Origin of the sequence: Streptomyces sp. NPDC048269, from assembly GCF_040652395.1 — a bacterium.
Taxonomy (GTDB): domain Bacteria; phylum Actinomycetota; class Actinomycetes; order Streptomycetales; family Streptomycetaceae; genus Streptomyces.
Genome location: NZ_JBEZLW010000042.1, coordinates 1 through 56,618 on the forward strand (window position 1 = coordinate 1; position 56,618 = coordinate 56,618).

43 protein-coding genes and 5 pseudogenes are annotated in these 56,618 nt (G+C 71.8%); 23 read left to right on the top strand and 25 right to left on the bottom strand.

Annotation, left to right across the window (positions count from 1 at the left end; translation table 11 throughout):
* Window positions 1-909: 909 nt before the first annotated feature.
* On the bottom strand, window positions 910-2,220 hold the full coding sequence (locus AB0D48_RS30090) for a TerD family protein (RefSeq protein ID WP_362403840.1): 1,311 nt from the start codon (window positions 2,218-2,220) through the stop codon (window positions 910-912).
* Between the two features lie 305 nt (window positions 2,221-2,525).
* Between AB0D48_RS30090 and AB0D48_RS30095 the strand changes: the two genes are divergently transcribed.
* Window positions 2,526-4,148, top strand: a complete 1,623-nt coding sequence (locus AB0D48_RS30095) for a PHB depolymerase family esterase (protein ID WP_362403843.1) — start codon at window positions 2,526-2,528, stop codon at window positions 4,146-4,148.
* A 353-nt stretch (window positions 4,149-4,501) separates the two neighbouring features.
* Here the strand turns inward: AB0D48_RS30095 and AB0D48_RS30100 are convergent, their stop codons facing one another.
* From AB0D48_RS30100 to AB0D48_RS30120, 5 genes are all read right to left on the bottom strand, one after another.
* Complete coding sequence (locus tag AB0D48_RS30100; RefSeq protein WP_362403846.1) at window positions 4,502-5,434, bottom strand: carbohydrate ABC transporter permease; 933 nt, start codon at window positions 5,432-5,434, stop codon at window positions 4,502-4,504.
* Complete coding sequence (locus AB0D48_RS30105; RefSeq protein WP_362403849.1) at window positions 5,431-6,762, bottom strand: ABC transporter permease subunit; 1,332 nt, start codon at window positions 6,760-6,762, stop codon at window positions 5,431-5,433. Before AB0D48_RS30105 ends, AB0D48_RS30100 begins: the two co-directional genes overlap by 4 nt.
* Window positions 6,763-6,772: 10 nt before the next feature.
* The gene (locus AB0D48_RS30110; RefSeq protein ID WP_362403852.1) at window positions 6,773-8,107 is read right to left on the bottom strand and encodes an ABC transporter substrate-binding protein; all 1,335 of its coding nucleotides are present in this window, start codon (window positions 8,105-8,107) and stop codon (window positions 6,773-6,775) included.
* Window positions 8,108-8,226: 119 nt separating this feature from the next.
* Window positions 8,227-9,906, bottom strand: coding sequence for a glycoside hydrolase family 13 protein (locus AB0D48_RS30115; RefSeq protein ID WP_362403855.1), 1,680 nt, complete (start codon window positions 9,904-9,906; stop codon window positions 8,227-8,229).
* A gap of 216 nt (window positions 9,907-10,122) precedes the next feature.
* Window positions 10,123-11,397 carry an ABC transporter substrate-binding protein gene (locus AB0D48_RS30120; RefSeq protein ID WP_362403859.1) on the bottom strand — a complete coding sequence of 425 codons (1,275 nt, stop codon included), beginning with the start codon at window positions 11,395-11,397 and terminating at the stop codon, window positions 10,123-10,125.
* A gap of 167 nt (window positions 11,398-11,564) precedes the next feature.
* Between AB0D48_RS30120 and AB0D48_RS30125 the strand changes: the two genes are divergently transcribed.
* The 5 genes from AB0D48_RS30125 (at window position 11,565) to AB0D48_RS30145 (ending at window position 18,098) form a co-directional block, all read left to right on the top strand.
* A complete protein-coding gene (locus AB0D48_RS30125) occupies window positions 11,565-12,071 on the top strand; it encodes a PadR family transcriptional regulator (protein ID WP_362403862.1) in 507 nt (168 codons plus the stop codon).
* Window positions 12,068-12,835 carry an ABC transporter ATP-binding protein gene (locus AB0D48_RS30130; RefSeq protein ID WP_362403865.1) on the top strand — a complete coding sequence of 256 codons (768 nt, stop codon included), beginning with the start codon at window positions 12,068-12,070 and terminating at the stop codon, window positions 12,833-12,835. The genes AB0D48_RS30125 and AB0D48_RS30130 overlap by 4 nt, the downstream gene beginning before the upstream one ends.
* A 2-nt stretch (window positions 12,836-12,837) precedes the next feature.
* Complete coding sequence (locus tag AB0D48_RS30135; RefSeq protein WP_362403868.1) at window positions 12,838-15,162, top strand: FtsX-like permease family protein; 2,325 nt, start codon at window positions 12,838-12,840, stop codon at window positions 15,160-15,162.
* Between the two features lie 236 nt (window positions 15,163-15,398).
* Window positions 15,399-17,042, top strand: coding sequence for a protein kinase (locus tag AB0D48_RS30140; protein WP_362403871.1), 1,644 nt, complete (start codon window positions 15,399-15,401; stop codon window positions 17,040-17,042).
* Window positions 17,043-17,279: 237 nt separating this feature from the next.
* On the top strand, window positions 17,280-18,098 hold the full coding sequence (locus tag AB0D48_RS30145) for a methyltransferase (RefSeq protein WP_362403874.1): 819 nt from the start codon (window positions 17,280-17,282) through the stop codon (window positions 18,096-18,098).
* Here AB0D48_RS30145 and AB0D48_RS30150 read toward each other — a convergent pair.
* On the bottom strand, window positions 18,055-18,975 hold the full coding sequence (locus tag AB0D48_RS30150) for an oxidoreductase (RefSeq protein WP_362403877.1): 921 nt from the start codon (window positions 18,973-18,975) through the stop codon (window positions 18,055-18,057). The genes AB0D48_RS30145 and AB0D48_RS30150 overlap by 44 nt on opposite strands.
* A 263-nt stretch (window positions 18,976-19,238) precedes the next feature.
* Between AB0D48_RS30150 and AB0D48_RS30155 the strand changes: the two genes are divergently transcribed.
* Complete coding sequence (locus AB0D48_RS30155) at window positions 19,239-20,282, top strand: substrate-binding domain-containing protein (protein ID WP_362403880.1); 1,044 nt, start codon at window positions 19,239-19,241, stop codon at window positions 20,280-20,282.
* Here the strand turns inward: AB0D48_RS30155 and AB0D48_RS30160 are convergent.
* From AB0D48_RS30160 to AB0D48_RS30170, 3 genes are read right to left on the bottom strand one after another with little or no spacing between them, the layout of a single operon-like run.
* Entirely contained in the window at window positions 20,269-20,976 is a 708-nt protein-coding gene (locus AB0D48_RS30160) for a sulfite exporter TauE/SafE family protein (RefSeq protein ID WP_362403883.1), read from the bottom strand. The genes AB0D48_RS30155 and AB0D48_RS30160 overlap by 14 nt on opposite strands.
* Window positions 20,973-22,361 (bottom strand): amidohydrolase family protein, encoded by a 1,389-nt coding sequence (locus AB0D48_RS30165; protein ID WP_362403886.1) that lies wholly within the window; start codon window positions 22,359-22,361, stop codon window positions 20,973-20,975. Before AB0D48_RS30165 ends, AB0D48_RS30160 begins: the two co-directional genes overlap by 4 nt.
* Complete coding sequence (locus AB0D48_RS30170; RefSeq protein WP_362403889.1) at window positions 22,358-23,743, bottom strand: solute carrier family 23 protein; 1,386 nt, start codon at window positions 23,741-23,743, stop codon at window positions 22,358-22,360. Before AB0D48_RS30170 ends, AB0D48_RS30165 begins: the two co-directional genes overlap by 4 nt.
* A gap of 535 nt (window positions 23,744-24,278) precedes the next feature.
* Here AB0D48_RS30170 and AB0D48_RS30175 point away from each other — a divergent pair.
* Window positions 24,279-24,953: a DUF5701 family protein gene (locus AB0D48_RS30175; RefSeq protein ID WP_362403892.1), complete on the top strand. Its 675-nt coding sequence runs from the start codon at window positions 24,279-24,281 to the stop codon at window positions 24,951-24,953.
* A 41-nt stretch (window positions 24,954-24,994) separates the two neighbouring features.
* Here AB0D48_RS30175 and AB0D48_RS30180 read toward each other — a convergent pair whose 3' ends face one another.
* A complete protein-coding gene (locus AB0D48_RS30180) occupies window positions 24,995-27,685 on the bottom strand; it encodes a tetratricopeptide repeat protein (RefSeq protein WP_362403895.1) in 2,691 nt (896 codons plus the stop codon).
* A gap of 265 nt (window positions 27,686-27,950) precedes the next feature.
* On the opposite strand from AB0D48_RS30180, the gene AB0D48_RS30185 reads away from it, so the two are divergent.
* The 3 genes from AB0D48_RS30185 to AB0D48_RS30195 all read left to right on the top strand — a co-directional run bounded on the left by AB0D48_RS30185 (window position 27,951) and on the right by AB0D48_RS30195 (window position 29,228).
* Complete coding sequence (locus AB0D48_RS30185; protein ID WP_362403898.1) at window positions 27,951-28,283, top strand: GYD domain-containing protein; 333 nt, start codon at window positions 27,951-27,953, stop codon at window positions 28,281-28,283.
* A gap of 83 nt (window positions 28,284-28,366) precedes the next feature.
* On the top strand, window positions 28,367-28,603 hold the full coding sequence (locus tag AB0D48_RS30190) for a hypothetical protein (protein ID WP_362403900.1): 237 nt from the start codon (window positions 28,367-28,369) through the stop codon (window positions 28,601-28,603).
* Window positions 28,604-28,823: 220 nt separating this feature from the next.
* Window positions 28,824-29,228 carry a hypothetical protein gene (locus tag AB0D48_RS30195; RefSeq protein ID WP_362403903.1) on the top strand — a complete coding sequence of 135 codons (405 nt, stop codon included), beginning with the start codon at window positions 28,824-28,826 and terminating at the stop codon, window positions 29,226-29,228.
* 67 nt (window positions 29,229-29,295) lie between these two features.
* Here AB0D48_RS30195 and AB0D48_RS30200 read toward each other — a convergent pair whose 3' ends face one another.
* Together AB0D48_RS30200 and AB0D48_RS30205 are read right to left on the bottom strand one after the other, a co-directional pair.
* Window positions 29,296-29,655, bottom strand: coding sequence for a zinc ribbon domain-containing protein YjdM (locus AB0D48_RS30200; RefSeq protein ID WP_362403905.1), 360 nt, complete (start codon window positions 29,653-29,655; stop codon window positions 29,296-29,298).
* Window positions 29,656-29,855: 200 nt separating this feature from the next.
* The gene (locus AB0D48_RS30205) at window positions 29,856-30,950 is read right to left on the bottom strand and encodes a hypothetical protein (protein WP_362403908.1); all 1,095 of its coding nucleotides are present in this window, start codon (window positions 30,948-30,950) and stop codon (window positions 29,856-29,858) included.
* An 806-nt stretch (window positions 30,951-31,756) separates the two neighbouring features.
* Between AB0D48_RS30205 and AB0D48_RS30210 the strand changes: the two are divergent.
* Together AB0D48_RS30210 and AB0D48_RS30215 are read left to right on the top strand one after the other, a co-directional pair.
* Window positions 31,757-32,106: pseudogene (locus AB0D48_RS30210) on the top strand (glycosyltransferase); the annotation flags it as partial.
* Window positions 32,103-32,289 (top strand): annotated as a pseudogene (locus tag AB0D48_RS30215) (IS5/IS1182 family transposase); the annotation flags it as partial. The pseudogenes AB0D48_RS30210 and AB0D48_RS30215, both read left to right, overlap by 4 nt.
* A 241-nt stretch (window positions 32,290-32,530) precedes the next feature.
* Here the strand turns inward: AB0D48_RS30215 and AB0D48_RS30220 are convergent.
* On the bottom strand, window positions 32,531-33,268 hold the full coding sequence (locus AB0D48_RS30220; RefSeq protein WP_362403911.1) for a VOC family protein: 738 nt from the start codon (window positions 33,266-33,268) through the stop codon (window positions 32,531-32,533).
* Between the two features lie 78 nt (window positions 33,269-33,346).
* Here AB0D48_RS30220 and AB0D48_RS30225 point away from each other — a divergent pair.
* Window positions 33,347-33,470, top strand: a pseudogene (locus AB0D48_RS30225) (IS5/IS1182 family transposase); the annotation flags it as partial.
* Between the two features lie 210 nt (window positions 33,471-33,680).
* Here AB0D48_RS30225 and AB0D48_RS30230 read toward each other — a convergent pair.
* The 3 genes from AB0D48_RS30230 to AB0D48_RS30240 form a co-directional block, all read right to left on the bottom strand.
* Window positions 33,681-34,208, bottom strand: a complete 528-nt coding sequence (locus AB0D48_RS30230) for a GNAT family protein (RefSeq protein ID WP_362403913.1) — start codon at window positions 34,206-34,208, stop codon at window positions 33,681-33,683.
* 677 nt (window positions 34,209-34,885) lie between these two features.
* On the bottom strand, window positions 34,886-35,653 hold the full coding sequence (locus AB0D48_RS30235) for an NPP1 family protein (RefSeq protein ID WP_362403916.1): 768 nt from the start codon (window positions 35,651-35,653) through the stop codon (window positions 34,886-34,888).
* Between the two features lie 712 nt (window positions 35,654-36,365).
* Entirely contained in the window at window positions 36,366-36,935 is a 570-nt protein-coding gene (locus tag AB0D48_RS30240; RefSeq protein ID WP_362403919.1) for a TetR/AcrR family transcriptional regulator, read from the bottom strand.
* A 172-nt stretch (window positions 36,936-37,107) separates the two neighbouring features.
* Here AB0D48_RS30240 and AB0D48_RS30245 point away from each other — a divergent pair, with 172 nt between their 5' ends.
* The gene (locus tag AB0D48_RS30245; protein WP_362403922.1) at window positions 37,108-38,712 is read left to right on the top strand and encodes an FAD-binding oxidoreductase; all 1,605 of its coding nucleotides are present in this window, start codon (window positions 37,108-37,110) and stop codon (window positions 38,710-38,712) included.
* Window positions 38,713-39,064: 352 nt separating this feature from the next.
* Here the strand turns inward: AB0D48_RS30245 and AB0D48_RS30250 are convergent, their stop codons facing one another.
* Window positions 39,065-40,153 (bottom strand): serine hydrolase domain-containing protein, encoded by a 1,089-nt coding sequence (locus tag AB0D48_RS30250; protein WP_362403962.1) that lies wholly within the window; start codon window positions 40,151-40,153, stop codon window positions 39,065-39,067.
* A gap of 210 nt (window positions 40,154-40,363) precedes the next feature.
* Window positions 40,364-41,260: an alpha/beta hydrolase gene (locus AB0D48_RS30255; protein ID WP_362403925.1), complete on the bottom strand. Its 897-nt coding sequence runs from the start codon at window positions 41,258-41,260 to the stop codon at window positions 40,364-40,366.
* Between the two features lie 107 nt (window positions 41,261-41,367).
* Here AB0D48_RS30255 and AB0D48_RS30260 point away from each other — a divergent pair, with 107 nt between their 5' ends.
* From AB0D48_RS30260 to AB0D48_RS30270, 3 genes are all read left to right on the top strand, one after another.
* On the top strand, window positions 41,368-42,402 hold the full coding sequence (locus AB0D48_RS30260) for a helix-turn-helix domain-containing protein (RefSeq protein ID WP_362403928.1): 1,035 nt from the start codon (window positions 41,368-41,370) through the stop codon (window positions 42,400-42,402).
* 247 nt (window positions 42,403-42,649) lie between these two features.
* Window positions 42,650-44,776, top strand: coding sequence for a PIG-L family deacetylase (locus AB0D48_RS30265; protein WP_362403931.1), 2,127 nt, complete (start codon window positions 42,650-42,652; stop codon window positions 44,774-44,776).
* 143 nt (window positions 44,777-44,919) lie between these two features.
* Window positions 44,920-45,354, top strand: coding sequence for a hypothetical protein (locus tag AB0D48_RS30270; RefSeq protein WP_362403934.1), 435 nt, complete (start codon window positions 44,920-44,922; stop codon window positions 45,352-45,354).
* 29 nt (window positions 45,355-45,383) lie between these two features.
* Here the strand turns inward: AB0D48_RS30270 and AB0D48_RS30275 are convergent, their stop codons facing one another.
* Window positions 45,384-46,862: a hypothetical protein gene (locus AB0D48_RS30275; RefSeq protein ID WP_362403937.1), complete on the bottom strand. Its 1,479-nt coding sequence runs from the start codon at window positions 46,860-46,862 to the stop codon at window positions 45,384-45,386.
* 312 nt (window positions 46,863-47,174) lie between these two features.
* Here AB0D48_RS30275 and AB0D48_RS30280 point away from each other — a divergent pair, with 312 nt between their 5' ends.
* Window positions 47,175-48,743, top strand: a complete 1,569-nt coding sequence (locus AB0D48_RS30280; RefSeq protein ID WP_362403941.1) for a DUF6056 family protein — start codon at window positions 47,175-47,177, stop codon at window positions 48,741-48,743.
* Window positions 48,744-49,257: 514 nt separating this feature from the next.
* Window positions 49,258-49,658: pseudogene (locus tag AB0D48_RS30285) on the top strand (lamin tail domain-containing protein).
* Between the two features lie 221 nt (window positions 49,659-49,879).
* Here AB0D48_RS30285 and AB0D48_RS30290 read toward each other — a convergent pair.
* Window positions 49,880-50,194 carry a hypothetical protein gene (locus tag AB0D48_RS30290; RefSeq protein ID WP_362403944.1) on the bottom strand — a complete coding sequence of 105 codons (315 nt, stop codon included), beginning with the start codon at window positions 50,192-50,194 and terminating at the stop codon, window positions 49,880-49,882.
* Between the two features lie 648 nt (window positions 50,195-50,842).
* On the opposite strand from AB0D48_RS30290, the gene AB0D48_RS30295 reads away from it, so the two are divergent.
* Together AB0D48_RS30295 and AB0D48_RS30300 are read left to right on the top strand one after the other, a co-directional pair.
* Window positions 50,843-51,313, top strand: a complete 471-nt coding sequence (locus AB0D48_RS30295) for a hypothetical protein (RefSeq protein WP_362403947.1) — start codon at window positions 50,843-50,845, stop codon at window positions 51,311-51,313.
* A gap of 468 nt (window positions 51,314-51,781) precedes the next feature.
* Window positions 51,782-52,663, top strand: coding sequence for a hypothetical protein (locus AB0D48_RS30300; RefSeq protein WP_362403950.1), 882 nt, complete (start codon window positions 51,782-51,784; stop codon window positions 52,661-52,663).
* Window positions 52,664-52,732: 69 nt separating this feature from the next.
* Here AB0D48_RS30300 and AB0D48_RS30305 read toward each other — a convergent pair whose 3' ends face one another.
* Together AB0D48_RS30305 and AB0D48_RS30310 are read right to left on the bottom strand one after the other, a co-directional pair.
* Window positions 52,733-53,647 carry an SDR family oxidoreductase gene (locus AB0D48_RS30305; protein ID WP_362403966.1) on the bottom strand — a complete coding sequence of 305 codons (915 nt, stop codon included), beginning with the start codon at window positions 53,645-53,647 and terminating at the stop codon, window positions 52,733-52,735.
* Window positions 53,647-54,258, bottom strand: coding sequence for a TetR family transcriptional regulator (locus AB0D48_RS30310; RefSeq protein WP_362403953.1), 612 nt, complete (start codon window positions 54,256-54,258; stop codon window positions 53,647-53,649). The genes AB0D48_RS30305 and AB0D48_RS30310 overlap by 1 nt, the downstream gene beginning before the upstream one ends.
* A 162-nt stretch (window positions 54,259-54,420) precedes the next feature.
* Here AB0D48_RS30310 and AB0D48_RS30315 point away from each other — a divergent pair, with 162 nt between their 5' ends.
* On the top strand, window positions 54,421-55,038 hold the full coding sequence (locus AB0D48_RS30315) for a GNAT family N-acetyltransferase (protein ID WP_362403956.1): 618 nt from the start codon (window positions 54,421-54,423) through the stop codon (window positions 55,036-55,038).
* A gap of 377 nt (window positions 55,039-55,415) precedes the next feature.
* Here AB0D48_RS30315 and AB0D48_RS30320 read toward each other — a convergent pair whose 3' ends face one another.
* Complete coding sequence (locus AB0D48_RS30320; RefSeq protein WP_362403959.1) at window positions 55,416-55,916, bottom strand: hypothetical protein; 501 nt, start codon at window positions 55,914-55,916, stop codon at window positions 55,416-55,418.
* Between the two features lie 112 nt (window positions 55,917-56,028).
* Window positions 56,029-56,463: pseudogene (locus tag AB0D48_RS30325) on the bottom strand (DUF3626 domain-containing protein); the annotation flags it as partial.
* Window positions 56,464-56,618: the final 155 nt, after the last annotated feature.

Genomic DNA, 56,618 nt, shown 5'->3' on the forward strand with positions numbered 1-56,618 from the left:
CCGGTGAGGACGTACTTCAAATAAACCCTGCCGGAGGAGATGCGTCACGCCACTCGAATACGTGGCTGGACATCCAGCACCGATCTTGGTAAAAGATCCCGGGTAACGTCGCGCGAGCGCCGTACTCGGGCCCTTCGGCCCAGTAAGGCGCTCGTCACGTATCCGCCGGTGTGTGCCCGTATGGGACGGCCCCGAGGGACACAGCCGCGGGAACGCTTACTTGGGGGCCACCCGGCAGGCGGTCACTGCGGTCCCGTTGGCCACACCGCCCTCGGTCAGGCCGGACACACACCGTTGGTGGTCGCCGGACAACCCGACGTAACACGCCGCCCGGACGGCCTCCGGAGCCTCGCCACCCTTCAGCTCCCGCTCAACCTGATTGATGCAGGCCGTGACGTCCGCATGGGCGGCTGGGGCCGTAAGAGCCGCCGAGCCACCGAGCCACCGAGCCACCGAGCCACCGAGAGCGAGGGTCAGGCCGGTGAGGACGCTTGCGATACGGGTCGACGTGCGCATGGGACGCATACCTGCTCTCCGGGATCGCCGCGCGGACCGGAACCCGGTGGTGCCGGACCGCGTGGGAACGGCGCCGAGCGCATGCGGCCGACGTACGGCCACTGGGCCCGGACCCCGCACCGGACCGGCTCGGCAGGGCCTCCCCCTCCTTCGACGCTGGAGCAGCCCCCTGCCGCACGCACCCGCTGGGGCCTTGGTCCGGATCAGCGCGGGCCCGGCCCGGGCGACGCGGCATCTCGCAGCGTCGCCGCGCCGCCGCCGCGCCGGAGTAGTCCTGTACGAGCTGCCACACTCCGCCTCGCGACGGACCGCGCCCTCGCTCCGTCCGACGGCGTGGGTCAGCGGCGGCGGTCAGCGGCGGCTCGTACCCGCACGGCGGCGGACGAAAGCCGGTCAGTCCTTGCCGGCCTCATGCCAGGACATCCCCCAGCCGTACTCGATGTCCACGGCCTGCTGCTTGAAGATGCCGGGCGGCAGCAGGAGGTACTTCGCCTCTCGCCGGACGATCAGCTCACCGCCCACGTTCTCGATCAGGGCGATCGCAGCGACCGGCGAAGGAACGGTGCACTCGTCCAGGCGCATCTCGATCGGCGGACCCGTGGGCGGATACAGCGTGGCGACCCCGTGCAGGCCCGCGAAGCTGGATGCCCCCGCGTAGATGACCACGAAAACCAGGATGCGCTTGATCTCGGCGGCATGATCAAGATTGATCATGAGGTTCTCACCGGTCTCACTCCCGCCGGTCCGGTCGTCCTGGTCCAGCCGGATGTACGGCGGCTGGTCGAACGAGCCGAACTGGTTGTTGATGGGGTGGACGATTCCCCTCAAGCCGTTCTGCAGCTCCCACAGACAGGAGAGGTCCAGATCGACGTCCTCCAGCCGGACGGCGTCCTTCCCCTTCTTCATCCAGCCCTGCGGCGGCCTGGGGGCGCTCCACGAGAGATTGACCCGCATGCCTCCTGAGGTGGCCCCCTGCTTGGTCAGCGACACCGAAGGCGCTGCCTTCGTCAACGTGATCTTCGACAGCCGAACCGGCTGAGCGCGCGCAGGCAACGGAGCCTGCGGCGCAGGGGAAAGCGGAGCAGGCGGAGGGGGAAGCGGAGCAGGCACGGAGGGAAGCGGAGCAGGCCGAGCGAGCTGCGGCGGAGGCGCTGTCTGCCGCACCGGCGGAGGCGAGGCGGGCTCGTCGACGGTGATACCGAAATCGGTGGCGAGCCCCGCCAGGCCGGCCGCGTATCCCTGCCCCACCGCCCGGAACTTCCATGCGCCGTTGCGCCGATACAGCTCTCCGAGCACGAACGCCGTCTCCGTCGTGGCACCCGTGGCGTCGAACCGCGCCGCCTCCGCGCCGCTCTCCGCGTCCAGCACGCGCACGAACAGGCCGGCCACCTGACCGAACGTGCCGTCGGTGGAAGCCGCGACCACCACGGTCCCGATCTCCGGCTCCACCGCGGACAGCGCCACCCCGATCGTCTCGAGCGCGCTCGTGCCGTCCTGACGCCTGCCCTCGTGACGCACGGCACCACTGTGATGCACAGGCTGGTTGTAGAACACGAAGTCGTCGTCCGAGCGCACTTTGCCGGCCGGCGTCAGCAACAGCGCCGACACATCCACATCCGGGGCTCCGGGACCTCCTTGCCAACCCAGCTCCACCCGGACCCTGGTACTTGCCACCGGTACGTTGGCACCCTTTTGCAAGGACACGTGGGTCCCCCTTCCGCGGCTTTCCCCACTCCCGCAGCGTACGAGGTTTTGGCCTGCTCCCCACCCCGAAGACCGGGATTGCCTCTTCTCCAGGGGAAGTTGCGGGTGTCGACCGCCTGCTCACACTGCAACCCGGAGAGTCGGCCCCCGGGCGGCGTCGGAACCGGACGGGTCGCGTCCAGGGTGTCAACCGCCATACCCGGACGGCCCGTTGTGGCAGCCGCGCCCGTGCGTACCGCAGTTGGCCGGAAGCTATCGTCGCAGCCGTCCGATCCAGCGAGCCGTTTCACACCAGTGGAGGGTTTGTGCATCCATTTCTCGCGAGGCTCGGCGGGGCTTCCGCAGCCCTGCTGCTCGGCGCCGGTGTGCTCGTCGGCGGCCCGGCCTCCGCTGCCTCCAGGACCGCTGCCGTCGCCGTCCCGCCCGTCGCCGTCCCGCCCGTCACCGGCGAGCTCAAGGCGTACAACGTCGACGGCGTCTACAGCGCCGGCGTCTCATCCGGCGGGTACATGGCGACCCAGTTGCATGTGGCCTATTCCGGTACGTTCGACGGCTCGGCCGCCTTCGCCTCCGGACCGCAGTACTGCGCGCAGAACGACCTGGGCAAGGCCCTGAACGCCTGTATGGAGGTCTACCAGGACCTCCAGCTCGCCACCCTGAAGCAGACCACCACGAACTGGTCTGCGCAGGGCGCCATCGACGACGCGGCCGGTCTGAGCGGCGACCCGGTCTACGTCTTCAGCGGTTCCAACGACTCGACCGTCGAACGCCCGGTGGCCACCGCGCTGAACGACTACTACCGGCACTTCGGCGCCGACGTGCTCTACAACAAGAGCACCACGGCCGGCCACGCCTGGATAAGCCCGCTCGGCCCGAACGCGTGCACCGTCACCGCCAACCCGTGGATGAACAACTGCGGAATCGACGCCGAGCGCGAGTTCCTCGGACATCTCCTCGGCTCGGTCAGCGCACCCGCGGCCGCCCCCGGTGGCAGCCTGATCCGGTTCGACCAGAACAAGTACGCGCCCGGCGGCGCCGCCAAGCCGATCTCCATGGACGAGAAGGGCTTCGTCTACGTCCCCACGAGCTGCGCGAACGGCGCGGCCTGCAAGGTGGTCGTGACTCTCCACGGCTGCAAGCAGGGCTACTCGTACCAGGGCTTCGGCACCCAGTTCATCGACAAGGCGTACCTCGACGAGTACGCCGACACCAACCACCTGATCGTCCTGTACCCGCAGGCCATTGCCACCACGACCCTGGACAACCCCAACGGCTGCTGGAACTGGTGGGGCTACCTGGGCGACTCCGAGTACGCGCGGCACGGCGGCAAGCAGATCGAGACCATCATGGGCATGGTCAGGGCCCTCGGCGGCACCGGCTCGACGACGCCCACGGGAACCGTCACCCTGCCCAGCGTGGACGCGGAGGACGGCTACATCAAGGCCGCAGGTGACGGCTCGGGGCCGGCCGTCGGCACCCTGGAGGAGGCCTCAGGCCTGGCCCTGGGACGGGGCGCCGACGGCAAGTTCAACCGGACCGTCCTGTCCTTCGACACCGGCGCCGTTCCCTCCGGGAGGGAGATCACCCGGGCCTGGGTGACCCTGACGCGGAACAGCGGATCCGGCGACCCCTGGGCCGGCCCCGTCGGCAACCGGCTCCTGGTCGACGTCCACACCGGCTGCCTCGGCGGCTGCACGGTGGAGACCACCGACTGGGCCGCCGCCACGACGGCCGCGGGCACGGCCGAGATCGGCCCCTTCACCCCCGGCAGCAAAGCCTCCGGCAACCTGTCCGCCGCCGGCCTGTCCGCGATCAACCGCTCCGGGCGGACCCAGATCCGCCTTCGGTTCGAGCAGAACCAGACGGCTACGGCCTACCTCTTCGTCAACAAGGACACGCAGGCGACCCTGACCGTGGAATACCGCTGACGGGCGCATCGGCCGCGGACGCCGCGGCCAGTGGTGACCGCGCAGCCGGCGCCGGTGTTTTTCGGCGGCAGCGCGGGTGCATCGCCGGCGGCTTGGGAGGCGGTGGAACGGCGGCGAGATGGGCGGTGCCTCGGGCAGGGCAGGATCTCGGCCCCGCCCATCCAGCCCGGCGCTGCCGGCAGACGGGGGTGCCGTCCCACGACGTCCCCCCTGTGACGGGTGGAGGTCTACGGCCCCGGTTCAGAAGCTGACAGCGTGGGCTCCGGGCGGACTCCTCTGCAGCCCCTGCTGTCGGCGTCCCTCAGCAGGGACACCGGCAGCAGGGGCTGCGGTCTGACGGGAGGCGGGGGCGGCTATTTCACCGAGCCCGCCATCACGCCCTGGACGAAGTGCCGCTGGAAGGCGAAGAAGACGACCAGCGGGACCACCAGGGACAGGAAGGCTCCCGGCGCGAGGACGCCGATGTTGCTTCCGAACTGCCGCATCTGGGACTGCAGCGCGACCGTGAGCGGCTGGGACCCGCTGTCCGCGAAGAGCAGCGCCACGAGCATGTCGTTCCAGACCCACAGGAACTGGAAGATGGCCAGGCTCGCGATGGCCGGACGGCCGAGCGGCAGCACGAGCCGGGAGAAGATCCGCCACTCGCTGCCGCCGTCCATCCGGGCGGCTTCCAGCATTTCGCGCGGTATCTCGGCGAAGTAGTTGCGCAGCAGGAAGATCGCGAACGGCAGGCCATAGGCGACGTGGAAGAGGACGACCCCAGCGATCGTGCCGAACAGCCCCACCGCGCCGAAGAGTTTGGCCACGGGCAGCAGGCCGATCTGCACGGGTACGACCAGCAGTCCGACGACCACCAGGAAAATGCCGTCCCGGCCGGGGAAGTCCAGCCATGCGAAGGCGTACCCGGCGAGTGCCGCGATGGCGACCACCAGGGCGGTGGTGGGCACGGAAATCAGGACGGTGTTCCCGAAGGCCGCCGCGATGCCGGAGTCCTTCAGCAGGGCGCTGTAGTTGTCCAGGGACAACTGGGACGGGTCGGTGAGCGCGGTCCACCAACCGGCGGAGGCGTTGTCCCGCTCGGAGCGCATCGAGGAGAGGAACAGGCCCGCCAAGGGGGTGATCCAGACCAGGGCGACCAGGATCAGCGCGCCCTGGACGACGGAGTTGCTGAGCAGGCGCGACAGCCGGCTCCGGCGACGCGGCCTGGGCGCGGACGGGGCGGGGACGGGCCTGACCGCCGCCGCCCGCCGGGACGGTCGGCGCTCGATGGTGCTGTGGCCGCTCATGCTCCACTCCTTCGGAAGCGCCGGATGTTGAAGATCATCGCCGGGACGACCAGCAGGAGGAGTACCACGCTGAGCGCGCTGCCGAGCCCCTGGTCGTTGCCGCCGCCGAAGGAGACCAGCCACATGCGGGTGGCCAGTACGTTCGCCTCTTCCTGGACGGGTCCGGGCGCGATGATGTAGACGAGGTCGAAGACCTTCATCACGTTGATCACCAGGGTCACGAAGACGACGGTGAGCACCGGTGCGAGCAGCGGCACGGTGATCTTGCGGAATATCTGGCCCTCGGTGGCGCCGTCCATCCGCGCGGCCTCCAGCGCGTCGCGGGGGATGGCCGCGAGGCCGGCGCTGATCAGGACCATCGCGAAGCCGGTCCACACCCACAGGTAGGCGCCGATGATGGCCGGCGTCACCAGCGCGGGGCCGAGCCAGTTCACCCCCTGGTAGGGGGCCGCGAAGTTGGCCGCGGGCAGCCTGACGGTGTACTCGCCGTCGGTCAGCCCGGTGAAGCGGAACGACCCGTCGTCGGCCGTGGTGGCGGTCGCGGCCACCCGGCTGTCCCGTACGGCCTCGACCGTCATGCCGGGCAGCCCCTTCTCGCCCGGGTCGACCTTGCCCGGCGTGCCGGCGCCGCCAGGGGCGAAGTCGAGGTAGACGACTCCCCCGATGTCCTGCGTGCCGGGCGCCGCGGCGGCCGCTGCCTTCGCGCCGGCGGGTATGGCGTCGGGTGCCACCCCGACGAAGCCGAGGCTGACCGAGCGGCCGGGACGTACGGTCTCCTCGGTGCTGTACGGGCCGCCGGCCCTGCCGGTCAGACCTTGGCCCTCGCGGGCACGGGCCGTCGGATAGGCGGCGGCGTCGTCGAAGCTGTCGTGGACGCCGACGACGGCGGCGTTGAGTACGCCCCGGTCCGGGTCCTGTTCGTAGGCGAGCCGGAAGATGATGCCCGCGGCGAGGAACGACACGGCCATCGGCAGGAAGAGCACCAGCTTGAAGGCGGTTGCCCAGCGGACCTTTTCGGTGAGGACGGCGAGCAGCAGTCCGAGTCCGGTCAGCAGGGTCGGGGCGACGACGACCCAGAGGGTGCTGTTGCGGATCGCCTTGAGCGTGGCGGGGTCGTGGATGATCGCCGCGTAGTTCCCGGCTCCGACGAAGCGGTCGCCGCCGGCGTCGAAGAAGCTGCGGCCGAGGGAGAAGAGGACCGGGTAGACGACCAGCGCGCCGAGCAGCAGCAGGGCCGGCAGGACGAAGACGACCGCGAGGCGCCGCTTCCTCCGCTGGGCCAGGCGCCGCCCGTCGGCCGGGGCGCGGGCGGTCACGGTGTCAGTCATGGGAGCCGCCTCAGTTCCCGTAGGCCTTGGCGGCCTCGGCCTCGAGCTGTGCGGCGGTCCCCCGCGGGTCCGACGGGTCGCGCAGGAAGTCCTGGAGGATCTTCCACTCACCCGCCCCCTTGGTGCCGCCGAACGCGGCCGGCGCCTGGTCCGACATGTCGAAGCGGATCGAGTCGCCCGCCGCGATGAGCGATTCGGCGGTGCTGCGGGTGACGGAGTCGCCGTACGAGGCCATGTCCACCCGGATGTTCGGGGACAGGAAGCCGCCTGCGCCTGCCCAGACCTCTGCCGCCTCGGGGCCGGCCAGGAACTCGAGCAGCTTCATGCCGCCCTTGCTGTTGGTCCCCTGCTTGAGGACGACGGCCGCGTCACCGCCGCTGACGACCGGCGCCTTGCCGCCGTCGACTGCGGGGAACGGGAAGAACTTGGCGTCCTTGCCGGGCTGCTTGCCGAACTGGTCCTTGGCGACGCCGCCGACGAAGTCTCCCTCGTAGACCATGCCCGCCTTGGGCTCGGGGCCGAAGACCTGCTCGACCGACGAGGGGAAGTCCGTACCCAGCGCCGTCTGGGCACCGCCGGCGACGAGCTGCTTGTCCTTGAACAGGTCCCCGAGGGTGGTCAGCGCCTTGACGACGCTGTCGTCGGTCCACTTGAGCTTGTGCTGGGCGAGCTGGTCGTACTTTTCCGGCCCGGCCTGGGAGAGGTAGATGTTTTCGAACCAGTCGGTGAGGGTCCAGCCGTCCTCGCCGGCTATGGCGAAGGCCGGGCGGCCGGAGTCGGCGAGGGTGCGGCCCGCCTTCAGGAGGTCGGCGTAGCTCTTGGGCTCGCTGACGCCGGCCTGGGTGAAGGCCTCGGGGGCGTACCAGACGGTGGACTTGTGCGCGGCCTTGAAGTAGAGGCCGTAGTACGTGCCGTCCACGGTGCCGTAGTTCTTCCACACCGGGGCGAGGGTGGAGACGGCCGTCTTGGAGGCCTGGTCGGACAGCGGCTGGAGCCAGCCCTCCTTGGCGAACTGCTGGAGCACGCCCACCTGGGGGACCATCACCACGTCGGGTGCGTTGCCGCCCTCGATCTTGCTCCCGACGAAGGTGGAGACGTTGTCGCCGGAGGGGACGAAGACCGTCTTGGCACCGGTCTTCTGGGTGAAGGCGTCCAGGACCTTCTTGAAGTTCTTCTGCTCGCTTCCGGTCCAGACGCCGGCCACGGTCACGGTCTGGCCGCTGAGTTCGCCGCCGCTCGCGGGTCCGGTGGTGCCGCCGCCGCAGGCGGTGGCACCGAGGGCGAGGGTGAGGGCCGCCGATGCGGTCGCCGCGGTGCGTCGGGTCGTCTTGCTGGATCGTCGCATGATGAGGTCCTTTTCGAGGAAGTCCGGGGCTACGGGGTGGGTCCTGGCTTCACTTGGCGGGGTTTCGCGCGGGGATGAGGATTGGGGGGCAGGGGCGGTCGGCGTCGGATTCGCCGGGGTCACGGCGCCGGGCACTCGCCCGTCCACCAGGCGGCGGTCGCCGCGGGGAGCACACCGTCGGGACAGGGGCCACTGGCGAGCAGCGGAGTTCCGGGGACCGGGGCGGGCACCGGCTCCGTGCCGAAGTTCACCGCGCAGACCAGGCCGTCTCCGCGGACGATCGCCAGCACCTGCGCGGGCGCGTCCAGCCAGCGCAGGGTGCCGTCGCCGAGCTGCGGCAGGGTGCGCCGCAGGTGGAGGCCGTCGCGGTAGAGGTGCCAGAAGGAACGGGTGTCGGCCAGGGCGCGGTCGGTGGCGTGCTCGGCGAACCACTCGGGCTGCGGCAGCCACGGCTTGGCGCCGGCCGCCTCCTGGCTGAAGCCGAACGGGGAGGCGTGGCCGGACCAGGGCAGTGGCACGCGGCAGCCGTCCCGGATGTGCTGGCGGCTGCCGGTGCGGCGGAAGATCGGGTCGGCGAGGACCTCGTCGGGCAGGTCGAGGACCTCGGGGAGGCCGAGTTCCTCACCCTGGTAGACGTAGGCGGCGCCGGGCAGGGCGAGCATCAGGAGGGCCGCGGCGCGGGCGCGGGCGGCTCCCAGTCCGCTGCCTTCCACCCCGGGCTCGCCCGCGTAGCGGGTGACGGTGCGGACCTGGTCGTGGTTGTTGAGGACCCAGGTGACGGTGGAGCCGGTGCCGGCGATGTCGCGTATCGCCTCGGTGATCGTCGCGCGGAAGGCGTCGGCGTCCCAGGGCGCGCTGAGCAGGTCGAAGAAGAACGCCTGGTGGAGTTCGTCGGGGCGGACGTACTCGGCGTGTTCACGCGCGGTCGGTACGGACACCTCGCCTACCAGCAGCCGCTCGTGGCCGTCCCGGGCGGCGTACTCCTCGCAGACGGAGCGCCAGCGGCGCCACACGTCGTGGACCTCGGGCTGGTTCCAGGCGAGCTGGTTGACGGCGTCGCGGGCGCGCTCGTCGGCTCCGGGGTCGTCCGAGTCGGGCAGCTCGGGGTGCTTGAACAGCCCGGCGGCGACGTCGATGCGGAAGCCGTCGACACCGCGGTCCAGCCAGAAGCGCAGCACCTGCTCGAAGTCGTCGCCCACGGCCGGGTTGCGCCAGTTCAGGTCGGGCTGCTCGGGCGTGAAGAGGTGCAGGTACCACTCTCCGGGGGTGCCGTCGGGCTCGGTGATCCGGCTCCAGGCGGGACCGCCGAACATGGCGCGCCAGTTGTTGGGCGGCTCCGCCCCGTCCGGGCCGCGGCCGGGCGCGAAGTGGAAACGGGAGCGCGGCGCGCTGCCCGGCGCCGCGGCGAGCGCCTCGCGGAACCACGGGTGCTCGCTCGAGCAGTGGTTGGGGACGATGTCGAGCAGCAGCTTCAGCCCGAGGCGGCGCACGTCGGCCAGCAGCCGGTCGAACTCGGCGAGGTCGCCGTAGACCGGGTCGACACCGCAGTAGTCGGCGACGTCGTAGCCGTGGTCGTGCTGCGGCGACGGATAGAAGGGGCTGAGCCAGATGCCGTCGACACCGAGCTTCCTCAGGTAGGGAAGCCCGGCCCGTACGCCGGCCAGGTCGCCGATGCCGTCCCCGGTGCTGTCGAGGAAGCTGCGGACGTAGACCTGGTAGATCACCGCGTCGCGCCACCAGGCAGGTGTGGTGGCGGTGCGGGAGGGATGGCCGGTGCCGGCCGGAAGGGTGCTGAGCATCTCGCGTCGACCTGTTTCTGCTGAATGCGAGAGCGCCCTGGATCAGGTGCGCTGTTATGCATGCATGTTAAGTAGCGACGACTAGAAGGTGTCAACGATGTGTCCAGAAACAGCCGAAAGTTGGGATAGTTTGCGCTGTATATCCGCATGCACAAAACAGGGCCTCTACTTAACATGTAAGTAGAGGCCCTGTGAGGAGGGAGCGGAGGAGTGCGATCAGCCCTTGCGGGAGATGGCGCCGAGTTCACGCGCGAGCCGCGCCACTGCCTGCTCGGGCGTCTGGCGCTGCGCCATCACGTCCTGCGCCACGGCCTGCACGGCGAGGCTCACCTGGTCGTAGCGCGGACTCTTGGGGCGCGGCACCGCCGACAGCACGCTCTGGCGAAGGGTGGGCAGGTACGGGTACGCGCGGATCAGCTCGGGGTCCTCGTACAATGCGGCGCGCACCGGTGGCAGCGAGCCCTCGGTGAGCACCTGCCGCTGGACCCGTTCACTGGTGAGGTAGGAGATCAGATCGGCGGCCGACGCCGGATGCCGCGCATGGCTGCTCACGGCGAGGTTGGAGCCGCCCAGCACGCTGGTGCCGGGTCCGTCGCGGCCGGGCAGCGGCACGGCGCCGAACCTGCCCGCGACCCCGGACCCTTCCGCGCTCGCGTCCGCGTACACGTAGGGCCAGTTCCGCAGGAAGAGCAGCCGGCCGTCCTGGAACGCCTGCCGCGACTCCTCTTCCTTGTAGCCGAGGGCTTCGCGGGAGATCCAGCCGTCCCGCACGCCGTCCGCGAGGAACCGCAGTCCGGCGCGCGCCGCGTCGGAGTCCACGGTCACCCGGGCGCCGTCGTCGCGCAGGATCGAGCCGCCCGCCGAGTGCACGGCCTCGGTGACGTTGACGGTGAGCCCCTCGTACGGCAGGAACTGGCCGGCATAACCGTCCAGTCCGTACTTCGGGGCGATCGTGCGTGCCTGGCGGATCAGCTCGGCCCAGGTACGCGGTGGTTCCTCGCCTTCCCGGTCCAGGATGTCCTTGCGGTAGTAGAGCAGTCCCGCGTTGGTGACGTACGGGACCGCGTACAGCCGGCCGTCGAAGGTCGCGGTGTCGACGACCGGCCGGAGGAAGGTGTCCAGAGGGAAGCGGTCACGCTCGAGCGGGGAGATCCATCCCGCCGCCGCGAACTCGGGCGTCCACGCGACGTCGATGTTCAGTACGTCGAACCGGTCGCGGCCCGACCGCAGTTCGCTGATCATCTGGGCACGGGTCTCGTCGGCCGAATCGGGCAGTTCGACGAGCGTGACGCGCTCGTCGGGGTGGCCGCGGTTCCAGACGTCGAGCAGCGGGGAGAGGTAGTCGGTCAGATCGCCCGCCGTCACGAGCGTCAGGGGGCCGCGGTCCCCGGCAGCCACGCCCGCGTCGGCGCGGACGCCGAAACCGGTGTATCCCGTGAGCACGACCGCCACGACCAGGAGAGCTCTACCCGCGGCACGCATCCACCGCATAGATTCCTCCCAGTGCACGATCCGGCTGCGCCGCCGACCTTCGCGGCCTATATATACCCGTTAGGCATGGGCGATACTAGACGCCCAGGCAGACGATACGGGCGGCGGCGCCACTCGGTCCAAGGCCGAGTGAACAGTTGACTACCGGGCGGAAGGAGGGGGAGCGAGTGCGGCTGGCGCTCCTTGCACTCCTCACCCGTAGCCCTGCACACGGTTACGAGCTGAAGCAGGACCTTGAGAAGCTCCTGGGCGCCGCGTACCCTCAGCCGAACGTCGGCCAGGTCTACGTCACCCTCGGCCGACTGGAGAAGAGCGGCCTGATCGAAGGCGAGGACGTCGAGCAGTCGGGCCGGCCCAACAAGCGCACGTACAGGCTGACGGACGCCGGGCGCGAGGCCGTGCTGGCCTGGTTCGAGGACACCGCGGAGGAGCCCCGGGTACGGGACGAGTTCTTCATGAAGCTCGCGCTCGCACCCCGGTCGGGTCTGGCCGACCCGGTCGCGCTGATCAACAAGCAGCGGCGGCAGTACCTCAACACCATGCGGGACCTTTCCAAGCTGGCCGCGGCGGAAGACCGCGACAACAAGATCTCCCAACTGCTGATCGAGGGCGCCATGCTGCACCTGCAGGCCGACCTCGACTGGCTCGAACGCTGTCAGGAGGAGCTGGAATGAGCGACGACGCCACCGCCGCTCCTGCCGTGCCCATCGTGCGCGCCGAGGGGCTGACCAAGACGCACTACGGAGAGGGCGTGCCGGTGCATGCCGTGCGCGGTGTGGACCTGTCGGTCCAGCCGGGCGAGTTCGTCGCGGTCACCGGGCCGTCGGGAGCCGGCAAGTCCACGCTGCTGCATCTGATCGGCGGCCTCCAGCGGCCCGACAGCGGAAAGCTGTGGCTCGGCGGAGAGCGGGTCGACGAGTACCGCGAGGCCCGCTGGGCGGTCCTCAGGCGCCGCAGCATCGGCGTCGTCTTCCAGTTCTTCAACCTGGTCTCCAACCTCACCGTCGCCGACAACGTCGAACTGCCCGCCCTGCTCGCCGGCGCCTCCCCGAAGGCCGCCCGCGACTCCCGCGCCGAACTGCTCGCCGAACTCGGCCTCGAAGGCCGCGAGCGGTCGATGCCCGGCGAGCTGTCCGGCGGCGAACAGCAGCGGGTCGCTCTCGCCCGCGCGCTGGTCAACCACCCCACGCTGCTGCTCGCCGACGAACCGGCCGGCAGCCTCGACAGCAAGGGCACCCGTGAGGTGCTGCGGCTGCTCTCCCGGTTCCACCAGCGCGGTCAGACGATCATGATGGTCACCCATGACGCCCGGATGGCCAGTGCCGCCGACCGCGTCATCAGCTTCTTCGACGGGCGCATAGCCGACGACGCGCACCTCGGCGACGGGCGCCGCGAGCCGGCCGGCGGCGTCCGCGGCGTACTCGAACTGAAGGAGTGACCGTGCGGGCCACTCTGCGCTGGGCGCAAGCCGACTTCCGCGCACACCGCGGCGAAGCCCTCTTCGTCGTGCTGGCCAGCGCCGGGATCATCGCCTCGCTCCTGCTGGCCGGCGCGCTGTTCAGCTACGCCGCGAACCCGTGGCAGCGGATCTTCAACCAGTCCCAGGGCGCGCACATCTGGCTGCACACCCGCGCCGGGGCGGACATGGACGCCCTGTCCGGCGTGGACGGGATCGCCGGCCTCTCCGGGCCCTTCCGCACGACGGCGACGACCGTCGAGTCGCGCGGCGCGCGGGCCGGGGTGACGCTGCGCGCAGCCGCCGTGGCACCTCCGGAGACGGGGCGGCCACTCGTCACCGCGGGCAGCTGGCTGGCCCCACCGGACGGCGGCGCCCGGGCCGGCACCGTCGTGCTGGAAAGTTCGGTCGCGCGGGCGCTGTGGGCCGAGCCGGGCGACACGGTACGGGTCACCGGGCCGGACGGCGCCCCGCACGCACTGGAGGTGCGCGGGGTGGCCGAAGCGGCCGAGCCGGGCTACCGGCCGGGCGCCGGACCGGGCATCGGCTGGGTGCTTTCCGGCACCCTCGACGAGATCGCCCATGGCGCCACCGGGCAGAGCGTGGGGCTGCGCCTGGAGGATCCGGACGACACCGACTTCATGGTCCAGCGCGCCGTGACCGTCCTCGGCGCCGACCGGGTGGCCCAGGTCACGAAATGGCAGCAGGCGCGGGCGGAGGCGGGCGGCGACGACCGGCTCCTCGGGCAGATGTTCGCCGTCTTCGGGCTCGGAGCGCTGCTCGCGGCGGCGCTCGCCGCGGCCGGAGCGATCGGTGCCCGGGTCCGCGGTCAGCTCAGGGACATCGCAGTCCTCAAGGCCGTCGGCTTCACTCCCGGCCAGGTGACCCGCGGCTTCCTCGTACAGCATCTGGCCTTCGCGCTCCTCGGGGTGACCGTCGGCACGGCGGCGATCGCCCTGCTGGGCGCCCGGATACCCGGGCGGATCGGGGAGGCGGCGGCGGTGTGGCGGGACCTGCCCGGCCACACCGGGCTGATGATCGGCGTTCCCTGCGGCGCGGTGCTGCTCATCGCGGCGGCAACGGGGCTCTCGGCCTGGCGGGCCGGACGGGTGCCACCGGTGCCGGTGGCCCGGGCGGCGCTGCCGTCGGCCACGCCGATGACCGCGCTCGGCAGGCGGGCGCTCGGAATGCGCGTGCCCCCCGCCCTGGTCCTGGGGTGGCGCGCGGCCTTCCCCCGGCGCGGCCGGACGCTCGCGGCGGTGGCCCGGCTCGCCCTGCCGATGGTGCTCATCACGGTCGCGCTCGTCGCCTGGTCGACGCTGGACCAGTTCCGCAGCCGTCCGGCGAGCATGGGACTGCCCACGGCGCTGACCGTACGGGCCGAGCAGCCCGCCGGGCCGTCGGACCCGGAGCTGGAGAAGACCCTCGCGACGATCCCGGACATCGCCGCGGTCCATCCGGGCGCGGAGATGGCGGCGCTCGTGCCGGGGCAGACCGGCACCATCACGCTCCGCGGTCTGGGCACGGCCCGGCACCCGTATCCCTCCGCGGTGGTGGAAGGGCGCGCGGTCGGCGGTCCGGACGAGGCAGTGGCCGGGCAGGGGCTGCTGGACCTCCTCGGGGTGCACGTCGGCGACTGGGTGCGGATGACCGTCGAGGGTCGGCCGCAGATCCTGCACCTCGTCGGCCGCACCATCGAACCCGAATCCGGCGGCCGGGTGATCACCACGACGATCGACGCGCTGCGGGAGCGCGATCCGCGGCTGCGGCCCGGCTTCCACGCCCTGGTGCTGCGCGAGGGGGCGGACCCCCGGGCGGTGAGCGGCACGCTCGCCGTGGCGGCAGGCGGAACGCTGGAGATCCGGGAGACGCCCAATCCGGCCGACCGGCTGGAACCGGCGCGCGGAGTGATCGCCGCCCTGATCGCGGTGCTGGCACTGATCGGGCTGATCGAACTGCTGACGCTGATCGGCACGGGCGTACGCGACCGGGCCCGGGACCTGCTCGCGCTGAAAGCGATCGGGCTGACGCCCCGGCAGATCGGGTCGATGATCGTGACGGCCGCCGGCTTGACCGCGCTGGTCTCCGCGGTGGGGGGAACGACGGTGGGCGCGCTGTTCGGCAGCTGGCTGGTGGACACCCAGGGCGCGTCGAGCGGGATCGGCGCGGGGATCGCCCAACTGCCCCCGTGGCCCGTGTTGTTGACGGTGATCGTCGTGGCGGTGCTGGGTGCTGTGGCGGCGGCGGCGTTGCCGGCGGCACGGGCGGCACGGCGGCGGCCGGCGGACTCCCTGAGCGAGACGCTCTGACCCACAGGTACGGGCGTGCGTGCCTGGACGCGCGGGTCGGTGCCGGGTGAGCAGGTCCGCGCCAGGACGAACCAGGCATCAGCCCTGCGAGTGAGCACACCTTGACAGGGGGTTGCATTCGTCCCGTCCCCCCTCGGTGTCCGAGATCCGAGAACAGGTGTCGGCGTGGAGGTGACGCTGACATCATGGCGCGGCAGCGGTGGCGCGATTGCCGAGTTGGCCGGAAAGGTGTCGGCGTGGAACGGGACATGGAGTCGTTGCGGGCCGGGGATCCCTCACAGGTGGGCCCGTACCGGATCGCGGCCCGGTTGGGCAGCGGAGGCATGGGGGCCGTCTACCTCGGGCGTTCGCGTGGCGGCCGGTCGGTCGCGGTCAAGGTGATCCGGCCGGAGCTGGCCGAGGATCCGGAGTTCCGGATGCGGTTCGCCCGCGAGGTGAGCGCGGCGCGGCGGGTGAGCGGCGTGTACACGGCCGGGGTCGTCGACGCCGACCCGACCGGGGATCCGCCGTGGCTGGCCACGGCCTACGTCGCCGGGCCCTCGTTGAGCGAAGCCGTACGGGACCACGGGCCCTGGCCCGAGGATTCCGTACTGGCGCTCGCGGCGGGAGTCGCCGAAGCCCTGGAGGCCATCCACGTTCAGGGGGTGGTGCACCGGGATCTGAAGCCGTCCAATGTGCTGCTCTCGTCGGACGGGCCGCGCGTCATCGACTTCGGGATCTCGGCGGTCGCCGAGGCCGTCACCGAACTCACCCGTGCCGGGACACTCATCGGCACGCCCGGCTTCATGGCCCCCGAGCAGCTGACGGGAGGCAGGGTCACCGCGGCCACCGATGTGTTCTCCCTGGGCGCCGTGCTGGCGTTCACCGCCACCGGCAGCGGGCCCTTCGGCACCGGAACCGCCTCGGGGCTGATGTACCGGGTGGTCCACGACGAGCCGGACCTCGGCGCGCTGCCGGTCCGGCTGCGCGCTCTGGTGGCGGGGTGCCTGGCGAAGGATGCAGCCCGGCGCCCGACCGTGTCCGCGCTCCTCGACGAGCTCGCCGGAGTGCTGGACACCACGGCCGCCTTCGCGTGGCTTCCCCCGCATCCGGCCCGGCCGTCGTCCTCGCCCGCGGCCGGAACGCCCGACGTGGCGAAGACTCCCGCCGATCCGCGTACCCCGACGACCGTCGACCCGGTGGCCCCGACCTGGACGGCGCCACCGCCGCTGCCTCCGCATCCGCCGGTGGCCGCCGACGTACCTCGGGGATACGGTCCCCCGACCCTGGCCGGGCCCCGGTCCCGGCGGGGCGCGCTGGTGGCCGCCGGGGCCGCGGTGGTCGTGGTCGGTCTGCTGGCCTGGCTGGTGCCGCGGGCGATCGACGCCGACGACGCCGGCAACACCAGCGGAAAGGGCGACTCGGCGTCCTCCGCGGGGCCGACCACCGGGCCGACGGCCGGGCCGACCGCGGGGCAGGGCGGTGGTGCCGGGAGCACGACCCCCGGCGCCACCCGTGCGCCTGGTTCTCCGGTGTCACGCGTCCCGTCGCAGCCGCTCCCGGTCGTCGGTTCGTGGCAGGGAACCTATCGGTGCGGCCAGGGCCTCACCCGGCTCGACCTCACGATCACCTCGCCGGGCGGGCGGGCACTGGAAGCGGTGTTCGCCTTCTCCGCGCACCCCGACAACCCCGGCGTGCCCAACGGCTCCTTCACCATGATCGGCTCGTTCGAGAGCGGCCGGATGACCCTGCGCGGAGACCGCTGGATCAACCGGCCGCCCGACTACCTCACCGTGGACCTCGACGCGGTGGTCGCCGGGGAACGTCCGGCGGTCATGTCCGGCGCGGTCATCAGCACGGTGGCCAGCTGCACCAACTTCGCGGTCAGTCGCCGACCGTGATCGAACCGCGTGCGCCCCCTTCCGCGGCGCAGGCCAGGCCCGACGAGTGACCCACCCGGGCGCCGAAGGCCGGGCCTCGGCCACCCTCGTGCGGCGGGCGGCGGACCGGGGCCGTTCCCGGCCGCGGACCGGGGCCTTCCCGGCGCGTGACGTGACCACGCGGCCGATACTGGAAGCACCGGTTCCGCGGGCGACGGTCCCCCTGGCCCGCTCAGTACGGAAGGCAGTGGCCGACGCATGTACCCCTCCGCTCCGACGCCCGGCCAGTACGGCGAAACCGTGTTCCCGCCCGATCAGGCCGGTGAGGACGAGCGCATCGACTTCGGCGCCCTCGCCTACGACGACATCACCGTCGCGCGGCTGCGGGAGCTGGGCGCCGGCCCCGGATGGAACTGCCTCGACGTCGGAGCGGGCACCGGCAGCGTCGCACGCCGGCTGCTCGGGGAGCTGGGCGTCGCACGCGTGCTGGCCGTGGACCGCGACGTGCGCTTCCTCGCCGCCCGCCCCCGGCCCGGGCTCGACGTCCTGGAAACGGACATCAGCGCTCCCGGGCTCGCTCCCGGGCGGTTCGACCTGGTGCACGCCCGCTTCGTGCTGATGCACCTGCCCACCCGGGAGCAGCTGATCGCCCGCCTCGGCGAGCTGCTCGTCCCCGGCGGGGTACTGGTGCTGAGCGATGCCATCGACCTGACGAGCGAAGCCGCGCCCGCGAGCCCGTACAGCCGGGCCGTGCGGGCCATGTGGCAGGGTCTGCGCGACACCATCGGCACCGACGTCACCTGGACCCCGCGCTACCCGCAGCTGCTGCACGGCATCGGACTGGCCTCCGTGGCCGCCGAGATCCACGTCCCCCCGCTCTTCCCCGGCAGCCCCATCAGCCGCTTCTGGGCGGGGACATGGGACCGTGCGAGGGCTACGATGACCGCGACCGGCCTGGTGGACGACGCGGACGTCGACGCGGCGATCCGGTACCTCGACTCCCCCGGCTGCGCAGCGCTGTCACCCGGGATGATCACGGCTTGGGGCCGTCGGCCCCCGGCAGGTCGGGGAACGTGACGCCGGTGAGTTCCTCCGACAGCCCCCACAGGCGGCGGGCGCGTACGTCGTCCTGGGCCGCGGGGCTCAGCACGGCGGGGCCGGGGTGCCCGCGTAGCTCGCCCCGGCCCTGCGGGCCCGTGTAGCTGCCGCCGGGCAGGGGCTGCGTGGCGGCGTAGAGGATGGGCAGGGCGCCCATGGCGTCGGACTGGGCCACGAACCGGTTGGTGAGCTTCATGATCGTCCGCTGGACGGGGCTGGCGCTGCCGCTCTGGAGGTTCGTCGCCGCGTACCCGGGGTGGGCGGCGTGTGCCGTGACGGGTGAGCCCACCGCGGTGAGGCGGCGCTGGAGTTCACGGATGAAGAGGAGATTGGCCAGCTTGGACTGCTGGTACGCGCGCCAGGGGCTGTAGTGCTCGCGCGAGTTGAGGTCGTCGAAGTCGATGTCGACGCCCTTCCTGCGGTGCGCGTTGGAGGCCACGCAGACGACCCGGCCGGTGATCCGGGGCAGGAGCAGGTTGGTGAGCGCGAACGGCCCCAGGTGATTGGTGCCCAGCTGCATCTCGAAGCCGTCGGCCGTGCGGCGTTCGGGGATGGCCATGACCCCGGCGTTGTTGATCAGGGTGTCGAGCGGCCCGTCCCACTCCTCGGCGAACGCGTGGACGGAAGCGAGGTCGGCCAGGTCGAGCCTGCGGACCTCGGCGTGCGCCCCGCAGCCGGCCGCCGCGGCCTCGCCCCGGGTGGTGTCCCGCACCGCGAGTACGACCCGTGCGCCCGCCCGCCCGAGCTCGCGGGCCGTGACGGCCCCCAGACCGCTGCTGGCGCCCGTTACCACGATCGTGCGGCCCGTGAGGTCCGGCAGGTCGGCTGCGGACCAGGCCGCGGCGTGCGCGCTCATGCCGTCCAGTATCCCCGCGGACGCGCGGTAATGCGCCAAAGATGGCGTTCGGTCGCCGCCGAGCCGTTTCGCTCGCGGCCGGTGAGGGGCGCTCAGCACCTGTTCGGTGTCTTGTTCACCCGCGATTCGACCCCGGCCTGCAGAGCTTGCGGGCGCACCGCACCCGGTCGGTCGATCGCCGGACCCGGTCGACACGGCCGCCGCTCCGATCGGCGAAGATGGTGGGGTCACTCGTCCTCAGCAGGTGAGGAGCACGCGCGCAGATGCCCCCTTCCGGTCTCGGCTCCAAGCCACCGACGATCGCCGATGTCGCACGTGCCGCCGGTGTGTCGCGCACGACGGTCTCGCACGCCCTCAACGGGCTGGGCAAGGTCGACCCCCGGACGCGGGAGCGCATCAAGCAGGTGGCCGCCGAGCTCGGCTACCGGCCCAACCTGCGTGCCCAGCGGTTGCGGCACGGGCAGGCGAAGGCGATCGCGCTCGCCTCGTCCATGCCGTTCGCGGTGGCCGGAGGGCCTTCCCGGCTCGGGTTCTACATGGAGATCGCCGCCGCTGCCGCCGAGAGCGCGCTCCTGCACGGCTACGCGCTCGTCCTCGTACCGCCCGTGCAGTCCGGTTCAGGGCTGCACTCCGTCGACATCGACGGAGCCATCGTCGTCGAACCTGACGTGAACGACGCGGCGGCTGCCCATCTCAACGAGCGCGGGCTCCCGTACGTGGCTCTCGGCAGGCCCGTCTCGCCCGACGAGGGAGCGCCGTACGTCGATCTGCACGGCGGCCTCGTCGTCGAACTGCTGCTTTCCCACCTGTACGAACAGGGCGCCAGGCGACCGGCGTTGATCACCGGATCCGGCGCACGGCACTCGTCGGTCGACGCACGTGCCGCCTACGAGCGCATCGCCGGGGAGTACGGCTGGGCGCCGATCGTGGCGACCGCCCCCGAGGCGGGAGGCGAACAGGCCGGCTACGAGTGCTGTGCGGCCCTGCTCTGCGAACATCCCGGGATCGACGCCGTCTGCGCGGTGGTGGACGCCTTCGCGGTGGGTGCGGTCGAGGCGATCCGGGACAGCGGGCGCGTCGTACCGGACGACGTCATGGTCGTCACCCGGTACGACGGGCTGCGCGCCCGGACGTGCGGGCCGCCGCTCACGGCCGTCGACCTCCATCTGGACCGGGCGGCGTCCGACGCGGTGGAGCTGCTGCTGGGCCGGCTGCGTGGCGACGTGTCCACCGTCTCGGTGGTCACGTCGCCCGAGCCCCGGCTGATCGCGCGTGCGTCGTCGCTGAGGCGCATCAGCCCCACATGAGCACCAGACCGGAGACCAGCGCGAACACGAGCACGAACAGACGCATTCTGCGGGCGTCCATCCGCTGGTGCACCAGGCGGCTGAGCCACGCTCCGCCGGCGATCGCCGGGAGGAGCACGACCGCCCACCCGAAATCTTCGGGGCGCCCCTCCCCCGTCGCGAACAGCACGACCAGCGAAGCCACTTCACCGACGAGGAAGCACAGGGCGACGGTGGAGCGCAGCTCGGCCGGCGGCCGGTGCTGGTAGACCAGGGCGAGCGGCGGGCCACCGATGCCGGTCGCGGTCTCGGTCAGCCCGGTCACCGCGCCCGCGCCGATGTAGGCGGCCCTGCCGGGTGTGAACTCGGGTGCGGCGAGACTCACGACCGCCGCCAGGACGGTGGCGATGCCCACGAACAGGCCGAGACTGCGGTCCGGGATCAGCCAGAGCAGCGCCAGTCCGCCGGGGGTGGCGGCGAGCCGCGCGACGGTGATCCAGCCCGCGCCGCGCAGATCGAGCGAGGCGCGTTCGCGCCAGGCGACGTACAGGTTGAGCGGGATCATCGACGCCAGGACGAAGACCGGGAGCAGGCCGGGATCGAGGATCCCGGCCACGGGGGCAACGATCAGGGCGAAGCCGAGCCCGCTGCTGCCCTGGACGAACGCGGCCACGGCCACCGTGAGGGCCAGGACGGTCAGCATCTCGGTACTCACTGTGCCGTGCTCCGCGCGCGTGCCGCCGTGGAGGTGGGGTGCACGCGGACGATGGGCGCCCTTTCCCTGGCGGCGCGAGCCACTTCGGTCGCCTGCCGTACGAGTGCGGGACCGTCCCAGGCGGTGGGCCGGCCGCGCCACAGCCGCATGCGTCCGGCGACGAACACGGCGGTGATCTGGTCGCGGTTGCCGCGGCGTACCAGCTCCCACGGCAGGTCGCAGGAGAGCGCGAGTTCCGGGTTGGTGACGTCGACGAGGAGGAAGTCGGCGGCCATGCCCTCGGCGAGGGTGCCCGTACGGGTGCCCAGGCCGACGGCATCGGCGCCGCCGCGGGTGGCGTGCTCGAGCCAGGTCCACCCGGCGCCGCAGGACGAGTCACCGGCGACCAGGCCGTACGCGAGGCGCTGGGCGAATTCGGCCGCTTCGGCGAGTCGGAACCCGTCACCGCGTGTGCCGTCGGTGCCGAGGCCGAAGCGGATGCCACGCTCGGCCATGGCCAGGGCCGGGGCCACCGCGTTGCCCTTCCAGGCGCTGGCGACGGGGTTGTAGCTGACGGCGGTGCCGGTGTCGGCGAGCAGGGCCAGCTCGCGTGGGGCGAGCAGGGTGGCGTGCGCGGCGAGCAATTGCGGCCCGAGCGCGCCGACGTGGTGCAGGTATTCGAGCGGTCGCAGGCCGTGCCGTACCAGGGAGCGTTCGACACCGGCCAGGTGCTCGTTGACGTGGATCTGTACGGTCGCACCGGCCTCTGCGGCGAGGCGGGCGGTGTGCCGCAGGGTCTGGGCGGTGGCCGCCTCGGGGACGGAGACGGCGAGGGAGGGGTGGACGAGTTCGTCGCCGTCGTACCGCGCGAGGTGCTTCGCCGCGCTCGCGGGGACGGAGGGGTCGTTGCTCTCGGCGTCGTCGCAGATGAGTCCCAGCACGCAGCGGATCCCGGCGTCACGGGCGGCGCGGGCGACGACATCGACGTCCACGTCGGCGCGGGTTCCGGCGTCGGTGACGGTGGTGAATCCACCGCGGAGTGACTCGTAGGCCGCCAACTTCGCGGCGACGTAGGCCGATTCCTCGTCGAGTGCGCCCTCCAACGGCACCCATACCCGCCGGAATATCTCCGAGGGCTCCCCGAAGGCGAGGGCGGAGCCGAAGCTCTGCGTGAGGTGGTGGTGAGCGTCGACGAAGCCCGGCATCAGGAGGTGGCCGGGCAGTCGTACGGCATCGAGGTGCGGATGCGTGTGCTGCAGCTCCTCCACGGGGCCGACGGCGCCGAACTTGCCGTCGGTGACGACGATGGCGAGGCCGGCTGTGGGGCCTTCGGGTAGCAGGACGGCGTCCGGTACGAGGAGGAGCGGGCCGGAGCGGTCCAGGAGTTCGCAGGTGAGCTCGTTCATCGGCTGCTTTCCGTGCGGGTGGTGGCCAGGCGGGCGGCTATGCCCGGCCTGATGTGGTGGAAGAGAATGTTGAGCACGGCCGCGACGAACGCGCCGACGGCGACGCCGCTTTCGAGGAGGATGCGGACGTTCGGGGGGAAGCCTGCGTACACGCCCGGGATGAGGATGGGGAGCAGGCCGAGCGCGAGGGCGACGGCACAGATGAAGGTACTGGTGTGCTTGTCGAGGTCCGAGCGGCCGAGCATCTGCACCCCCAGAACGGTGATCACCGCGAAGACGACCATGGCGGTGCCTCCGATGACCGCGGACGGGATGACACTGATCGCACGGGTCACCGGCGCGAGGAACCCGATGCCGATGAGGACCGCCCCGGCCGCGGCGGTGACGAAGCGGCTGCGTACGCCGGTGACGCGGACGATCCCGATGTTCTCGCCGCTCGTCACCATCAGCGGCAGTCCGAAGAATCCGCCCATGAGGGAGACGAGCGCATCACCGCGGACCGTCTTGGGGACGTCGGTGCGCTTGTCGATCTCCTTGCCGACGGCCTCGGCGTTGATGACCGTCTGGCCGGTGGCCTCCGCCATGGAGGCGAGGCTGTAGAGCATCAGCGGCAGCGCGGCGAGCAGGTTGAACTGGGGCGAGCCGAACGGCATCAGCTGCGGCATGGTGACCAGACCGCCTTCGGTGGCGCGACCGAGGTCGAGGTTGCCGAGAACTGCCGCCAGGGCGGTGCCGGCGAGCAGACCGAGCATGACGGCGAGCTGGCGCAGGACGCCGGTGAAGAGCAGGTAGAAGACGACGGTGAAGCCGATCGTCGCCATGCCGAGCGCGAGATTCGCGGTGTCGGCGAAGCCGGGCCGGCCGGGGCGGCCGGTGACGAGGACCGCGCCGACCTTCACCAGGTTGACGCCCACGATGACGACCATCGTGCCGATGACGAGGGCCGGGAAGAAGACGAGCAGCCGCGAGAAGACCGGCAGGACGACGAAGTAGAAGGCGGCGGTGAGGATGACCGCTCCGGTGGCCGTGCGCAGGCCGTGCTGCTCGGCGATGGCGAGGAACAGGATGAGCGGCGCGCCGCCCGGCAGCATCACGAACGGCAGACGGGGCCCGAACTTCCACGGCCCGAGCGACTGGATCAGGGACCCGACACCGGATAGCACGAACGCGGCGGACAGCAGATTGACCGTCAGACCGGGGTCGAGGCGCAGGGTGGCGCTCATGAGGAAGACCGCCGAGATCGGCGTGGCCGCCATGACGAGGACGTGCTGGATGCCGAAGAGCAGGATCCGGCCGAGGGGGCGCGACTCGTCGACGGGGTGCGTGGGCTCCGGCGTTGGTGGCGGTTGCGTACCGGGGAGGGTCTGGCGGGCACTGGACACGTTTGAGCTCCGTTCGGCGTCTGGCACGTTCGGGTTTCAGCGGCGATTCAGGCCCTGGACGGAGAGCCAAATCGATTTGGCCAAATCGATTTGGCCGCCAGTATGTGAGGGCGGACGGCCGGGGTCAAGAGCCGGGACGTGGCAAACGACGAGAGCGCGCAAGACGGGGTCTACGCGGGCCGGTTCCCTGCTGTGGGGCACGGCCCCCGGGCCTTTCGGCTGCGGTGACGGGCTGTTCGGTCCCCCGCTACGGCCGACCACGGTGGGCACGTCGCGTACGGATCCCGGCAGACCCCCGAGCCCGCGCTGCTCGGGTGGAGGAGGATGCCGCCCATGGCGCTGCGTCACATGTGTGACCGAGCACCTGGGACGATGGTCAGTCCACTGCCCGGCTCCACCGCGGCGAGAACGCGAGGCCGCCAAGACGGAACGAAGGGACGAAGGGACGAAGGGACGAAGGGACGAAGGAACATACCGCCAGGCCGCCTCGTTGACCCCAGGTCTACTGGTCCACACCGCGAACCCGAGGTGTACTTTGCCCGATACCTCGTCCACCGTCACCGAGCCCCCTCTCCCGCCCCTCGCCGCACAGGCAGATCACCTGATCCGGCTCGGGCTGCACACGCTCGCCGGGATGCCCGCCGACGAGCTGCGCACCTTCGCCGAGGACGCCGGCCGTAGCGACGGCGACGCCCTGCTCGCCATCCACCCGGACCGCGCCCCCGCCTCCGTCCTCGCACCGCTGCTCCGCCACGACGGCAAGTCCGGGTTCGTCGTCACCGACATGCCCGACGTCGACCGCTTCGCCCCGTCCACCATCGAGCTGCCCGACACCCCCCTCTACCTCGTCACCGGACTCGACCGCGGCGACCACTTGGCCAACTGGAGCCCGGACGAGGCCCTGCCCGCCCTCACCGAGGAGAACCGCACCCCGCTGCTGCTCACCGAGGGCATCCACTGGGTGCTGCAACAGCCGGCGGTCCTCGAGCGGAACCATTGCTTCATGACCATCGGGTCCCGGCTGCGCAAGGCGAACGGCGCCTTGGACGCCCGCACCCCGGCGATCTGGATCAGCAACGGCACGGGGCGCGACGGCCGCGAGCGGCGCAACGCCCCCAAGGTCGGCTGGTGCTGGTGGGGCAACCGCCACACCTGGCTGGGCTTCGCCTCCGCTGCGGGCCGCGGACACCAGACCCTGTCGAGGCGGTGACGACGCCCACGAGATCCGGCGCGGAGATCACCCTGAACGGATCAGTCCTCGTCCGGCACCGCCCATGCACCGTCACGACCGGACATCGCGACGAAGTACGGGTTCGCGGCCTCGGCGGTCCGTGCCAACTCGTCGGCTCCGGCCGCGTCCCCCGCTGCGCGGAGGGCGCGTACGAGGTCGTGCGCGCAGGTGGCCTCCTGCCAGGCGTAGCCTCCGGCGGCGTAGATCGCACGGGCGGCCGCGAGCTCGCGGCGCGCATCCGCCGCTCTGCCGGTCTCCCGGTACGCGACGCCCAGCAGATGACCTGCCGCCGCCTCGGCATGGGTGTCACCTGCCTCGCGGCAGGTGCGTACGGCGCTCTCCAGCGCCGGCACGGCCTCGTCGGCGTGGCCGGAGCGCAGGTGCAGCCAGCCCAGGTCGCGGAGGGTGTGCGCGTGCCAGAGGGTATGGCCGACCTCGGCGAAGACCGTGAGCGCCGTCTGCGCTTCCTCACGGGCGCGGTCCATGTCGCCGAGACCCGCGAAGAGCCGGATCCGGGCGTTGCGCACGCGCCCGGACCACAGGCGCTCACCGAGCTGGTCGAACATCTGCAGGGCGCGCTCGTAGCTCGCGAGTGCGGCGGTGCGCTGTCCGAGCAGCCGCTGCACCCGCCCCTGGACGTACAGCGTGCGGGCTTCCCACGTCCGGTCGCCCAGGCGCCGGAAGCCGGCGGAGGAGGCGCGCAGCAGCTCCCCGGCTTCGGCGAACTCCCTCTTGTAGGCCAGTGTCTCGGCGAGGGTGCGGCGCAGTCGGGCCTGCGCCCGCAGGTCCGCGAACCCCTCGGCGACGGCGAGGGCCTCGCGCTGGCACGACTCCCCCTCGGAGGGCATGCCCTGTGCCCGCTTGATCTCGCCCAGCATTTCCAACGCGAGGGCCAGGTGCCAGCCGTCACCCAGCGCGCGGAGCTGCTCCACGGCGGTGGACATGTGCGCGGCTGCCACGTCGTAGCGGCCCTGCTCCCGCTCGATCCGGGCGGTGAGCGCGAGTGTCCTGGCTGCCTCGTGAGGCCCGCTGTCCGGTCCGCCACCGTCTTCAAGGGCGGCCAGGGCGCCGGTGAAGTCCTGGTCGGCCAGCCGCAGCGCCGCCCGCGCCCGGGCGTGCGCCGACCGGGGACCGGTCTGGGGTGCGGCGAACACCGCCGTGAGGGCCTCGGACGCGAGGCCGAGGTCGTCAAGGAAGTAGGAGGCGCACTCGGCGATCAGGGGCGCCACCTCGGGCAGCCCGACCCGGGCGGCCCGGTCGTGCACCCACATCAGTCGTTCCGCCTCGGTGGCGAACCATTCCGCGGCCGGCTGCCCGGCTGCGCTCGCCGCGGGGGTCACGGACTCGCGGGCGGCCAGCTCGGGCGCGCGGACCGCGGCGAGCCTCAGCGCGGCGTCGCGGTAGCCGAGGACGGCCCTGCGCTCCGTCAGGCGGCGTTCCTCCGGTGGCAGCTGACCGTACTGGTCGTGGGCGAAGACACGGACCAGGTCATGCAGCCGGTACTCAGGCTCCGGGTTCGAGGCGTTTCCGCTCGCTTCCATCAGCGCCGTCTCCATCAGTTCGTCCAGAGCACCGGTCGCGGCCGCGGCATCGTCGGCCACCAGCCCGACGTGCCACTCGGTCAGCCGTCCGCGCGGCAGGCCGCCCAGGGCGCCCAGCATCCGCTGGGCGGGGTCCGACAGGTCGCGGTGGCTGAGCAACAGACATGCCTGCAGGCTGCTGTCCTCGAACGCGAGCTCGCGCAGGCGTGATCTCTCGTCCTCCAGCCGGGCCCTCATCCGCCGCAGAGTGAGGTCGGCGCGGGACTGCAGCCGTGCGCCGACGATCCGCAGGGCGATGGGAAGCCGGCCGCAGAAGTGGACGATCTCCAGCGCGGCGGCGGGATCCTCCAGAACCCGCGACCGGCCGGCGTAGTGCGAGAGGACCGCGAGCGCCTCGCCCTCTTCCGGCAGGGACACCCGGATCTCCTCGCGGTGGCTGATGTTGCCGACCGACAGGGCCCTGCGGCTGGTGATGACGACCCCGCATCCGGGACCGGACGGGATCAGGGGCCTGATCTGCTCGGTGGAATGCGCATTGTCCAGGAGTACGAGCATCCGTAACCGGCCTGCCATCGACCGGAACAAGGACGCCCGGTCGCCCACGCTGCGCGGGATCTCGGCCGTGGCCACCCCGAGGCTGCGCAGGAAGTGTTCCAGAGCCTGGGCGCTGGAGACCGGCGCGGTGCCGTCGCCCCGTAGGTCGATGTACAGGCGCGCGTCCGGATAGCTGCCCTTGACCTGGTGGGCTGCGTACAGCGCCAGCGTCGTCTTCCCCGTGCCGGCCGCGCCGTGCACCACGACGACCTGCGCCCGGCCGTGGGCGGGGTCGGCGGTGTTCAGGGCTGCTCCGGCCGGTGCGACGTCCTCCAACATGCTGCAGAGTGCGCGGGCCAGCGTGGTGCGTCCGATGAGGACGGGCACGGGTTCGAGCTGGTCGACGTCGGGGCGGTCGCCGGCGGCCCCGGTCCGGCCGGCGTCGGACCCGCGCTCCGCCGTGAACGTGAGGACGGCAACCGATCCCATGGCCGCGACCATGCCCCCGACCGCCCATTTCGTGGGGAGCCCGATGCCGAAGAGGAGGTCCCCGAGCATGCCGCCCGACGCAGCCACCGCAAGAGTCGCCGGGACCAGCCAGCGCCGCTGCCCCAGGCCCGTACGCACTCCTGTCATCCGACTCAACCCCCTCGCAGATCCACCTAGTTGGATGATCTCATGGCGCTCACGCCGGCGAACTCGAATCGGCGCCGGCCGGCTTCTGCCTGCGGGTCCGGCCCTGCCCGTCCGCACACCGTCACCTGCGCACCGCGTGGGACGTCACCCGTTGGCTCTGGGCCGTGGCGGTCATTGTCCCGGCTGTTCGGGGGACCTGCGGACCATCCCCGTGCTCCGTCCACCCTTCGCGGGCATCCCTGGGTGAAACGGAAAGAGAGACACGATGCCGCTCTATCTATCGAGGTTCCGCTACACGCCGGAGACGTGGGCGAGGCTGATCGGCCATCCCGAGGACCGCGCGAAAGCCGCCCAGTCGTACATCGAGTCGGTCGGGGGAAAGCTCCACGGGTTCTGGTACGCCTTCGGCACGCACGACGGCTACAACCTGTGGGAAGCCCCCGACAACGTCTCCATGGCCTCGGTGGCCCTGGCGATCAGTGGAGGCGGCGCGCTCAGCTCGTTCGAGACGACCGTTCTGCTGACCGTCGACGAAACGCTGGATGCCCTGCGCAGAGCCGAGGAAGTCCGGTACCGGGCTCCTGGCGCGCAGCGGTGAGCGATGCCCGGAATCCGTGGGCCCGGCTACCACCGGGATGGCCCCGCGATTACGGTCGGCCCTGACGTGGAAGCGATCTCGGCATGACCGAAAGCGCGAGTCCCTACATCTCCTCGGCCCGGGTCACCGTACTCGGCGTACATCCCGGTGTCCCGCCGTTCCGCATCGTGGAGATCGACGGCGAGGTCGTCGGCACCGCCAGATCCATGACGGACGTGCTCCTGACCGCCGCTGCCGCCGGCATCACGATCCACGACCTGGGCGACCCGGGCGAGGTCCGGTGGGTCGGCGGCGGGCAGTACCACTGGAGTCCGCACTGACGGGGCGGCCGTCAGTGCGGCCCCGGATCCGGGCCGTACGCAGATGATCACTCGGATGCCGTGCCGGGCAGGCGGGCCGGACCTGTCGGCTCTTGACTGGGTGAAGTCGAACCAGGGAGATGCGATGACAGTGGGCGCACGAATGCGCGGGTTGGCGGGTGTGATGGTGGCCCTCGCGGTGGGAACCGCGGGATGTTCGGACGGAGGCGGTCCGTCCGGGGTGGCCTCGAAAGCGGCGTCCGCCGTGGAGTCGGCGGGGGCGGTGGTTTCGTCGGCCGCGTCCGAGGCGTCGGACACCGTCGAGTCGGCCGCAGCCGTCGCGAAGGACAAGCTCTCCGGGGTCAAGAACGGCATTGACGCGAAGGACGACGTCAGACTCGGTGAGCCCACGACGGACAGCGAGGGCCGCACCACCGTCTCCGTCTCGGCCAGGAACTCTGACGGCTCGAAGAAGTCCTTTGCCGTACAGGTGAACTTCAAGGACGAGGGCGGCAAGCTGCTGGACACCGTGGTGGTGACGATCCCGGACGTGGCTGCGCAAGCGACCGGCGAGGGCACCGCGCGCAGCACCCACACGCTGTCGGGCACGGTCAAGGCGGAAACGGGGACGGCTCTTCGCTACTGAGCCGAAGGGCGGAAGCCCCGGCCGCAAGCAGCGGTGCTGATCGAAGCTGCTCGGCCGGCCACCCGGGTCAGGCCTTCTTGACCACGCTCGACTTGAGCTGCATGGCACCGAAGCCGTCGATCTTGCAGTCGATGTCGTGACCGTCCACGCCGTCGACGAGGCGGATGTTGCGCACCTTGGTGCCCGCCTTGATACCCGAGGGGCTGCCCTTGACCTTGAGCGCCTTGACGACGGTCACGGTATCGCCGTCGTTCAGCACGTTCCCGACGGAGTCCTTGATCACCCGCTCACCGGAGGCGCTCGCGTCCTGCGCCCCGGCCGCCGCGGGGACCCACTCGTGAGCGCACTCCGGGCAGACCATCAGAGCGTTCATCTCGTAGGTGTACTCGCTGGAGCAGTTCGGGCAGGGGGGCGGGCTCGCCGTCATCTGTTCTGTCCTGGCTCGGTGCGTAGGTGCGGGGTGGTGGGGACACCCAGGGAAAGAGATCAGGGTATCCGAATTGCACACTTCTGCATTTCGCCGGACCTCGGGGCGCTGGGTACACGGGTGGCCGCAGCGTCATGACACGGCACGGCACGGCACGGGAAGTCGAGGGTGCAGGTCGGCTCCCGCCTCGGGGACGTCGATCACGTACCGGTGTAGCGCAGGAGCACCGCCGCGCCGTCCTCCAGGGGCAGCTCGTCGCGCGGTACGGCTATCAGGTCGGCCTGAGTGCCGGCCGCAGCCCGGATCAGGGCTGCGCCTACGGCCGGCTCTTCCCAGAAGTAGTGCAGGCCGAAGGCACTCAGGTCCTCGCCGGACAGGGCCAGGTGCGTGGACGCCGTGCCGACCCACAGGTGCCGGTCGGGCTCCACCGGCCGGTCGAGGATCAGGGTCTGGGCCTGCTCGCGCTGAAGGGCGGCGACCGTGGCGGCGATCCCCTCGACGTACTCCGGGTGACGGGCCCGCTGGCCGAGGAAGGCGTCGAGCTGCTTCTTGTCGTGGTCGGGGAGCCGGTCGTCGAGCAGGATGCCGAGCTCGTCCTCCAGGAGTGCCCGGCCGGGCGCCGCCCGTCCGTGACGGCCGTCCTTGAGCTTGACGAGGGCGCCGTGCAGTTTCCTCGGGGCCGACCGCATGAGGCTGTTGACGGCCCACGGGTCGCCGGACAGCACGATCATCTCGACGCCGTTGGTGTCCACGCTGTCGGCCAGCTCTGCCAGGAACCGGCCCGCCTCCTCGGGCCACGCCTCCACGGGTACACGGCGGTGGGAGTACTCGTCCGGGGCGACCCGGTTCATCGGCCACCTTCCGGCCTCGTACTCAAGCTCAAGCTCTTCCTTGCCACCGGGCCCGGCGATGTGCCGGCGACGGGTGACCACGGCCGCGTACGGGATGTCCGGGGTGTGCTGGAGTGCGAGCGGCAGTGCATCGGGCAGCATCCCGTACAGGGCGCTGTCATGAGCAGGGGGCTCGGGCAGGGTCTCCGCGAGGACGAGGCTGCCGTGGGCCGCGAAGACAGCCCGGCCATGCCGACCTGCCACCTCCCGGTCGGTGCCGACCGCCTCCTCGATGGCCCTGACGGTGGGCTCGTCCGCGTCGTGCGCGAGCAGGCTCTCGCGCAGCTTGCGCCACCGCCGGTCGATGGCGCGGTCCGGGTCGTCGACGTCGCGGGAGGTGTCGAGGTACACGGAGGCGATCGGGCCGGGATGGGCGTAGAGCGGGTGGAGGAACTGCAGTTTCACGACTTCCTCCCGGCGGACGAGGGCGAGGCGCCGCCCGCCTCAGATCACGGGTTCGGGGGCCGGCACGGGCCCGGGCAGGGGCCCCGGCTGAGGGTGTGGATCGGGGCGCGGGGCCGGCGCCGGCTCGGGGTCGGGTTCGGGCTGCGGCGGCGCCGGCGGGACCGGGTCCGGCCCTCCCGGAGGGGGTACCGGGCCGGGCAGGGGCCCGGGCTGCGGTCCAGGGCCCGGGCCGGGCGCCGGAGTGGGGCTCGGCGGGACGGGGTCGTTCGGAGGAGTACCCATGGCTGTTCCTGTCGTCGTCTCGTCGTCGGTTGAGGTGGCGGTGTGAGCGTGGCGGTGGCGGTGTGAGCGTGGCGGTGGCGGTGTGAGCGTGGCGGTGGCGGTGGCGGTGGCGGTGGCGGTGGCGGTGGCGGTGGCGGTGTGAGCGTGGCGGGTCGGGCGCCGGCACCGGGCCCGGTGCGAGTTCCGGTGCCGACCCTGACACTGACACCCGGGGGCGGGGCAGGGAACGGTAGGGGTCCGAGGGGCTCTTGCAGGACGGGACGAGTCGGCGCACCGGACTTTCCGCAAGCGAAGCCGGCCCCGGTGACCGCGTACGCGGTGGGTCCACCGCCTACTCCCCACGCCGTCCCGGCCGACCCCGCATGCACCCGGAAGCCGGCCACCCTCATCACCGCGCCTGCCCGGGCGAGCCGACGCCAAACAGCGCGATACCCGCTGCCGGAAGACCCTGTACGCAAGACCCCGGGCGCACCGAACCGGCTCCGCAGCACGAGCCGGTCCAGCACTATGCCCTGTACAGGGGCCCGCACCGGCGACCGCCGGCGCAGTGGGGCCGGCCGTTGCCACAGGAGGAGACCGACAACCGGGCCCTGGGGGCCTGGACGCACAGATCGCGAACGCGATGTTCGGCGAAATGCTCAACACCCAGCAGGCGTCGATCGGCCTGCCGCCGGTGGACAACGTCCGCGACCACGTCTTCACCGACCGGCCGTGGCTGGCCACGGACCCGGTCCTGACCCCGAGGCAGCAGTCGGCGGACCTCGACGTGGTGCAGACCGGCACGTGGATCCTGCCGGACGAACGCCCGCTTCCCACCGCGCTGGCGGCGTTCCTGGACGCGGGCGCACTGCCGGTCTACGTGGGCTTCGCATCCGCAACGTGTGCGTCGGCGGCTACCGCCAGCACCTCGTCGAGCATGCCGCCACCCGCGGCATCGACATGGAAATCACCGCGCCCACTGCTGGGACCGGTATTCACCCCGATACCGAAGCGGTGGGCAGTCGAGCGGACTTACGGCTGGCTCATGCTCCACCGCCGCTTCGCCCGAGACCACGAAGTCTCCGCGACCTGTCGTGCCGTGTGATTGTCCTTGGTGGCCGAAGGCCGGCGCGTAGCGTCGCCGTAGGCGCCGGGGCCGTACGGGCATCACCGACGACTACGGCCCGCTCGTGGCCTTCATGGCGCGCAATGACACGCGCTGAATCACCGGGGACACCCGTCTCCGTCTGTGGCGGCATGCGCTGACGGCCCGGGGTTTGCGCAGTTGCCCCGAAACCGGCCGGAACCGTTGCTCAAGGTCAGCGAGGGGTGAGGAGACAGAACTCGTTGCCTTCCGGATCGGCCAGAACCGTCCAGGAGATTGCGGACTGGTCGATACCGGGGTCGGCGGCGCCCAGAGCGCGGAGTCGGGCTTCCTCTGCTGCCAGGTCGTCACCGGGGTAGGGGCAGACGTCGAGGTGGACGCGATTCCACACGCTCTTGGTGTCGGGGGAGCGGAGGAACTCCAGGTAGGGTCCGACGCCCTTGGCGGAACGCATGGCCGCACGGTCGTCGGTGACCTCGTGCAGCGTCCAGTCCATCGCCTCGCCCCAGAACCGGGCCATCCCTCGTGGGTCGGTGCTGTCGACCACCACCGCAGCGATCGGCCCGGTGTCCCGGTAGATCGGACGGGGCTCCAGGACGCAGAATTCGTTGCCCTCCGGGTCGGCCATGACCGTCCAGGGGACGTCGCCCTGACCCACGTCGGCGAGCGTCGCGCCGAGATCCTTCAGGCGCGCGACCAACTCCGCCTGATGGGCGGTCGAGGTGGTGGCCAGATCAAGGTGCACCCGGTTCTTCACCGTTTTGGGTTCCGGGCGGGCGACGATGTCGATGCAGACGGCCACGGGGTCGGGGTAGACGAAGCCCACGGGTTCGAGGTTGGTAACGCCGGGTCCCTCGCTGTCGACACCCCACCCGAGTGCCTCCGCCCAGAACCGGCCGAGCACGGAGTCGTCCTGAGCCTTCATATTGATCTGTACGAGTCTTGTTGCCATGCCGGAGATCCTAGAAGCTGCCGTCGGCCCGGGGGCCGCGACGACAACATGTGCTCGACCCGGTAGTGACCATGGTCGACCATGGCCTGGCTCGCCGGCTGCCGCCGACTCCACCGACGCTACGAACGCAAGGCAGATCCACTTCCTCACCTTCGCCAGCATCGCCTGCACCCTCATCTGCTACCGCAGAATCGCCAAATGAGATGACCGCTAATACTCCAGTGAGACTTCGTGTCCTGAGCTGGCTTGCTTGGTTATCAGGTCATGGTGGGGACTGTTGACGCCGAGGTGTGGGCGACGGAGCTGGAGGCCGTTTTCGGCCGGGTGGCGGGCCGGTTCGGGCGGGTGGATCTGCAAGGCACGTTCATATTTCCTCCCCCCTTCCGGCCTCATCCCAACCGAAGCGGCGAGGTCAGTCGCCGAGGACCCGCTCCCACAGCAGCCCGTCCCGCCAGCTCCCGTCGAGAAAGATCGAGGAGTGCGCGACGCCGTACGGGCTGAACCCGTTGCGGCGCAGCACCCGCTGCGACGGCAGATTCTCCAGATTGGTGGACGCCTCGGCGCGGTGCAACCCGAGTTCGTCCGTCATCACCCGGAGTACAAGCCCGACGGCGTGCCCGGCGTGCCCTTGATTCTGGGCCACGCTGGCGATCCAGTATCCGACGGAGCCGCGGCGCAGGTGCGGCTGCGGCAGGATGCCTCCGACGGTGATTTGCCCAATCACCTGATCGTCGGCGAGCACCACGCCCGGCCAGACCGCGCCGGCCCGGTATCCGGCCAGCAGGCTGTCGATCCGCTCCGCCTGGCCCTCCGGGGTGAAGAAGTCGGCCGGCTGGGCCGGTTCCCACGGCCGGAAAGCCTCGAAGTCCCGCACCCGATGCGCGGCGATCGGGGCGGCGTCGGTGGGCTCGATCAGGCGGATCCTGGTGCTGCTGCGCATGGGCTGATCCTCGTCGCAGTGCGTCGGATGAGACGGCCAGCCTATGCGAGGGTGCCCGCGCCGCCGCACCCTACGTCCGCCGGAGGATCGAGTCGATCGCGCAGCTCGTGTTCTCGATACCCTGCACGCAGAAAGTGCCTTCCGCTTGGACCGACAGAACCCCTCGACAAGGTTCATCGTCCCAGCTCAGAAGGCACTTTCATACTTGCTCCCCGCTTCCGGCCTCATCTCAACCGAAACGGCGAGGTCAGGCACCCGCCGAACGAAATCCGTACGTCTCTACGGTAGGCGTGGGGTTAGCGTGCCGTCATGACGACTGCCATCGACTTCGAGACGCACGTCGCGGAAGCCCAACAGGCCACCATGGAAGGCTGGGACTTCAGTTGGCTGAAGGGCCGTGCGGACGGCGCGGGCCCCTTCTGGGACTACGAGCAGCACGCTCGCGTCCTGCTCCCGCGCGCGCGAAGCCTCCTGGACATCGACACCGGCGGCGGAGAATTCCTCGCCTCGCTCACCCCGCTGCCACCGCAGAGCGTGGCCACCGGGAACTGGGTTCCCAACCTCCGCCTGGCCCGGCAACGCCTTTCCCCTCTGGGAGTAGAGGTCCACCATGCATCGGGCGCGGGGCCCCGGTGCGCGCGATGTGCCGGGTGGGCGCGGCCGGTTGCCGTCTCGCTCTACAGGTACGGGTCGAAGGGGATGCCCGCCGGCTTGGCTTCCGCCAGGTGGGACGCGAAGGAACCGTCCTTCAGGCCGAAGTGCGCGCTGCCGAAATCGGCCTGGCTGAGCGTGTCCCGCAGTGCCGATGGGTAGCCCGACCATCCGACGAGCGCGGGGAACTGCCAGGCGCCGCGATGGTTCTCGGGCGGTTCGTCGTTGGTGTTCGCCGCGCGGAAGCAGTGCGTGCCGACGCCGTCCTTGTGGTAGACGATCTTGGGGTGGGTACCGTCCCAGCGGATCTGGTCGCGCGTGTGGATGCTGAAGTCGCCGTGGGCGGAGGTCGCGACGTACTTGGCCTCGTTGCCCTGGATCCACACCACCACGTGTTCCCAGTCGTGCCGGTGGCCGCCGAGACTGATGCCGGGGATGGCCTGGTCCTTCTCGAAGTACAGCGCGTACATCACGGCGCACCAGCCGTTGTTGCAGGTCCAACGGGAGTAGCCGTTGGTGTTGTCGAGGTCCGAGGCGTCCCGACAGTTGCCGTTGAGGGCGCCGGTGGGTTTGAGTCCGCTGTTCAGAACTCCGCTCGGGCCTATGGCTGGTGTCGGGTAGCAGCCGTCGGTGTCGTAGTCATAGGCAGGCTGGAAGGTCAGCTCGATCGCTTCGGCCTGGGCGGGCAGGGCCGGGGGTGGCGCTGCGAAGGCCGCCTGGGGAACGCCGACGACCAGCGCGAGGGCAGTACCGACGACTACTAAGGATCTCCGGATGTGACGGTTCGTCCGCAAAACAGGCCCCCTGCCCGGTCGGCTTCGATGGTGGCGAGCGGACCGCGACCACCGTCGGCCGACACACGCCCGGAGCATCATTCGCCAACCGGGACGACACGGCAAGAGTCCGGGCAGCCTCCTTTTTCTGCACGCTCTGGCTCTGGACAGCCGTTAAGGCAAAGGAAGTTGATTGGACGTCAGCGATACGACATTGAGCCGGAACGCGGCAGCCGAGTGGCCCGCGGTCTGCGGCTCCCTCGCGTCCTGCGGCTCCTTCGGCTGCTTCCGCTCCTTCGGCCCCTTCGGCTCCTTCGGCTCCCGCAGCACAGTGTTCGGCGCATTGAGCACCTCGTCACACGAGGGCCCGTCGCCGCGCGGTGCAGGAGTGCGGGCCGGATGTGGGCCGGAGCGTGGTCGAACCGTCGACCTGACGCGGCAGCGGACGAGCGCCGCCGCGCAGTGGACCGTGAGGCGCGGCGGCCGACCGTCACACGGTCATCGTCCGACGGTGTTCATCAGGACGATGGCCAGGAGGTTGAGGAGGATGACGGCGATGACACCGCCGATCGTGACCCAGGCTCTGCGCGATTCGTCCATGCGTACGAGTCACCTCCCGACTCAGACGTGCCGCCACGGGCAGGTCCGGCGGCTGCACGAAGGTCCCACCCGCCTCTCGCCATGATGGCCCGGTTCCACGCGGAGCACAGGTCGGCCGCCCGCCGGCCCGGCTTCAGCCGGAGCTGCCGTCGGAGGTGAGGGTGGCGGCGGCCGCGAAGAGGCGGGCGCAACGCTGTGTCATGGCCGCCGGGGTCTGCTCCGGGTGCTTGACCCACCAGCGGACGAGGGTGGCGACCAGGTCCCGCCAGACGTATTTGAGCGCGTCGGCGTCCAGCGGGTCGGTGGATCCGGCCGCGCGCAGTAGTTCGGCGGTGCCGCCCGCGGCGAGCCGGTCGATGGCCGACCAGTACCCGGAGGCCCGGCGCGCGGCCTCGCCGCCGGGCGGCAGCGAGGTGTCGTACAGCACGAACCAGGCCTCCCGCTGCCCCTCCAGGGCGGTGAAGATGCCGTCGAGTACACGCAGGGGCGTGTGCGGCGCCGCCCCGTCCGGGCCCATCGCCGTACGGATGGCGTCCAGGAGCCGGCCCCCGACGGGCTCCAGGCAGGCGACGTACAGGTCCTCCTTGGTCCCGAAGTACTGGTGCAGCAGCGTCTTGGTGACGCCCACGCGTGCGGCGATCGCGGGGAGCGACGCGGCCGCGTAGCCGCGGGTGCCGAATTCCTCCGTGGCGGCCTCCAGCATCTGCTGCCGGCGGTGCTCCCTCGGGACCCCCTTGGTGCCGGCTCTCGAAGGTCTCGAAGGTCTCGAAGGTTGCGAAAGTTGCGAACTCTTCGTACGCGGGGTTGCCATGAGCCGATATTATCAGTAGGTAATTTACCGCAAGGTAAGTTACCTCGACCCCTGGAGCGCATCCATGGCCGGCACCACCCCGCAGCCGACGTCCCGCACCCGCTCCTGGTGGGGCTGGGGCTGGACGGACGCGCATCCCGACGACGCGGAATGCGCCGCGATGGGCTCCCTGCTCCCCGGCACCCTCAGCCACCCGCTCCCCGTGCCCCGTGTCCGCGACCTGGGCATCGCCGCCCCCGCCGTCGAACCCCCGGCGAGCCTCGCCCGTCTGGTCACCGCCGACCCCGCGGACCGCGCCGCCCACGCCATGGGAAAGGCGTACCGCGACGTCATACGCGCCCTGCGCGGGCGACCCGGGCGCATCCCCGACCTCGTCGCACGCCCGGCGGCCGAGCGGGACGTGGCCGACCTGCTGGACTGGGCCGGCGACCGGCAGGTCGCCGTCGTCCCTTACGGCGGGGGTTCCTCGGTCACCGGCGGCGTGGAGTACCGCGGCGACGCCCACCGGGCGGTGATGTCCCTCGACCTGACCGCCATGGGTCGCGTGCTGGAGGTCGACACCGAGGGCCGCGCCGCACGCATCCAGGCCGGCACCCTCGGGCCGAGCCTGGAGGACCAGCTGCGGCCGCACGGCCTCACCCTGCGGCACTTCCCGCAGAGCTTCGAGTTCTCCACTCTGGGGGGCTGGCTCGCCACCCGGGCCGGCGGCCACTACGCCACCGGCCGCACGCACATCGACGACTTCGTGCAATCGCTGCGCGTGGTCACCCCGGCCGGCACGAGCAGCTCCTGGCGGCTGCCAGCCTCGGGGGCGGGACCCTCCCCCGACCGCCTGTTCCTGGGCTCCGAAGGGGCTCTCGGCATCATCACCGAGGCATGGGTCCGCCTGCAGGAACGCCCCCGCCACAAGGCGTCCGCCGCAGTCGCCTTCGCCGGCTTCCAGGACGCGCTCCGGGCGGTGCGCGCCCTCGCGCAGTCGGACCTCTCCCCCGCCAACTGCCGTCTGCTGGACGCCGGTGAGGCCGCGCTGTCGGGCGCGGCCCGGGACGGTTCCGCCGTGCTGGTCCTGGGATTCGAGTCGGCGGACGAACCGGTGACCGCCCGGCTCGAACGGGCCGTCGGCCTGGCCCGCTCGCACGGCGGCCGGTACGGCGGCACCGCCGGTTCGGACGGGTCTCCGGCCGGGGACACGGCCGTCAGCGCATGGCGCTCGGCCTTCCTGAGGATGCCCTACCTACGCGACGGCCTGGCCAGGATGGGCGCCGTCGCGGAGACCTTCGAGACGGCGGCCACCTGGGACCGGATTCCCGCCCTCATCGACGCCGTGCGCACCGAGGTCGGCGAGGCTGCGCTCAAGGCCACCGGACACCCCGCGACCGTCAACTGCCGTCTGACGCATGTATATCCGGACGGCGCGGCGCCTTACTTCACCGTCCTCGCCGCCGGCCGCGCCGGTGACGAGGTCGCGCTCTGGGACGATCTCAAGGCTGTCGCGGGCGAGGTCCTGCACCGCCACCGGGCGACCATCACCCACCACCATGCCGTCGGCCGGGACCACCGTCCGGGCTACGACCGCCAGCGCCCCGAGCCCTTCGCCCTCGCGCTGCGGGCCGCGAAGGGCGCGCTCGATCCCAGGGGCATCCTCAACCCCGGCGTGCTCGTGGACTGAACGGGCCGCGGGCGGCCGGTGGACACGGTGGTCCGCCGGGTCAGGATCCGATCGCCTGCCCGTACCAGCTGCCGGTCCCGTGCGCACCGGGCGGCTGGTACGGGCGCCTCTTGGCCCGCGTCGGCACTGCGGGCGGGCCCGCCTCGGCCCGCCCGGGGCCGACGGCCTCACGCCCACTGCGTCCTGGGGCGTAGAGCTCGTCGGAGAAACTTCCCGGCGGGCCGGCACGACCGCACCGTGCCGAAACGGCTGCCCGGGCCCGGATTCCGTCTTCGGGCCCGGGCGCACCCGAGTCGGCGGCCGTGCGGCACTCCGGCTACGGGACGAACGCCGGGACCTGCGAGGCGTCCCCCTACTTGGCGATTCCGTCGCCGCACATCGCTTCCCGGTTCAGCGTCCGCAGCGCGTCGTCGATGGGGTGCTGCTGCGGCTTCCCCGAGGAGTCCGGCTTGTTCCACCTCTGGAGGTTGACCGCGACGGACATCTGGCGCTTGCCGTCCGCCCGGGTCAGGGAGATCGTTCCGGCCCCCCAGACCGTGCCGTCGTGGCCCCAGAAGGTGCCGCAACCCTGGATGTCGACCTTGTGCAGACCGAGGCCGTACTGGATCGTCGATCCGTCCAGGGCGATGACCGGGATCGTGCGCTGCATCTGCTCCAGTGACGACCGGTTGACGATCTTGCCGTCGAGCAGCTTGCCGTAGAAACGGTTGAGATCGTCCATGGTCGACACCAGAGCGGCCCCCGTCCCCGTCCAGGACATGTTGTAGACGCTGTAGTCGCGCGGCGGGTCGAGCAGGCCGTACGCGGCCTCGTACATCCGCGAGTGGGGTCCCTTGATGCGCGGCCCGGTCGGAAACCCGGTGTGCCGGAGCCCGGCACGCTCGATGACGTTCCGGGTGATGTACTCCTCGGCCGGGGTACCGGTCACCTGCTCCAGGAGCTGGCCGAGGAGCAGGTAATTGGTGTTGGAGTACACCCCTGTGGGGCCTCCGGGCTCGCCGGTGGGAGGCGCGTTGAGCCCCAGCTCGATCAGCTCGGCCGGGCGGAACTGCCTGAACCGGTTGTCGTCCAGGCTCTCGGGCGAGGGCGTCTGGAGGGACGGGAACGCATAGGGGATGTAATCGGGGATGCCGCTGGTGTTGTTGAGCAGCATCCGAACCGTGATCTTCCTGCCGCGCTCCCCCGGCACCAGCCGCGGCAGATAGCCGCCGATCGGCGCGTCGAGCTCGATCCGGCCCTGTTCGACCTGCTGCATGACCGCGGCGGCGGTGAAGGTCTTGGTGATGCTGCCGACGCGCTGCCGCATGTCGGGAGTGACGGGACGGCCGGTCTGGACATCGGCGACCCCGGAGGCGCCGCGCCATGTCCGGTCGGCATCGCGCACCTCGGCGTACACGCCCGGTATCCCCGCGCGGTGGACACCGTCCAGGGCGGACTGCAGCTCCGCGGGGTCGAAGCCGGTCGACGGGCTCGTGTTGCCGGGAGGTACCTCCCTCGTCCCGTCGGGCGCGGCAACTGCCGTCACCGTGCCCGCACACACACTCAGCGCGGCCACGCTTGCGCATAACACCAGTCGGATCTTCAAGTCATCCGTCCTTCCATGTCGATTCGTGCCACGGGGACTTCCCCCGTGCCTTTGGACATCCACGGGTCACCCGGCCAGAGCGCGGCGCAGAGCGGCGCCGAGTTCGAGGTTCTGCCGCTGCGAGACCGCGGCGGACAGGATCGCCTGCGATCCGTGGAAGGTGCCGGCCCACTGGTGGAGCTCGACCGACACGCCCGACTGCATCAGGCGCAGCGCGTATGCGATGCCCTCGTCGCGGTTCGGACAGAACTCCGCGGTGGCGATGTAGGCCGGCGGCAGGCCGGACAGATCGGCGGCCCGCGCCGGGGCGGCGTACGGCGTGGCGGGCTGCGAGCCCAGGTAGTGCCGCCACGCCGCGGCGAGCTTGTCGCGGTTGAACCAGGGCGTGTCGGTGAAGTTCTGCGCCGACCACGTTTCCCGCCGGTCGTCCAGTCCCGGCTGGTTGAGCAGTTGGAAGCGGATCGCCGGCCCCTGCTCGTCACGCGCCCGCAAGGCCACCGCGGCCGCGAGGTTCGCACCGGCGCTGTGACCGCCGACCGCGATCCGCGCCGGGTCGGTGCCGAGTTCGTCCGCGTGCTCGGCCGCCCACGTCAGTACGGCGTAGGCGTCGTCCAGGGCGGCCGGGAACCGGTGCTCGGGCGCCAGCCGGTAGCCCACTGAGATCACCACCGCCCCGGAGAGGTCCGCGATCCGGGCGGCCCACGGATGCTCGGTGTCCAGGTCACCGAAGACTCCGGCGCCGCCGTGCAGCCAGACGACGGCGCCCTGTGCCCGGTGCGGGCGGTAGACCCGGACCGCCACGTCCGGATCGGCGGACACCGTGCGGTCCTCGACCTTCATGTTCGAGGTGTCCGGCGCCGGCGCCGCAGCGGCACGCTCCGCGAAGTCCTTGCGCGTGGCGACCGGGTCATTCATGTCCAGTTGCGGGAGGAACGGGATGAACGCTTCGAGTTCGGGATCCATGGCGACCATCCTCACGGGCCCCGCCCAGGGGGTCATCCGCCATCCGTCGCGCATCCCGCCCCGATCACGCGCCGATCGGCGCACCCTTGTCCTCCTATCCTTCTGCCATGGAGGCACTGGCCGTACGGCTGTCAGGACTGGATCCGTACGTCGACGGCGCGATCCGCGTCATCGCGTTCTACGACACGCTGATGCGCCGACGGGTGGACCTCCTGGCACTCGCCCGGGCTTCGGCGGGCCTGGCCGAGTGCGTGGCGGGCCTTCGGCTCCACGGCACGGGGCGGGTGATCCGCGTCTCACCCGACGGCAGGCAGACGTCCACCCCGCCGTCACCCGCGTCGACCACGGTCCCGGTCACACTCGATGAGGAGGAGATCGGCACGGTGTGGCTGGAACGCCCCGGCGCGCCGAATCCGCTCGACGAAGTGCTCCTCGACCGGCTCGCCATCGCCGCCGGGGCCGTCGTCGAGCGGTACGGCCCGGCCCGCACCACCATGGCCGACCCCGCCCTCGTCGAGCTGGCGATCAGCTCCGACAGCGACGAGGCGGCCAGAGCCCGGGCGCTACGGCTGCTGGGTTTCGCCGTCGGCCTGCCGGTCCGCGTCGTCGCCGTACGGTCCCAGCTCCCGCTCGACCGGATCGGCGGCCTGGTGTGCCCGGCCGGACCCGTGAAGGCCGCCCCTCTCGCCGACGTGGGCGTCATCTTGGCCGCCGCCGTCGACCCGTCCCGGTTCCCGGCGGGCGTACGCGCGGGCATCGGCGCTGCGGAAAGCCCCGACCACTCCTGGCGGCAGGCCCGCACCGCCCTCCGCTTCACCGGCCTGCGCGAACCCGTCGTCCGCTACGACGACCTGGGCGCGCTGGCGCTCCTCGCCGAGATTCCCCAGGACGTCTCGCGCGCCAACGCCGATGTGGCCGGGATCACCCGCGTGGCCGGCAACCCGGAGGACCTGGAGACTCTGGACGCCTACTGCGTCACCGGCTCGCTGCGCCGCGCCGCCGACCTTCTCCACCTGCACCACAGCAGCGTGGCCCGCCGCATCGAACAGATCGGCAAGACCCTGGACATCGACCTCGGCCAGCCCACCGGACTGATGCGGGCCGGGCTCGCCCTCACCGCGTGGCGGCTGCTCGACCGCTGAGGAAGACCCCCTCGGCGACCGCCCCTCCGCCCTGCCGTGACCACTACTCAAGCCATACAAAATAGGACAAGTCACACATATTACGTATTCAACTTGGTTCATCTCATATACCTCTTGATGGTGTGTCAGCCGCAAACGCGCGAGGCATAATCGGGCCCGGTCGTCTCCGGGAGTGGTGGAGCCATCGGGGCACCGACCCACCCCCTCGGCGGAATTCCGCACCGGACCGATCCTCAAGGCGTTGTAGATGTCCCTGGCCAGCCGCACCCGCCTCGCGGCCCTGCTCGCCGCGCTCACCGTCGGCGCCGCCGGGGTGACGACCTGGGCGTACGGGTACGGGAACGCGCAGGAGCAGGCCGCCCCCGAGACGGTCCTGCGCCCGAGTGTGACCGAGGGCACGGTCCTCCAGGTCGTCGCGCATCCCGACGACGACCTCTTCTTCATGAACCCCGACCTGAGCCGCTCCATATCGACGGGCGTCAAGGTCGCCACGGTCTACCTGACCTCCGGCGAGTCCGACGGCAGGAACGAGGCCCACAGCCCGCACCTGGAGGACCCCGCGGGCCCCGCCGACCACGCCGCCTACGCGGAGGCCCGGCAGAACGGCATACGGGCCGCCTACGCGCAGATGGCCACCGGTGACCGCACCAGCGCCTGGCAGCGCAAGTCCATACCCACCGCCGGCGGGGGGAGCGCCGAGGTGGACGTGCTCGTCGCCAGGCCCGAGGTCAACCTCGTGTGGATGCAACTGCGTGAGGCCCGGAGCATCTCCGGCGACAATCCGGACAGCCTCCGCGGCCTGTGGGACGGCAAGGTCCCCGCCCTGGGCGCCCAGCTGACCTCCGGGACACCGGTCAAGCCCTGGTTCTCCTACACCAAGGAGCAGGCCGTGGAAGCCATCGCGGACGTCTTCGCGCGGTACCGGCCGACCACGATACGGACGCAGGACCCGACGCCCGGCCGGGCTCAGGGCGGCGGCGCGTTCCTCGACCACCAGGACCACATGTACGGCGCCCGCTTCGTGCAGGCCGCGGCCGAACGCTACGCGCAGTCCACGGACCGGCCGCACTTCTCGATCCAGAACTACGTGAGCTACCCCAACAGCTCCCTGCCCCCCACGCTGGACCCGCAGGCGGCCGAGGAGAAGCTCGGCTACCTCAAGACCTACGCCTGGACGGACCACCAGGACTGGTGCGGCAGCCCCGCCGGCTGCGGCGACCGCAAGACCGCGACCCGGCCCACCGGCGCAGGCTGGAACCAGACCATCCGCTACAGCCGGGGCGACGGCACGTCCTGGATGACCGAGGGCGTCCCCGGCCGGCTGTGGGCCTTCGCCGTCCTGGACGGCCGGATGGCGTACTGGTCGCGCAGCGGCCCCAAGGCCCCTTGGCAGGGGCCCCAGTTCCTCCCCGGAACCGGGATCGACGCGGGCGCGACGGCGGTCCGGCTCCCCGACGGCAGGATCGCGGTCCTCGGCACCCGCACCACCCTGGGCGCCACCCCCCAGGAGTACGGGCGCGACCTCGTGTACGCCGTCCAGGCCGCGCCCGACGGCGCCTTCGGCCCGTGGCAGTCGCTGGGCACCCCGGACACGGACGACATATCCGGCACCTCGGCGATCAGTGCACCGTCCGTCGCCGTGGACCGTACGGGCCGGATGACGGTGTACGTACGCGATTCCCGGCGCACCCTGCGCGCCCGCGCACAGGCGACCCCGGACGGCGCCTTCGGCTCGTGGCAGGCCCTGGGCGGCACCGGTCTGCAGGGCGACCCGGTCACCGCGACCGACGCGGAGGGGCGGCGCCACGTGTACGCGGCAACGGCCCAGACCGTGCTGGCCTGGGTCCAGCCGACCCCGGACGCCCCCTTCCGCGGCCCCCTCCAGACCGGGCTGCCGGCGACCACCGGTCCGCTCTCGGCGAGCCCGCAGGACGACGGCGTCCGCCTGTACTTCCGCCGCCCCGGTACGGGCACCGTCGCTACGAGCCTGGCCACCGCGGGCGGTCCCGCGCCGAGCTTCTCCCCGGTCACCGAGGCTGGCGGCGAGGGCGGCTACGGGGCCGTCGGCGTCGCGGGCCGCCTGCTCGCGGGCCGCGCGGGCGCGGGGACGGCCGGCGTGTCGGGCCCGGACGATGCACCGTCCTGGTACGACTCCCAGATGCTCTACACAGGCGCACCGGCGGCCGTGACCGAGCCGGACGGCACGGCCGTCGCCGCAGCCCTCGGCCTGGACGCCGGTCTGCACGTCACAACGGCTCCCCCGGCCGGGTCCGAGCCGATCGGCAGCCGCCCGCCCTCCTCCCCCTGGCACCGGGCGGTCCAGCCCACGACGGTCGCGCAGGCCGCGCGCGCCGGCTCCGGGTGGCAGCGCTGACCGGTGCGGGCGAGGATGGCGTGCGAACCACGTCGGGGCCCGGCCGTGGCCCGCTCCTCACCACCTGACCACCGGCGATCGGGGCTCCCATGACCCCTGGCTACACCGTGCGGAGGCGCGCGGGACCGGGAACGGTCCGCGCCGTGGCCTCCATAGCCGTGCTGGTGGCCCTCGCCACCGGGTGCAGGAACGACGCCGCGCCGTCCTGGGGGTACCCGGAGCTCGGGACGACCCTGGGATCGCTGTCCCGGGCCCTGGAAGAAGGCTGTGCCGGGACGGCTCCCGCGAGCTGCGCCGACGGCCTCGACCGGATCGACGCCCTGGCGGACCACGCGTTCGACGAGGTCCTCGACCACCGGCTCCTCGACGACGCGTACGTCGAAGCCAGGAACGAGGTGGACCGGGCGAGGGAGCTCCGCCTCGCCGCGGCTGCACAGGCCCGGTCACGCCGTGATCCGCACTACCTCCCCCTCGGACGGGCGGTCGCGGCCGAAAGGCTCGCCTACCGGCACCTCCTGGCCGCGCTGGAGAGCGTCCGCACCGCTCCGCCACCGGGTGACGGCACGGAGCCGTTCTGAGGCCCTGCCCCGACCCGTAGTGCGGGGCACTACGGCCGCAGGGGCGGGGTGGGAAGCCCCGTGCCGTCGAGCGCCACGAGGGACAGGACGGCGATCGAACCCGTCCACGCGAGGGGAGCGACCGAGGCGGGTCTGCCCTCCTTGTCCACCTTCTCCGGCAGCTCGCCGAGCGGGTTCCTCTTGGAGAGGACCCAGTCCAGGACCTGTCCGGCCTTCGCCGGCCGCCCCGTGGTGGCCCACGCGAGCGCGAACAACGCCGTACTGGGCGTCCAGGCGTTCCGGCCCCAGGGCGCCGTGGGGTCGTTTCCGGGGGTCAGCCCCCCGTTGGGCAGGAGCAGCGCCCGGTACGAGGCGTCCAGCGCCCCGGACAGACCGGCGGGGGCCGTGTTGAAGGGCGGCGCCATGAACGCCACCGCGCTGTCGAGTCCGTGCCGTCCGTCGACGGTGCGCTGGTATCCGAGGGGAACGAACCGCGCGGAGATCCCCGACGAGAGCCGCCGCGCGGCCCGGGCCCAGCGCGCCGCGTCGTCCGGCCGGCCCGCCTCCCGGGCGAGGTCCGCGGAGGCGTTGAGTCCAGCGAGCAGCGGCGCGGCGGTACCGATGTTCGTGGTGGCCGTCATCAGCTCCCAGTAGTCGGGGGAGGCCGGGGGCAGCCCGTCCGCCCGCAGGGAGGCCGCCGCGTGGTCGGCCGCCTTGCGGATCATCGGGTAGAGGGCGATCAGCCGGGCGTGGCGGGTGGCCCGAGGGGCCGTCCGGTACCAATGCCAGGTCGCCCAGGGGACCCAGCCGTTGGCGTCGAGCTGCCACCGCCTGCCGTCGGGCGGCCCGGATCCGTCGAGCTTCGTCCGCGCCTCCCAGGTGCCGTCCTTGCGCTGGGTCGCGGCGCTGTAGCGCAGGATCCGGTAGGCCTCGGCGTCATGGCCGGTGTGCGCGAACGCGGCGGAGGCGAAGCTGGAGTCGCGCGGCCAGGAGTACTTCCAGCCGGGGCTCCACGCCGCCGCCATGGCGCCGTTCGGCCGGAGCAGGGAGCGCATGGTCAGGAGGGCGCGCTCGGCCGCCGCGCGCCGCGCGGGCGACCTGCCCGGGATGCTGCCGGAGGCCAGCCAGGCGCGGCTCCGCGCGATCTGCTGCCACGCCGGCGGATGGTCGGGGGCGACCACGGCCGACGCCTTCCCGCCGGCGGGAAGGTACATCCACCGGCCGGACGCCAACCGCAGGACGTTGCTCCCCTCGACGTACCGCGCGCCCCTGGCGACGGACGGCGGAACGCCTTCGACCGCGTTCGTGTCGGACAGGAGACCGACGGTGGGGGCGGCGAACATCGACAGGGGCGCGTAACTGCGCTCCGCCAGTCCACGGCTCTGGTGGCCCACGGGCGAGACGAAGAGCACCGGCGGCGTCGCGCCGGTGGGCCGCCCGGCATGGCGGCCCGCGGCACACACGGGAACGGCGACGCTCGCCAGGGCAGCCGTGACGACCGCCCAACGGCCGAGCCGGACTACGGGCATCGCCACTCCCTCCGCCGGGCCCGGGAACGCGCGGACCCGGATTCCCCATCCTGGAAGAGCCGTGCGGAGGCTGCCACGGAACACCCGCCGCCCGGGTGAGCGAGGGGTTTGCCAGGGGCCTCGCAGCTCCGTACCCGTCCGGGTGAGCGGGGGTCCCGGGAGGCCCGGGGCCCCGTACCCGTCCTGGCGCGCCCGGGATGCCGGTGGCCGCGAACCGTGCACATCATGGGTGTTCGCGGGCCGTGCGGTCACCGCAGTCGGCGGGCGCATCGGCCGCCTCTCCGGCCGGGCCCCGCTGCGAAGGGGTGGTGAATGAGCACTGCTGCGGTCGAGGGCGAGGACGTCCGGACCCCTTCCCCCGCGATCGGCCGGGAAACCGGCTGCCGCCCCGTCCTGCGGCAGCTCCTCCCGGCGGCCGGGGCGACGCTCGTCGTCGCCGCCGGAGCCCTGATCGCCGTCGGATGCTTCCTCGGTCTCTACGTGCGGCCGACGTCCGACGACTGGTGCGCCGCGTGGAAAGCCCGTGATCTGGGGGTCCTCGGCATCACGTCGGATTTCTACACGACGCAGAACGGCAGGATCGCCAACGCCTTCCTGAGCGGTGTCGTCTACGGCGACGGACTGGCCGGGGCCAAGGTCCTGCCGACGGTCATCGCCGTGTGCTTCACCGCCGGACTGGTCCTGCTGGGGCGTGATTTCATACGGTTCCTCGGCGGCAGACCCCGGGTACTGGTCCTGACCGCCTGTGCCCTGGTCGTCCAGGCGCTGCTCTACTTCGCGGGCACCCGCAGCTATCAGGTACTGCTGTGGGCCCCTGCCACGATCTCCCACACCGTTCCGAGCGTCATCGGGCTGGGGGCGCTGCTGCTGGCCATCCGGACCGTCCGCCATCCCCGTGCCGCCGTCCGGCTGGCCGGCTTCGCCTCGGCGTTCCTCGTCGGCTTCGCGCTCGGCACCCTGAGCGAGCCGTTCGCGCTCGTCAGCGGGCTGCTCGCCGCCGGGGTGGGGTTGCTCTGCCTGCCCCGCTTCGGCCTGGCCCGGAACCGCCATCCGTTCACCTGGTGCCTGCTCTGGTGCTCCGGCCTCGTCTGTGGGCTGGTCGTGCTCTACACCTCCCCGGGAGCCCGGTGGCGCCGGGCCCAGCAGCCGGACGAGGAGTCCTTGCTCTCCGCGGGCGAACTCAGGGGCGCCTTCGCGGACTGGCTGCACATGTGGGACTACGTCACAGGGCAGTGGGCCTACCTGGGAGCCGCCGCAGTCGGCGTCCTCCTGGGCCTGGCGAGCGGGCTCCGCGGGCCCGCGGAGCCCGTTCACCGGCTTCGCGGGCCCGCACCCGGGGAGCGGGAGCCGCGGCGGACCGTCCCGCGCAGGGTGCTGATCGCCGTGCTCCTGCTTCCGGTGCCCGTGGTGGTGCTGGGGTCGTTCGCGGTGGTGGTGGGCCTGCGCAGCGGCTACGGTCCGAGCGGATGGATGTTCGCCCGTACCTGGACGAACTATCTCGTACCGATGGAACTGGCGCTCTGCGGCTACGGCGCACTGCTGGGAGCACGGGGCGGCCGGTGGCTCTCGGGCCGTCGCACCGCCGACGCGGTCCTCGTGACCGGCGCCGTGGCGGCGGGCTGCCTCGCACTGGCCTCGGTGGCCGCGCTCGTCCCGAACGTCCGGCAGCTCACGACCACCACGGTCGCCCGTTCCGTGGGCTGGGACGCCCAGGACTCACGCATCCGGACCGAGGCCGCGGGGGGCGTCACGGACGTGGGCTACCGGCCCCTGCACATCGGCGGTCTCGCCGAGCCCTTCTTCACGGGGAGCTACGAGCGGGACTGGGTCGCCGCATGCGTGTCGAAGTGGTACGGCGTCGACCGGATCCACCGCCTCTGAGCGTGCAGCGCGAGGTCACTTTCGCGAGGTGACGGGTCCTGGAGGCGACCACCTTGCCGACGGCGTCACCGCCGCAGCAGCCCGAACCGGGAAACGTCGCGTACCGGCGGGACCTCTGGACGATCCACCGCGGAGTACCCGCACACCCGAACGGAACGGCGTACCTGCGTACGAAGCAGCGGCAGGCCGCCTGTTACACAGCCCTGAATCCATTCGGCGCACACCACACAGGCTGGCGCGATTGACCGGCTTCCGTGGCTCAAACCCCCTGCCCCGAAACCGCACGGGCCGTCGTGGCCCTCGTACGGACTCCCGTCAACGGAGCATTGACACATGCCTTCTACAAGGGAGAGTTACGGACATGTCCATATTCGGCAACACGCGTCCTGAGTTGTGGCGTTTGGCGGTGGATGGGGTCAGAGTGTGGCTCCCCGGCAGGACGCCGGGAACCGCACGGAGCCCGCCCGGCTCGCACGATGCCGGATCGGGCTGACTTTCCGAAGGAGTCGTCTCCATGTCTGCTTCTCCCGCCACCCGCCGTCTTCTCGCCGCGGTCCTGGCCGCCGGCGCCCTGGTCGGCGCGGCCGCCATCCCGGCCGCGGCCGCGACGACCGCGCCCTGAACCGCGAATGGATCGAGGTGAAGAACACCGGCCGCCACAGCGTCGACCTGCGCGGCTTCACCCTCGCCGACCGCGACGGCAACCGCTACCGCTTCAACCACCTCCGCCTCGACGGACACTCCAGCGTCAAGGTCCACACCGGTAACGGCCGCGACACCCACCGGGACGTCTACCAGGACCGCCGCCACCAGATCTGGGACGAGCGCGACACCGCCACCCTCCGCGACAACCGCGGCAACGTCATCGACACCGAGTCCTGGGGCGGCCGCGGACACCACGGCAACCGCCGCTGACCCCTCACCCCGACGGCAGCGACACAGGTGAGCTGCCCACCCCTCCAACGGCGTGCCACGGCCAACCGGCCGCGGCACGCCGCACCCGTGTCAACGGTGCCGCGTCATGCCGGAACCAGACGTCCGGCACCCGTTCCGCCAGAACCGTCGAGCCGTGTGCAGGAGACGACGACGGCCCCGCAGGCCGGAGAGTGACCGGCAGGGCGCGGGGGGAGCCTCGCTCACGTGGAGTGAACCACGATCTGGGACACGACCCAGAGGGCCCAGGCCAAGGGAATCAGGGCCACGTACGCCTGTGGCCGTCGGAGCACCGGCGGGCCCGTGTCGAGGTGGGCACGCCCCGGGGCGGGCGCCGACGGGGGAAGCTTGCTGTACTTCATGTAGGCCAGCAGATTCCATACGAGCGTGAACGGGTTGAAGATCACCAGGGACAGCGGGCCCCACCACCCCAGGCACAGCGTCCTGGTGGTCATCTGGCGGACGACGGCTATGCCGCAGGTTCGGCAGAACGGTCCCTGCAGGTGCTCGAACTTCATGAGGATGAGAATGCCCATGTGGGACCGGACTTTGAAGTTCTCGGCAGCCTGGCCACCGCAGGCGCGGCACGCGAGCGGCGCGTAGCCCATGGGAGCCGGGGCGGCGTAACCGCCGGGCGCGGGCGGGTGGTTCCCCGGTGCCGGGGCGTAGCCGTATCCTCCGGGCGCGCTGTAGGGGTTGCCCGACACCGGACCGTGACTGGAAGGGGGTTGTGGTGTTGCCATTTTTGAACAGGTCTCCAAGATAGCTCGTACGTGCTGACCCTAGCCGGAGTCGGGCAGGCGCTCGGGCGAGGGGGGGAAGCCGGCTCCATTGCGCGCGGTGCGCTCATCCCGCCGACGGCGGCCTACCCCACGGCAGTTCGCGCCCGCCCCGGAGGTCCGGATGCCCGATGCCGCCGCACGCGGGCATCAACTGTGTGGCTCCAAGCGCTCCAAGGCTCCAGGTGAGCGGCGCGCGCGTCAGCTCGTCGCCGTGCGGATCATGGCGGGAAGGCGTTCCTGTCGATGCGAGCACACCGATTTCGGGCGGAACGGGAGTTGACGGCTAGGACCCGGGAAGCGGGATGCGGTGAACAGCAAGGGGGGCCTGTATGCGCGTTCCTCATCACAGTCGAGAGCGGGAGCCGGGGCGCCGACTCCGGTGCGTTGCCCGAACTCCGTCGGCACCTGGGCGAGCCGCCGCCTCCCGATGCCATGGGCCTGGGCTCCGACGCACTGATCGCCGTTCTCGCGCCGGGCGGCGTCGCCGCCGTCCTGGCCGGCGCCGTCGTGGCCTGGGTGCAGAGCCGCCGTGGGGACCAGACCGTCGCCATCACCACGGGTGAGGGCACCGAGATCACCATCTCGACCACTCGCGTCCGGGGCCTGGACGCCCGCCAGAGCGCGGACCTGGCCAGGGAGTTGGCAGCCATGCTCGGAGCTCCGCCGGCCGGTCACTCACCCGCGCCCGTCGCCGCGACGGCACCCGAACCCGTCGCCGGGACGGCACCCGAACCCGTCGCCGGTCACTCACCCGCGCCCGTCGCCGGGACGGCACCCGAGCCCGTCGCCGGGACCGCACCCCCGGGCGCCCCGCCCGCCGCTGAAGAGCACCCGCCGACGCGTCACCTGCCGTGAGCAGCCAGACGCCCGGGGCCGAGCCGGTTCCCTCCACCGGAGCGGTCCGCGAGAGCAGGGAGCCCGGGCCGTCCGCCGCGGGCTCGGGCCTCGGCGAATCGGGGGCGCACGCCGTACTGATCGGCACGGGGCGCCACGTACCCGGCTCGCGGCTGCCGGATCTGCCCGCTGTCACCACCACGCTGGACGACCTCGCGTCCGCCCTGCGCGACGCATGCGGCATCACCGACCCCGACCGGATCCACCGGGTCCTGTACGACGCCGACACCGACGCGGTGATCGCCGCGGTCGAGCTGGCCGTCGCCGAGGCCACCGGGCCCGTGCTCCTGTACTACGTCGGCCACGGCCTGCTCGGCCCCCGCAACGCCCTGTACCTGGCCACGCACGCCACCACCGACCAACGGCAGGACACTCCTCAGTTACACCGGGCTGACCATCACCCCCGAGGAGGCGAAGGACCGGAACTCGTTGACCACCACGTCGGGAACCACGCTCTGGGACATCAGCGACCCGGCCGCGCCACGCGACCTCACCCGGCTGCCGGCCACCGCCACGCGCAGGGCGTTCAGCCCGGACGGCCGGCGGCTCGTCACCACGAGGAGCAACGAGGTCCAGGTCTGGGACGTGCGCGACCCGGCGAAACCGACGGAAATCGCCCGGTGGCCGGCGCACCGCGGAGCGGTGACCACCCTGCGGTTCAGCGATGACGGCACGCGACTGCTCACGGCCGGCGATTCCTCCGACAAGGACCTGGCGCTGTTCGACATGACGGTGCTGCCCAAGGTGGAAGTCCGGGCACGGTTCGCCGGGCACACGGGCGGTGTGGCCGATGCCTCGTTCACCTCCCCGAACGAGGCGCTGGTCTCCGTGGGCGAAGACGGGCGGGTCATACGGTGGGACCTGAAGAGCTGGGGGCGGCCCGTCGCCGTCGCCAATGGTGTCAGCGGCGGGCCGGCGATCGAGAGCGCCGCGTTCACCGCGGACGGACGGATTCTCGCCACAGGAGGGAGGGGTCACGACGTCACGCTCTGGGACATGGCCGAACCGCGGCAGCCGAAGAAGCTGGCGGTCATCCCCGGTGACCGCTTCGTCTGGGGTGTCGCCTTCAGCCGGGACGGCCGGACGCTCGCCATCGGGTACGCGCGTGCGGGCGTGAGCCTCTATGACGTCGAGGGTCCGGCGCACCCCAAGCCGGCCGCGGAGTCCGAGGAAACGCGGCGATGCCGGCTGCCGCAGATCGTCGCGGACCCCAGGGCGATGGCCTGTGCGGCGGCGGGCGGCGGGTTCACGCGCGAGGAGTGGAAGAAGTTCGTCCCCGACCTTCCCTTCGAGGAGACGTGCACCCCGTAGGGCCCGGAGGCGCGCTGCGGACTCCCGCCACCCACTGACACGCGCGACGTCGCCACCAGCCGGCAGGCGTCACAGCGGGTCTCCGAGAGGCCCGTACTGCTCTTCCAGGTTCTCGGCCCAGTGGGCGGCGAAGTCCGGTTGTGTGCCGTCGGCGTCGGTGAACCCGTACTCCTCGTACAGGCCCCAGGTGGCCAGTGCCCGGCCGGACTTGGCCATGATCTGCGGGTCTGCGGCCAGCGCGGCGACGGCCCGGCCCAGGTAGGCGGGGGTTTCGGAGTGGGCGAAGTTCGGGTCCTGGGCCGCGCCGTCGCGCCAGTTGGTCTCCGTGACGCCGAAGTGCTCCAGCACGGCCTCCGAGCGCAAGAAGCCGGGTGTGATCGCCACGGCCGCGACGCCGTGCGGCTTCAGCTCGGCCGCTTGCGCGACGGCGAGACGGATCACCGCGGACTTCGCGAGGTCGTAGAAGAACGAGCCCCGGTAGCGGGCGGTGTTGCCGTCAGTGACCTCCACGACCAGGCCGCTCTTGCGGGCGACCATCAGCGGCAGCGCGAACCGGCTGGTGATCACATGGGTTTCCACCGCCTGCCGGATCAGACGGAGACCGGTTTCCAGATCCTGCTCCCACAGCGGGTGTTCCCAGTCGGTCAGCGGGTCTCCGCCCCAGACGGAGTTGACCAGGACGTCGAGCTGTCCATCCTGTTCCGCGGCGATCCGGTCCACCAGGGCACGGACCTCCTCAGGCCGGCTGTGGTCGGTGCGGACGGGAATGCCGAGGCCGCCGGCCGCGGTGACCTGCTCAGCGGTCTCCTCGATGGTCTCCGGGCGGTCCAGGCCGGAGCGCCCGACAGCGCCGCTGCGGCCGGTCACGTACACCGTCGCGCCGGCGGCGCCGAGTGCGACGGCGATGCCCCGTCCGCCGCCCCGGGTGCCACCGGCGACCAGGGCCACCGTTCCGGTCAGCGGGCGTATGCCGGTCGAGGTCATCATTGCTCCAGGTCGTGGGGTCGGCGGGGCGGGAGGTTCGGGGAGAGCACGGTGTCGAGCTCCTGCCGGAGCCGCTGTTGGAGGGTGCCCCGGCGTTCGAGGGCCCATGTCAGACCCGCACCGGCGGTGATCGCCTGCACGGTGCCGGCCAATGCCGCCACATCCGTTCCGGCGCGAAGCTCGCCGGCGGCGGCCGCCTCCGCCAGCAGGTCCTCGATCGCGCGTCTCCGGGCATGATGAACGGCCAGGGCGCGCTCGTGGAGCTGTGGATCGGTGAGGTCCGTGCACAAGAACGCCAGATGATTGGCGAAGGTCTCTGGAGTGACCATCTCGCCCACCGATTCCACGACCAGCGCCACCAGGGCCCCGAGCGCCGATCCGTGCGACTGACGCACTTGCCCGGCCCTCTCACCCGCGTCCTGTGCGGACCGGTCGGCGAGTGCGAGGAGCAGACCGCGCTTGGACCCGAACCGCTGCACCAGAGTGCCGGGGACCAGCCCCACCTCACGCGCCACGGCAGCCAGCGTGAGCCCACCAGGACCCACCCGGCCCATGACCTTGCCCGTCGCGCGCAGGATCACCGCGTCCTCGACGCCTCGGGGACGTGCCACCGCCACCACCTCTTCATTAATAAATGCTCGTTCATTTATTAAATCGTCCGACCCGGGCCTGAGGCAAGTCCCGGTCCGGCCCGCGGCCGAGGCCCGGCCTGGACGCGGCCGCACGCGCGAGCGGACCCCCGGCCGGCCATTCAAGATCATTAAGGGTGCAGAATGACCCGTATGCCGATAACGAACACTCCGAAGCCGGCGGCGGTCGACGACGCTCAACCGGTCAGCCACACCCTGGCCCGCGCCTTCGACGACGACCCGATGATGCGATGGTTCTTCCCCGATGATTCCTCTCGGGAGGCGGGGCTGAGCCGCTACTTCACCACGCTCTTCACCCGGCAGTACGCCCACCACGGCGTGTGCGAGCGCACCGCCTCGGCGGCCGCCTTCTGGGTACCGCCGGAGGGGCTGGCAAAGGCCGTTCCCGACGCGGAGACCATCCAGGAGCTCCAGAACATCCTCGGAGACCGGGCTCCACTGTTCCGCGATGCCGTCGAGGCGGCGGCCGAGCACACGCCGGAGGGACCTCACTGGTACCTGGCAGTGATCGGCGCCGACCCGGCCGCGCGGGGCCAGGGACACGGGGCCGCCCTGCTGCGCTCGGGGCTGGCCAAGGCCGACGCGGCGGGGATGCCCGTCTGTCTGGAGTCCTCCAAACCGTCCAACCTCCCCTTCTACGAGCACTTCGGCTTCACCGTGCGCGGGGAGCTGCGACTGCCGGGGGGCGGCCCGGTGCTGTGGGCCATGCGGCGCGAGCCCCGCCCTCCGGCCGGCGTCTGAACCAGTACGGCGGCGGGCGGCGGGGCGGCGAGCCGGCCGAGCACAAGGCGTGGGCCGCCTCCGCCCAGCTCCGCCCGATCTCCGGCGTGAGCCTGGACGGGATCCCGGAAACCCGCGGGGCAGCCACCTGCGGCGGCGCCCGCCGCCCGGTGGTCCTGGCTCCTGGACGGCCGCACCCGCGACCCGGCCGCCACCGTCCACGCCGGGGCCTCTCGGCTCGCCACCCTCCACGCCGAGGGCTTCCCCGGCTTCGCGAGGCAGCTGAGAGGCCAGTACACAGGTGAGACGGTCGGGGAGGCGGTGGAGCCGTGGCCTGGTGGCCGCGTCCGTCGCCGCCACCAGGGTCGGCTTGCCGTCGGCGGCCCAGCTCTCGGAGCTCAGTGGAGGACGAGGTCGGGCTCGCTGTCGCTGTCGGTGTCGGTGTCGGTGTCGGTGTAATCCAGGCGAGGCTCGCCGTCGTCCGTGCCCCCGGGGTCGGGCTTGGGGCTGGGGGCGCCACCACCGCCGTGCCCGGGGTCGGGCGGCGGTACGTTGCCGCCCCCGCCTTCGTGGGTCCCGTCGGTCATGATCGGGCCGGAGCCCTTGGGGATGTCGACACGCTTGACGACGGAGATACGGCCGATCTTGTAGACCTTGCCGCTGGGGGCGGGAGGTTCGGTGTCGCCGCCGTTGGCCGTGTTCGGGCCGATCCTGCTGAGTGCCCCCGCCTTGGTGAGGCCCGCGAGGAGGCCACCACCGGGGCGGGGCTTGTCCTCGGTGGGGACGCCGGTGGCGGTGGTCGGTGCGGCGTGGGCGGTGGTGGTGAGGGAGATCCCTCCTGCGGCGATCAGGGGGGCGATGATGAGGGGCGCGAGGCGTCGGGTTCGGGTGCTGGCCATGAGGAGAGTGTCCTTACGTGAGGGGCGGGCATTTTCCGGATCAGGCATGCGGTTCGTCCGCGCTGGGTGCCGATGTCCGTGACTCCATTGGGCCGCACGCAGGGGACGGGGGTCACGGCCCGGAGATTCGGGACTTGACAGGCAGATTCACCGCCGCGCAGGGCTCGCGCGCACCGGACGCCGACGGGTCGGCAGGCCGACGGTGGCGAAGACCGGCTGGTCGCAGGGGCGGCGCCCCGAAGCGCGCCACGTAGTGCCACACCCGACTGAGTGCCTGCTCGTCGTGTCGGCCGGCCCGGGCAGCGCGCCCGACGACACGCGGATCCAGCCGCCCGTCCGTTGCGAGTTCCAGGCCCAGGTCGGCGTACTCCTGTCCGCGATGGCCGGAGTGGCGCCGGAGCTCCTCGACGGCGAGGCTGAATCCGGGGTGCCATTCGACGGGACCGGGAAGACGCCGTGCCGAGGCCTCGACGTCCGTGCCGCGGTAGCAGGGGTCCAAGACCACAGCCTCCACGTCGCGGTGGAGCCGGACCGGCCCGTGCACCTGCAGGGCGCGCGGCGGAGGAGTCGCCGCCCCGTACGGCAGCAGAAGCCGGAGAGGTGGTCACCTCTCCGGCGTCTGCTGTGTGGTGGGGCGGGTGGCTCGCCGGGGTCTGTTCCCGGGGGGCCTGCGGGGCGGTCAGCCCTCACTTGCCGAGCTTC

Coding starts and splice junctions, on each gene's coding strand:
- AB0D48_RS30155 (WP_362403880.1), top strand. CDS start 19,239: ATGCCCCCTTCCGGTCTCGGCTCCAAGCCACCGACGATCGCCGATGTC.
- AB0D48_RS30240 (WP_362403919.1), bottom strand. CDS start 36,935: ATGCTGGAGGCCGCCACGGAGGAATTCGGCACCCGCGGCTACGCGGCC.
- AB0D48_RS30180 (WP_362403895.1), bottom strand. CDS start 27,685: ATGACAGGAGTGCGTACGGGCCTGGGGCAGCGGCGCTGGCTGGTCCCG.
- AB0D48_RS30275 (WP_362403937.1), bottom strand. CDS start 46,862: ATGCCCGTAGTCCGGCTCGGCCGTTGGGCGGTCGTCACGGCTGCCCTG.
- AB0D48_RS30190 (WP_362403900.1), top strand. CDS start 28,367: ATGACCGAAAGCGCGAGTCCCTACATCTCCTCGGCCCGGGTCACCGTA.
- AB0D48_RS30320 (WP_362403959.1), bottom strand. CDS start 55,916: ATGGCCAGCACCCGAACCCGACGCCTCGCGCCCCTCATCATCGCCCCC.
- AB0D48_RS30130 (WP_362403865.1), top strand. CDS start 12,068: ATGAGCGACGACGCCACCGCCGCTCCTGCCGTGCCCATCGTGCGCGCC.
- AB0D48_RS30220 (WP_362403911.1), bottom strand. CDS start 33,268: ATGGCAACAAGACTCGTACAGATCAATATGAAGGCTCAGGACGACTCC.
- AB0D48_RS30115 (WP_362403855.1), bottom strand. CDS start 9,906: ATGCTCAGCACCCTTCCGGCCGGCACCGGCCATCCCTCCCGCACCGCC.
- AB0D48_RS30165 (WP_362403886.1), bottom strand. CDS start 22,361: ATGAACGAGCTCACCTGCGAACTCCTGGACCGCTCCGGCCCGCTCCTC.
- AB0D48_RS30185 (WP_362403898.1), top strand. CDS start 27,951: ATGCCGCTCTATCTATCGAGGTTCCGCTACACGCCGGAGACGTGGGCG.
- AB0D48_RS30255 (WP_362403925.1), bottom strand. CDS start 41,260: ATGGATCCCGAACTCGAAGCGTTCATCCCGTTCCTCCCGCAACTGGAC.
- AB0D48_RS30230 (WP_362403913.1), bottom strand. CDS start 34,208: ATGCGCAGCAGCACCAGGATCCGCCTGATCGAGCCCACCGACGCCGCC.
- AB0D48_RS30200 (WP_362403905.1), bottom strand. CDS start 29,655: ATGACGGCGAGCCCGCCCCCCTGCCCGAACTGCTCCAGCGAGTACACC.
- AB0D48_RS30315 (WP_362403956.1), top strand. CDS start 54,421: ATGACCCGTATGCCGATAACGAACACTCCGAAGCCGGCGGCGGTCGAC.
- AB0D48_RS30120 (WP_362403859.1), bottom strand. CDS start 11,397: ATGCGGTGGATGCGTGCCGCGGGTAGAGCTCTCCTGGTCGTGGCGGTC.
- AB0D48_RS30110 (WP_362403852.1), bottom strand. CDS start 8,107: ATGCGACGATCCAGCAAGACGACCCGACGCACCGCGGCGACCGCATCG.
- AB0D48_RS30145 (WP_362403874.1), top strand. CDS start 17,280: ATGTACCCCTCCGCTCCGACGCCCGGCCAGTACGGCGAAACCGTGTTC.
- AB0D48_RS30100 (WP_362403846.1), bottom strand. CDS start 5,434: ATGAGCGGCCACAGCACCATCGAGCGCCGACCGTCCCGGCGGGCGGCG.
- AB0D48_RS30305 (WP_362403966.1), bottom strand. CDS start 53,647: ATGACCTCGACCGGCATACGCCCGCTGACCGGAACGGTGGCCCTGGTC.
- AB0D48_RS30105 (WP_362403849.1), bottom strand. CDS start 6,762: ATGACTGACACCGTGACCGCCCGCGCCCCGGCCGACGGGCGGCGCCTG.
- AB0D48_RS30260 (WP_362403928.1), top strand. CDS start 41,368: ATGGAGGCACTGGCCGTACGGCTGTCAGGACTGGATCCGTACGTCGAC.
- AB0D48_RS30265 (WP_362403931.1), top strand. CDS start 42,650: ATGTCCCTGGCCAGCCGCACCCGCCTCGCGGCCCTGCTCGCCGCGCTC.
- AB0D48_RS30280 (WP_362403941.1), top strand. CDS start 47,175: ATGAGCACTGCTGCGGTCGAGGGCGAGGACGTCCGGACCCCTTCCCCC.
- AB0D48_RS30245 (WP_362403922.1), top strand. CDS start 37,108: ATGGCCGGCACCACCCCGCAGCCGACGTCCCGCACCCGCTCCTGGTGG.
- AB0D48_RS30150 (WP_362403877.1), bottom strand. CDS start 18,975: ATGAGCGCGCACGCCGCGGCCTGGTCCGCAGCCGACCTGCCGGACCTC.
- AB0D48_RS30290 (WP_362403944.1), bottom strand. CDS start 50,194: ATGAAGTTCGAGCACCTGCAGGGACCGTTCTGCCGAACCTGCGGCATA.